Origin of the sequence: Ferrovibrio sp. (assembly GCF_017994015.1) — a bacterium.
Taxonomy (GTDB): Bacteria; Pseudomonadota; Alphaproteobacteria; order Ferrovibrionales; family Ferrovibrionaceae; genus Ferrovibrio.
Genome location: NZ_JAGOLP010000024.1, coordinates 1 through 47912, shown reverse-complemented (window position 1 = coordinate 47912; position 47912 = coordinate 1). Strand labels below are relative to the sequence as shown.

Annotated in this window: 44 protein-coding genes and 1 tRNA gene; 34 read left to right on the top strand and 11 right to left on the bottom strand. The window is 61.0% G+C overall.

Features of this window, described 5'->3' with window-relative positions; all coding sequences use genetic code 11:
* From KBB36_RS12825 to KBB36_RS12815, 3 genes are all read left to right on the top strand, one after another.
* Positions 1 to 671, top strand: a 671-nt coding sequence (locus tag KBB36_RS12825; protein ID WP_290981284.1) for an AAA family ATPase, incomplete at its 5' end; no start/stop codon positions are given.
* A gap of 972 nt (positions 672 to 1643) precedes the next feature.
* Positions 1644 to 4058 (top strand): endopeptidase La, encoded by a 2415-nt coding sequence (gene lon, locus KBB36_RS12820; RefSeq protein ID WP_290981280.1) that lies wholly within the window; start codon positions 1644 to 1646, stop codon positions 4056 to 4058.
* A 13-nt stretch (positions 4059 to 4071) separates the two neighbouring features.
* Positions 4072 to 4344: an HU family DNA-binding protein gene (locus KBB36_RS12815; RefSeq protein ID WP_290981277.1), complete on the top strand. Its 273-nt coding sequence runs from the start codon at positions 4072 to 4074 to the stop codon at positions 4342 to 4344.
* A 22-nt stretch (positions 4345 to 4366) separates the two neighbouring features.
* Here the strand turns inward: KBB36_RS12815 and KBB36_RS12810 are convergent, their stop codons facing one another.
* Positions 4367 to 4804, bottom strand: coding sequence for a hypothetical protein (locus KBB36_RS12810; RefSeq protein WP_290981274.1), 438 nt, complete (start codon positions 4802 to 4804; stop codon positions 4367 to 4369).
* 123 nt (positions 4805 to 4927) lie between these two features.
* On the opposite strand from KBB36_RS12810, the gene KBB36_RS12805 reads away from it, so the two are divergent.
* The 7 genes from KBB36_RS12805 to KBB36_RS12775 all read left to right on the top strand — a co-directional run bounded on the left by KBB36_RS12805 (position 4928) and on the right by KBB36_RS12775 (position 9774).
* Positions 4928 to 5002 (top strand) — tRNA-Val (locus KBB36_RS12805).
* A 193-nt stretch (positions 5003 to 5195) separates the two neighbouring features.
* Positions 5196 to 5363: a periplasmic nitrate reductase, NapE protein gene (gene napE / locus KBB36_RS12800; RefSeq protein ID WP_290981271.1), complete on the top strand. Its 168-nt coding sequence runs from the start codon at positions 5196 to 5198 to the stop codon at positions 5361 to 5363.
* Positions 5364 to 5371: 8 nt separating this feature from the next.
* Complete coding sequence (gene napF / locus KBB36_RS21005; protein ID WP_366933190.1) at positions 5372 to 5905, top strand: ferredoxin-type protein NapF; 534 nt, start codon at positions 5372 to 5374, stop codon at positions 5903 to 5905.
* Complete coding sequence (locus tag KBB36_RS12790; RefSeq protein ID WP_290981268.1) at positions 5892 to 6170, top strand: chaperone NapD; 279 nt, start codon at positions 5892 to 5894, stop codon at positions 6168 to 6170. The genes napF and KBB36_RS12790 overlap by 14 nt, the downstream gene beginning before the upstream one ends.
* Before the next feature lie 3 nt (positions 6171 to 6173).
* On the top strand, positions 6174 to 8693 hold the full coding sequence (gene napA, locus KBB36_RS12785; RefSeq protein WP_290981265.1) for a periplasmic nitrate reductase subunit alpha: 2520 nt from the start codon (positions 6174 to 6176) through the stop codon (positions 8691 to 8693).
* Positions 8690 to 9175, top strand: coding sequence for a nitrate reductase cytochrome c-type subunit (locus tag KBB36_RS12780; protein ID WP_290981262.1), 486 nt, complete (start codon positions 8690 to 8692; stop codon positions 9173 to 9175). Before napA ends, KBB36_RS12780 begins: the two co-directional genes overlap by 4 nt.
* Positions 9172 to 9774: a NapC/NirT family cytochrome c gene (locus tag KBB36_RS12775; protein ID WP_290981259.1), complete on the top strand. Its 603-nt coding sequence runs from the start codon at positions 9172 to 9174 to the stop codon at positions 9772 to 9774. Before KBB36_RS12780 ends, KBB36_RS12775 begins: the two co-directional genes overlap by 4 nt.
* A gap of 19 nt (positions 9775 to 9793) precedes the next feature.
* Here the strand turns inward: KBB36_RS12775 and maiA are convergent, their stop codons facing one another.
* Positions 9794 to 10432: a maleylacetoacetate isomerase gene (maiA, locus tag KBB36_RS12770; protein WP_290981256.1), complete on the bottom strand. Its 639-nt coding sequence runs from the start codon at positions 10430 to 10432 to the stop codon at positions 9794 to 9796.
* A 24-nt stretch (positions 10433 to 10456) separates the two neighbouring features.
* Entirely contained in the window at positions 10457 to 10828 is a 372-nt protein-coding gene (locus tag KBB36_RS12765; protein ID WP_290981253.1) for a hypothetical protein, read from the bottom strand.
* Between KBB36_RS12765 and KBB36_RS12760 the strand changes: the two genes are divergently transcribed.
* From KBB36_RS12760 to KBB36_RS12750, 3 genes are read left to right on the top strand one after another with little or no spacing between them, the layout of a single operon-like run.
* Positions 10821 to 11120, top strand: a complete 300-nt coding sequence (locus KBB36_RS12760; protein ID WP_290981250.1) for a hypothetical protein — start codon at positions 10821 to 10823, stop codon at positions 11118 to 11120. The two genes, KBB36_RS12765 and KBB36_RS12760, sit on opposite strands and share 8 nt — an antisense overlap.
* A complete protein-coding gene (locus KBB36_RS12755; RefSeq protein ID WP_290981247.1) occupies positions 11069 to 13924 on the top strand; it encodes an FAD-dependent oxidoreductase in 2856 nt (951 codons plus the stop codon). The genes KBB36_RS12760 and KBB36_RS12755 overlap by 52 nt, the downstream gene beginning before the upstream one ends.
* 25 nt (positions 13925 to 13949) lie before the next feature.
* Positions 13950 to 14465, top strand: coding sequence for an aromatic-ring-hydroxylating dioxygenase subunit beta (locus tag KBB36_RS12750; RefSeq protein ID WP_290981245.1), 516 nt, complete (start codon positions 13950 to 13952; stop codon positions 14463 to 14465).
* Positions 14466 to 14473: 8 nt separating this feature from the next.
* Here KBB36_RS12750 and KBB36_RS12745 read toward each other — a convergent pair whose 3' ends face one another.
* Complete coding sequence (locus KBB36_RS12745; protein WP_290981242.1) at positions 14474 to 14998, bottom strand: MarR family transcriptional regulator; 525 nt, start codon at positions 14996 to 14998, stop codon at positions 14474 to 14476.
* Between the two features lie 368 nt (positions 14999 to 15366).
* On the opposite strand from KBB36_RS12745, the gene KBB36_RS12740 reads away from it, so the two are divergent.
* The 7 genes from KBB36_RS12740 (at position 15367) to KBB36_RS21000 (ending at position 24171) form a co-directional block, all read left to right on the top strand.
* Positions 15367 to 16761, top strand: coding sequence for an amidase (locus KBB36_RS12740; RefSeq protein ID WP_290981239.1), 1395 nt, complete (start codon positions 15367 to 15369; stop codon positions 16759 to 16761).
* A gap of 9 nt (positions 16762 to 16770) precedes the next feature.
* Positions 16771 to 17304: a TRAP transporter small permease subunit gene (locus KBB36_RS12735; RefSeq protein ID WP_290981236.1), complete on the top strand. Its 534-nt coding sequence runs from the start codon at positions 16771 to 16773 to the stop codon at positions 17302 to 17304.
* A complete protein-coding gene (locus KBB36_RS12730; protein WP_290981233.1) occupies positions 17297 to 18679 on the top strand; it encodes a TRAP transporter large permease subunit in 1383 nt (460 codons plus the stop codon). The genes KBB36_RS12735 and KBB36_RS12730 overlap by 8 nt, the downstream gene beginning before the upstream one ends.
* 37 nt (positions 18680 to 18716) lie before the next feature.
* A complete protein-coding gene (locus tag KBB36_RS12725; protein WP_290981230.1) occupies positions 18717 to 19823 on the top strand; it encodes a TRAP transporter substrate-binding protein in 1107 nt (368 codons plus the stop codon).
* A gap of 66 nt (positions 19824 to 19889) precedes the next feature.
* Positions 19890 to 22238: a xanthine dehydrogenase family protein molybdopterin-binding subunit gene (locus KBB36_RS12720; RefSeq protein WP_290981227.1), complete on the top strand. Its 2349-nt coding sequence runs from the start codon at positions 19890 to 19892 to the stop codon at positions 22236 to 22238.
* Positions 22235 to 23068, top strand: a complete 834-nt coding sequence (locus tag KBB36_RS12715; RefSeq protein ID WP_290981224.1) for a xanthine dehydrogenase family protein subunit M — start codon at positions 22235 to 22237, stop codon at positions 23066 to 23068. The genes KBB36_RS12720 and KBB36_RS12715 overlap by 4 nt, the downstream gene beginning before the upstream one ends.
* A complete protein-coding gene (locus KBB36_RS21000; RefSeq protein WP_366933189.1) occupies positions 23065 to 24171 on the top strand; it encodes a 2Fe-2S iron-sulfur cluster-binding protein in 1107 nt (368 codons plus the stop codon). Before KBB36_RS12715 ends, KBB36_RS21000 begins: the two co-directional genes overlap by 4 nt.
* On the opposite strand, the gene KBB36_RS12700 is transcribed toward KBB36_RS21000, so the two are convergent.
* The 6 genes from KBB36_RS12700 to KBB36_RS12675 form a co-directional block, all read right to left on the bottom strand.
* Positions 24168 to 24500, bottom strand: a complete 333-nt coding sequence (locus KBB36_RS12700; protein ID WP_290981222.1) for a 2Fe-2S iron-sulfur cluster-binding protein — start codon at positions 24498 to 24500, stop codon at positions 24168 to 24170. The two genes, KBB36_RS21000 and KBB36_RS12700, sit on opposite strands and share 4 nt — an antisense overlap.
* Positions 24497 to 26197: an FAD-binding protein gene (locus KBB36_RS12695; protein ID WP_290981220.1), complete on the bottom strand. Its 1701-nt coding sequence runs from the start codon at positions 26195 to 26197 to the stop codon at positions 24497 to 24499. The genes KBB36_RS12700 and KBB36_RS12695 overlap by 4 nt, the downstream gene beginning before the upstream one ends.
* Positions 26190 to 26981, bottom strand: a complete 792-nt coding sequence (locus tag KBB36_RS12690; protein WP_290981218.1) for an ABC transporter permease — start codon at positions 26979 to 26981, stop codon at positions 26190 to 26192. Before KBB36_RS12690 ends, KBB36_RS12695 begins: the two co-directional genes overlap by 8 nt.
* Before the next feature lie 22 nt (positions 26982 to 27003).
* Positions 27004 to 27774, bottom strand: coding sequence for an ABC transporter ATP-binding protein (locus tag KBB36_RS12685; RefSeq protein WP_290981215.1), 771 nt, complete (start codon positions 27772 to 27774; stop codon positions 27004 to 27006).
* A 31-nt stretch (positions 27775 to 27805) separates the two neighbouring features.
* Positions 27806 to 28825 (bottom strand): ABC transporter substrate-binding protein, encoded by a 1020-nt coding sequence (locus KBB36_RS12680; protein WP_290981212.1) that lies wholly within the window; start codon positions 28823 to 28825, stop codon positions 27806 to 27808.
* A gap of 140 nt (positions 28826 to 28965) precedes the next feature.
* Positions 28966 to 29862, bottom strand: coding sequence for a LysR substrate-binding domain-containing protein (locus KBB36_RS12675; protein ID WP_290981209.1), 897 nt, complete (start codon positions 29860 to 29862; stop codon positions 28966 to 28968).
* A 132-nt stretch (positions 29863 to 29994) separates the two neighbouring features.
* Between KBB36_RS12675 and KBB36_RS12670 the strand changes: the two genes are divergently transcribed.
* The 14 genes from KBB36_RS12670 to KBB36_RS12605 all read left to right on the top strand — a co-directional run bounded on the left by KBB36_RS12670 (position 29995) and on the right by KBB36_RS12605 (position 47027).
* Positions 29995 to 30852, top strand: coding sequence for an FAD binding domain-containing protein (locus tag KBB36_RS12670; protein ID WP_290981206.1), 858 nt, complete (start codon positions 29995 to 29997; stop codon positions 30850 to 30852).
* Positions 30853 to 30856: 4 nt separating this feature from the next.
* Positions 30857 to 31360, top strand: coding sequence for a (2Fe-2S)-binding protein (locus KBB36_RS12665; RefSeq protein ID WP_290981203.1), 504 nt, complete (start codon positions 30857 to 30859; stop codon positions 31358 to 31360).
* Complete coding sequence (locus tag KBB36_RS12660) at positions 31357 to 33747, top strand: xanthine dehydrogenase family protein molybdopterin-binding subunit (RefSeq protein ID WP_290981201.1); 2391 nt, start codon at positions 31357 to 31359, stop codon at positions 33745 to 33747. Before KBB36_RS12665 ends, KBB36_RS12660 begins: the two co-directional genes overlap by 4 nt.
* Positions 33748 to 33906: 159 nt before the next feature.
* On the top strand, positions 33907 to 35124 hold the full coding sequence (locus KBB36_RS12655; RefSeq protein WP_290981199.1) for an amino acid ABC transporter substrate-binding protein: 1218 nt from the start codon (positions 33907 to 33909) through the stop codon (positions 35122 to 35124).
* An 81-nt stretch (positions 35125 to 35205) separates the two neighbouring features.
* The gene (locus KBB36_RS12650; protein ID WP_290981197.1) at positions 35206 to 36072 is read left to right on the top strand and encodes a branched-chain amino acid ABC transporter permease; all 867 of its coding nucleotides are present in this window, start codon (positions 35206 to 35208) and stop codon (positions 36070 to 36072) included.
* Complete coding sequence (locus KBB36_RS12645) at positions 36069 to 37010, top strand: branched-chain amino acid ABC transporter permease (protein ID WP_290981194.1); 942 nt, start codon at positions 36069 to 36071, stop codon at positions 37008 to 37010. The genes KBB36_RS12650 and KBB36_RS12645 overlap by 4 nt, the downstream gene beginning before the upstream one ends.
* A complete protein-coding gene (locus tag KBB36_RS12640; protein WP_290981192.1) occupies positions 37007 to 37771 on the top strand; it encodes an ABC transporter ATP-binding protein in 765 nt (254 codons plus the stop codon). Before KBB36_RS12645 ends, KBB36_RS12640 begins: the two co-directional genes overlap by 4 nt.
* Positions 37755 to 38477 (top strand): ABC transporter ATP-binding protein, encoded by a 723-nt coding sequence (locus tag KBB36_RS12635; protein WP_290981189.1) that lies wholly within the window; start codon positions 37755 to 37757, stop codon positions 38475 to 38477. Before KBB36_RS12640 ends, KBB36_RS12635 begins: the two co-directional genes overlap by 17 nt.
* Before the next feature lie 44 nt (positions 38478 to 38521).
* Positions 38522 to 39274: a hypothetical protein gene (locus tag KBB36_RS12630; RefSeq protein WP_290981186.1), complete on the top strand. Its 753-nt coding sequence runs from the start codon at positions 38522 to 38524 to the stop codon at positions 39272 to 39274.
* A gap of 146 nt (positions 39275 to 39420) precedes the next feature.
* Positions 39421 to 43308 (top strand): trifunctional transcriptional regulator/proline dehydrogenase/L-glutamate gamma-semialdehyde dehydrogenase, encoded by a 3888-nt coding sequence (gene putA / locus KBB36_RS12625; RefSeq protein WP_290981183.1) that lies wholly within the window; start codon positions 39421 to 39423, stop codon positions 43306 to 43308.
* Between the two features lie 58 nt (positions 43309 to 43366).
* Entirely contained in the window at positions 43367 to 44017 is a 651-nt protein-coding gene (locus tag KBB36_RS12620; RefSeq protein WP_290981180.1) for a helix-turn-helix domain-containing protein, read from the top strand.
* A gap of 180 nt (positions 44018 to 44197) precedes the next feature.
* A complete protein-coding gene (locus KBB36_RS12615) occupies positions 44198 to 45295 on the top strand; it encodes an Ldh family oxidoreductase (protein ID WP_290981178.1) in 1098 nt (365 codons plus the stop codon).
* Positions 45292 to 45948: a pyridoxamine 5'-phosphate oxidase family protein gene (locus KBB36_RS12610; protein ID WP_290981175.1), complete on the top strand. Its 657-nt coding sequence runs from the start codon at positions 45292 to 45294 to the stop codon at positions 45946 to 45948. Before KBB36_RS12615 ends, KBB36_RS12610 begins: the two co-directional genes overlap by 4 nt.
* Before the next feature lie 62 nt (positions 45949 to 46010).
* Positions 46011 to 47027: an NADP-dependent oxidoreductase gene (locus KBB36_RS12605; RefSeq protein ID WP_290981172.1), complete on the top strand. Its 1017-nt coding sequence runs from the start codon at positions 46011 to 46013 to the stop codon at positions 47025 to 47027.
* Between the two features lie 18 nt (positions 47028 to 47045).
* On the opposite strand, the gene KBB36_RS12600 is transcribed toward KBB36_RS12605, so the two are convergent.
* Positions 47046 to 47912, bottom strand: an 867-nt coding sequence (locus KBB36_RS12600; protein WP_290981169.1) for a hypothetical protein, incomplete at its 5' end; no start/stop codon positions are given.

Below are 47912 nucleotides of genomic sequence, written 5' to 3'. Positions count from 1 at the left end.
CCCGCGATGTGTCGGGCGAGGGCGCGCAGCAGGCCTTGCTCAAGATCATGGAAGGCACTGTGGCCAGCGTGCCGCCGCAGGGCGGCCGCAAGCATCCGCAGCAGGAATTCCTGCAAGTGGATACCACCAATATCCTGTTCATCTGCGGCGGCGCCTTTGCCGGTCTGGAAAAGATCATCTCGGCGCGCGGCAAAGGCACCTCGATGGGCTTTGGTGCCGAAGTGCGTGGCCCCGATGAACGCCGCGCCGGCGATATCCTGGCCGAAGTGGAACCCGACGATCTGCTGAAGTTTGGCCTGATCCCGGAATTCATCGGCCGCCTGCCGGTGATTGCCACCTTGCAGGATCTGGATGAGAGCGCCCTGGTGGACATCCTGTCCAAGCCGAAGAATGCGCTGGTGAAGCAGTATCAGCGCCTGTTCGACATGGAAGATGTGCGCCTCACCTTCACCGACGATGCTGTGGCCGGCATCGCCCGCCGGGCGATTGCGCGCAAGACCGGCGCGCGCGGCCTGCGCTCGATCATGGAAGGCATCCTGCTTGATACCATGTTTGAATTGCCCAACATGGAAGGCGTCGAGGAAGTGGTGATTTCGCCCGAAGTGGTGGAAGGCCGCGCCAAGCCGCTGCAAATCTATGCCGACCGCAAGCGCGAGGATATCGGCGCCTGAACGCTGGTTTTCCCGATAAGCTCACAAAATTGTGTAATGCCCGGCCTTCGCGCCGGGCATTTGCATTTTGGGGGAGGAGTCTGGAATGTTCGCGTATTGTTTCACGTGAAACAGAATCCGGCCGCCAATATAGGTATTCTGGCTGACATTTCGTCATCGCCGGGCCACGACCCACGACTGTGCGGTTTAATCCGATGGGCTGTTAGCGCCCCAGTAAGTCGTCATGCCCGCGAATGCGGGCATCCCGTTTTTTTTGCAGAAATTTATCTGAATTCCGGAGAAAATTGGATGCCCGGGTCAAGCCCGGGCATGACGACGGTGAGGGTGATGGATTTGAGCGCTGCAATATTTCAGCAGCGCTGATTTCGTGTCTGGTCAAGGCACGAAGTGCCAAAAACTCAGCAATGCCGTGTCTTTCGACACTCCGACAAAACCTAAACCGGACAGCCGTGTGCCACGCCCGGCGATCTTGCTGCGGCAGAACACGGGCGCGCAAAAAAGTGTTCTATGCCACCAAAGCAAAGCCGTCATGGTACGCGAAGGCGTACCATCCACGTTTTTCACTTAACTAGGTGAAAAAACAACACTCGTGGATGGTCGGCCTGCGTCGACCACGGCGACTTTGTTGGGAATTCTGGCCGCTGCGAACAACGCCAAGTTAAGCTTGAAAGCTGCGGGTCAGGGCCGTGCGTGACGAGAGCAGCGGTTGTCTTGGCGGTGGCGGAGTGGATGTCGGCGTCGGTGCTTGGCAATGTCGAAGCACGGGCGCAAAAAGAATGCAGTCATCCCCAGCGCGGCCCGAGTCCCGAATCGTCTGTTCGCGGCCTAATTGCTTGCCAAGAGCCAGAGCGGCGGTTTGCCGGGATTTGTGGCGGGGGGCATGGCTTGACGTAGCAGCATCAAGCTCCCATCTTACCCGTTAACGGTTGCCGCCGGGATCACCCCGGCGCCCGAGTGAGACAAAGATTTAGCATGTCGACTTCCCCCCGCGCTCAGCTTTATCCAGTCCTGCCGCTCCGCGATATCGTGGTGTTTCCGCATATGATCGTGCCGCTTTTTGTCGGCCGCGAAAAGTCGGTGCGGGCGCTGGAAGATGTGATGAAAGATGACAAGCAGATTCTGCTTGTGGCCCAGAAGAATGCCGGCCAGGACAATCCGCAGCCCGAGGATATCCACAGCGTCGGCACGATTGCGTCGGTGCTGCAATTGCTGCGCCTGCCCGATGGCACCGTGAAGGTGCTGGTGGAAGGCGGCCAGCGCGCCCGTATCGTGAAATACAGCGAGAATCCGGATTTCTTCCAGGTTTATGCCGAGCCGCTGGCTGATCAGCCGGGCGAGCAGCGCGAGGTAGAGGCGCTGGGCCGCTCGGTGATCAACCAGTTTGAGCAATATGTGAAGCTGAACCGGAAGATTCCGCCGGAGGTGCTGGTATCGCTGAACCAGATCGAGGATTCCTCGAAGCTGGCCGACACCGTGGCTTCGCATCTCACCGTGAAGATTTCCGAGAAGCAGGAATTGCTGGAAGCCGCCAATGTGATCGAGCGGCTGGAGCGGGTCTATGCCTTGATGGAAGGCGAGATCGGCGTGTTGCAGGTGGAGAAAAAAATCCGCTCGCGCGTCAAGCGCCAGATGGAGAAGACCCAGCGCGAATATTACCTCAACGAACAGCTCAAGGCGATCCAGAAGGAGCTGGGCGAAGGCGAGGATGGCCGCGACGAACTGGCCGAGCTGGAGCAGCGCATCAAGACCACCAAGCTGACCAAGGAGGCGCGCGAAAAGGCGCAGGCCGAATTGAAGAAGCTGCGCTCGATGAGCCCGATGTCGGCCGAAGCCACCGTGATCCGCAATTATCTCGACTGGATGCTGTCGATCCCGTGGCAGAAGCGCACCAAGGTGCGCAAGGACGTGAAGAACGCCGAGGGCGTGCTGAACGACGATCATTACGGCCTCGACAAGGTCAAGGAACGTATCCTGGAATATCTGGCGGTGCAGCAGCGCTCGGCCAAGCTGAAGGGCCCGATCCTCTGCCTGGTCGGCCCGCCCGGCGTCGGCAAGACCTCGCTCGGCAAGTCGATTGCGCGCGCCACCGGCCGCAACTTCGTGCGCATGTCGCTGGGCGGTGTGCGCGATGAAGCCGAGATCCGTGGCCATCGCCGCACCTATATCGGCTCGATGCCGGGCAAGATCGTGCAGTCGATGAAGAAGGCCAAGAGCACCAATCCGCTCTTCCTGCTCGATGAAATCGACAAGATGGGCCAGGATTTCCGCGGCGATCCGTCTTCGGCATTGCTGGAGGTGCTCGACCCCGAGCAGAATAACAGCTTCAACGACCATTACCTGGAAGTTGATTACGACCTCTCAGACGTGATGTTCATCTGCACCGCCAACAGCCTGCGCATGCCGCAGCCGCTGCTGGATCGCATGGAGATCATCCGCATCCCCGGCTATACCGAGGATGAGAAGCTGGAAATCTGCAAGCGCCATCTGATCGAAAAGCAGATCACGGCGGCAGGTCTGAAAAAGGGTGAATGGTCGATCACCGATGAAGGCCTGCGCGACATGATCCGCTATTACACGCGGGAATCCGGTGTGCGCAGCCTGGAGCGTGAAATCGCCAACCTGACGCGCAAGGCGGTGAAGGAAATCCTCACCACCGACAGCAAGAGCGTGAAGGTGACGCCGGAGAATCTGGAAAAATATGCCGGCGTGCGCAAATACCGCTATGGCGAGGCCGAGCTGGAAGACCTGGTCGGCACCACCACCGGTCTGGCCTGGACCGAAGTGGGCGGCGAGCTTTTGTCGATCGAAGCCGTGATGCTGCCCGGCAAGGGCCGCATGACGATCACCGGCAAGCTTGGCGAAGTGATGCAGGAATCGGTGCAGGCGGCGCGCTCCTACGTGCGGTCGCGTGCCGTGGCCTTCGGTGTCAAGCCGCCGATCTTTGATAAGCGCGACATCCATATCCACGTGCCGGAAGGCGCCACGCCCAAGGATGGCCCCTCGGCCGGTGTTGCCATGGTCACCTCCATCGTTTCCGTGCTGACCGGGATTCCGGTGCGCAAGGATGTGGCGATGACCGGTGAAGTGACGCTGCGCGGTCGCGTACTGCCGATTGGTGGCTTGAAGGAAAAGCTGCTGGCGGCGCATCGCGGCGGCATCAAGAAGGTGCTGATCCCGAAGGATAACGAAAAGGATCTGGTCGAAATCCCCGACAATGTGAAGAAGGGGCTGGAGATTCTGCCGATGTCGACCTGCGAGGAAGTGCTGCGTGAAGCGCTGGTTTCCCCGCTGACTGCGATTGAATGGGCCGATGACGAAGACCTCGCCAAGCCGCCGGTGGTGGAAGCCGAAGGCGATAATGCCAAGCTTGGCGTGATCAAGCACTAGGAAAGGCTGGACGGTGAACAAGCAGGATCTGATGGTCCAGGTGCGCGAGACCACCGGGCTGAGCAAGGAACAGGCGGAACGGGCAGTGGAGGCGGTGTTCGATCTGATCACCGCCTCGCTGAAGAATGGCGAGGAAGTGCGCATTGTCGGCTTCGGCAGCTTCTTCGTCGGCACGCGCCGCGCCAGCCCGGGCCGCAACCCGCGCACCGGCGAACGCATCGAGCTGCCGCCGACACGCCAGGCCAAATTCCGCGCCGGCAAGACGCTGAAGGAAGCTGTCGGCTGATCTGCTGATTACAGCTGGCTGACTAAAGATGGTAGTGCAGGCCGACCAGATAGCGGTCGATGCGCTGGCCGTCTTCACTCAGCGGCAGGGCTAGGCGGGTCCAGTGCATCAGCACCGGGCCGAAGCTGTCATTGACATGGCTTTGCAGCGGCCCGCGTTCGTGTAGCAGGGCATAATGATCGGCCAGCGCGCGCCGGGCCATTTCAGGCGGCGCATATTGGCTCAGGCATTTGCCAGTCATCTCGCGGCCATAACGTTCCACCGAGGCGGTGGCGAATACAATATAACGGCCATCGCTGTGTTCGATGCCGTTTTCATCGCCCTCGACCCGAACCAGGTGCAGCCGGCCAAGCCAGCGGGCGAATTCCTCCACGGTGAAGTCGCGTCGCGCCGGCATCAGTCGCGCGCCGCGTTTCTGTTGCCACAGCGCCAGTAATTGCGCCAGATCCTCGGGAAGCATGTTTGACTCGGCTGCCAGCATGGCGCAAGTGTGGCCGAATTTCGCCGCATCAGCCAGTGCCGGCCATGCGTTGCCCGGACTGTCGCGCGGTGTTATAAGCAGCCAGCCTGAATTTGGCATCCAGGGCGGTTAGCTCAGTGGTAGAGCGCCTCGTTTACACCGAGGATGTCGGGAGTTCGACCCTCTCACCGCCCACCAGTTTCCCCAAACATTTTCGACATTCCTGATAATAATTCTTCATTGCACCAGTGTCGTGTAATGCAGGATGCAGGCTGCTTTTTTAATTGCAGCGGCGATCAGCCGGGTGTAGGGTTTATGTGCCGATTATTTCGGCTTATCGCTCAAATAATAATCATTATTAGATGCCTTTCAGCCAAGGGGAGCGTGACGCATGGGGACAGCCCAGCGCGATACGGCCACCGATACGCGGCGCCGTGAGTGGATCGTGTTTTTGTTCCTTACGGGCGTGATTGCGCCCGGCCTAGCGGTCGCAATTGTCGGCAGCTATGGCTTCGCGGTCTGGATGTACCAGATGATCGCCGGCCCACCGGCCGGCTGAATATCAGTATGACCGCGCCCGGCTTCAGCCCAGAATTTGATCCGCAGCGCCGCGCTTTCCTGCGCGGCCGCAGCAAGGATGTAGATCGTCCGCCCTGGACCGATAGCCGTCGCCTTGCCACGTCCTGCACGAAATGCGGCGCCTGCATCGCTGCCTGCCCGGAGGCTATCTTGCTGGCCGATCAGGCAGGCTTCCCGATGCTGGATTTCAGTCGGGGCGGTTGCAGCTTTTGCGCTGCCTGTGTCGATGCCTGTGCCGAGGCCGTATTCCGTCCGCGCCAGGAAGCGCCGTGGCACAAGCTGGCCGTGATAAATCAGCGTTGCCTGGCTGGCCAGGGCATTGTCTGCCATAGCTGCAAGGATGCCTGCGAGGCTGGCGCGATCCACTTTAGCCACCAGGTCGGACAAGTGCCGCAGCCACGCATCATTGCCGAAAGCTGCACCGGTTGTGGCGCCTGCCAGGCGCCGTGCCCGGGTGCTGCCATTTCCATCCAGGCTGGCGTTATGCCCCCGGCTGATGAGGCGCGCCATGTTGCCCGCTGAAAGCCATATCTCCAGCCTGGTGGTGCATGTGCGGCCAGAACACGAAGCTGTGCTGCGGCACCGGATCGCCCAGATCCCGGAAGCCGAAATCCATTCTCCGGCTGGCGCCGCAAAGCTGGTAGTGGTGCTTGAAACCGCCGATCAGCATGGCATCACGCAGCATCTGGAGACGATCCAGGCCATGCAGGGGGTGCTCGCCGCAACCCTGGTCTACCACCAGATTGAACCAGCCACCGACCTAGTCGTCTCCGACCCGCAGGAGTAGCCCATGAAGCCCAGTCGTCGTGACATGATCAAAGCCAAGGCGGCCGCGATTGCTGCCAGTGCCGTGGGCCTGCCATTCTCGGCAGAGGCCGCCAATGTGGTGATCCCGGGTGATGAGGCCCGGTTGAAATGGTCGAAGGCGCCATGCCGTTTCTGTGGCACCGGATGCAGTGTGATGGTGGCCACACGCGACAATCAGGTGGTGGCCACGCATGGCGATGTGAAGGCTGAGGTGAATCGCGGTCTAAATTGTGTGAAGGGCTATTTCCTATCCAAGATCATGTATGGCCAGGATCGCCTGACCCGGCCGCTCTTGCGCATGAAGAATGGCCGTTATGCCAAGGATGGTGAATTCCAGCCAGTGAGCTGGGATATGGCCTTTGATACCATGGCCGAGCAGTTCAAGCGTGTGCTGCGCGAGAAGGGGCCAACAGCTGTGGGCATGTTCGGCTCTGGGCAATGGACGATCTGGGAAGGTTATGCCGCCACCAAGCTGATGCGCGGCGGCTTCCGTTCCAACAATCTCGATCCGAATGCGCGCCATTGCATGGCTTCGGCGGCTTTCGGCTTCATGCGCAGCTTTGGCATGGACGAGCCGATGGGCTGCTATGACGATATCGAAGCCGCCGATGCCTTTGTGTTGTGGGGCTCGAACATGGCTGAAATGCATCCGATCCTGTGGACACGGGTGACGGATCGCCGGCTCAGCAATCCGCATGTCAAGGTGGCGGTGCTATCCACTTTCGAACATCGTAGTTTTGAATTGGCCGATGTGCCGGTGATCTTTACGCCGCATAGCGATCTGGCGATCCTGAATTTCATCGCGCACTACATAATCTCCACCAACCGGGTGAATCGCAAATTTCTTGATAAGCATGTGATCTTCCGGCGCGGCAACACTGATATCGGCTATGGCCTGCGCAGTGAAAATCCCTTGGAAGCCAAGGCCACCAACCGGGCGGATCCCGGTGGTTCACAGCCGATGACCTTTGATGAATTTGCCCGTCATCTTGCGGATTATACCGCCGAAAAGGTATCCAAGCTTTCCGGTGTGCCTGTGCGTCAGCTTGAAGCGCTGGCCGAACTTTACGCTGATCCGAACCGCAAGGTGATGTCCTTCTGGACCATGGGGTTCAATCAGCATACGCGCGGCGTGTGGTGCAATCAGATGGTCTACAATATCCATCTGCTGACCGGTAAAATCTCCGAGCCGGGCAACAGCCCATTCTCGCTTACCGGCCAGCCTTCCGCCTGCGGCACGGCGCGCGAGGTGGGCACTTTCAGCCACCGATTGCCGGCCGATATGGTGGTAACCAATCCAAAGCACCGCGAGATCACCGAGAAGATCTGGAAATTGCCGGCCGGCCTGCTGCCTGACAAGCCGGGCTATCATGCCGTGGAGCAGAACCGCATGCTGCGCGATGGCAAGTTAAGTGCTTATTGGGTGCAGGTGAATAACAACATGCAAGCTGCGGCCAATGTTATGCAGGAAGGTTTGCCGGGATATCGCAACCCGGAAAACTTTGTTGTGGTGTCGGATGCCTATCCCACGGTGACGGCGCGCGCCGCCGACCTGATCCTGCCGGCAGCAATGTGGGTGGAAAAGGAGGGCGCATACGGCAATGCCGAGCGCCGCACACATTTCTGGCACCAGTTGGTCAAGGCGCCCGGTGAGGCGCGCTCCGATCTCTGGCAGTTGGTGGAATTTTCCAAACGCTTCAAGACGGAGGAAGTCTGGCCGAAGGAAATCCTGGATTCCAATCCGGCCTATCGCGGCAAGACATTATATGAAGTGCTGTTTGCCAATGGTGTCGCCAACCGCTTCCCGGCCAGCGATGTTGAGCAGGGTTATGACAATGCCGAGGCGAGCGCCTTCGGCTTCTACATCCAGAAGGGGCTGTTCGAGGAATATGCCGAATTCGGCCGAGGCCATGGTCATGACCTGGCGCCATTTGACCGCTATCACAAGGAGCGCGGCCTGCGCTGGCCGGTGGTGGATGGCAAGGAAACCCGCTGGCGCTACCGCGAGGGTCTTGATCCTTATGTGAAACAGGGCGAGGGCGTAGCCTTCTATGGCTTCGAGGACAAGAAGGCGCGTATTTTTGCCTTCCCATATGAGCCGCCGGCAGAAGCCCCGGATGCCGAATACGATACCTGGCTGGTGACCGGCCGTGTGCTGGAGCATTGGCATTCCGGCTCGATGACGCGACGGGTGCCGGAACTGCATCGCGCCGTGCCGTCAGCTTTGTGCTACATGCATCCCGATGAGGCGCGGAAACGCGGATTGCGCCGAGGCGACGAGGTGCGCGTGATATCACGCCGGGGCGAGGTGCGTATCCGGGTGGAGACACGTGGCCGCAACAAGCCGCCGCCGGGATTGGTCTACATCCCCTGGTTCGATGAAAGCATCCTGATCAACAAGGTGACCCTGGATGCCACCGATCCAATCTCAAAGCAGACCGATTTCAAAAAATGCGCGGTGCGCATCGAAAAGCTGGCCAGTGCCGGCGGAGGTGTGCAATGACAAAACTCCGCCTGCTGATCTGCATTCTCTTGCTGCTGGGCGGCGCGGTATCGGTACAGGCTGCCGATGTGGTTGGCCTGCGTGGTCCGACACCGATTGCCGAAAGCACCGAACCGCTGCCGATTGCGCGCGAAGTGAACGATGATCGCCGCCGCAGCCGCAATTATCCGGAACAGCCGCCGGTGATCCCACATTCAATCCAAGGCTACGAAGTGTCGCTTAATGCCAATCGTTGCCTGTCCTGCCACAGCCGGCAGATGACCGAGATGAGCCAGGCGCCGATGATCAGCGTGACGCATTTTATGGATCGTGATGATCAGATACTGGCCAGTGTTTCGGCCAGGCGTTATTTCTGCACGCAATGCCACGTGTCGCAGCATGATGCCAAGCCGCTTGTGCAGAATGGGTTTGTGGATATAGACACGCTGATCAATCGCCAGCGCGAAGCCCAGGGCAGCGCCGGCACGGGCAGGCGGCAATGATCCGCCGTTTGCTGCGTTGGGTTCAGCCATATTGGCTCACTCTGATCCGCCCCAGCACCAGCCTGAGCCTGGGCCTGCTGGTCACCTGCGGCTTCATCGCCGGCATCCTATTCTGGGGTGGTTTCAACACCGCTCTGGAACTGACCAACACCGAGCGTTTCTGCGTCAGTTGCCACGAGATGCGCGACAATGTGTTTGCTGAATTGAAGGAAACGATCCACTACACCAATCGTTCGGGTGTGCGTGCCAGTTGCCCGGATTGCCATGTGCCGCATAACTGGACCGACAAGATCGCGCGCAAGATGCAGGCGTCAAAAGAGGTTTGGGGCAAGATTTTCGGCACTATCAGCACGCGAGAGAAGTTTCTTGATAAGCGGCTTGAACTGGCGCAGCACGAATGGGTGCGCTTTAAGACCAACAATTCGCTGGAATGCCGCAATTGTCACAGCATGGAATCGATGGACCTGACCAGGCAATCTGAACGCGCCGGGATCATGCATTCCACCTATCTGTTCAGCGGCGAGAAGACCTGTATTGATTGCCACAAAGGTATAGCTCACCGGCTGCCCAATATGGCCGGGGTGCCGGGCTGGAATTGAGCCTTGCCGACTTGTCTGTTCAAAAAGCGTCAGGCTGGTATTTCGGCTGGGTCTGCTCGAAGCAGGGCAGTTCCATGCAGGCGGCCAGAATGGCATTGCAGCGCGGATAGGGGCTCAGGTCGCAATTGAAGCGCTGGGCGTTGAAAAGCTGCGGCACCAGGCAGATATCGGCGCTGGTCACTGTGTCCCCGCAGCAAAAACGACCGGCCTTGCCGCTGCTGTTCAGCATCGCCTCGAAATTGCGCAGGCCTTCGGCGATCCAGTGCTGATACCATTCGTCACGTTCGGCATCGGTGAATTCCCAGCGGCCCTGCAAGTATTTCAGCACACGCACATTATTCAGCGGGTGAATGTCGCAGCCGATGATCTGCGACAACGCGCGCACATAGGCACGATCCGCCGCCGCCTGGGGCAGGAATGGCGGCGAGGGATGGGTCTCATCCAGATAATCCATGATGGCGAGCGACTGGGTGTAGACCGCGCCATCATCCACCAGGGCCGGCACCAGGCCCTGGGGATTGAGCGCCAGGTAGGAATCCTGGCGGTGCTCCATTTTCGGCAGGCTGACATAATGCGGCGTATAATCCAGGCCCTTGAAAGCCAGGGCGATGCGCAGCCGATACGAGGTCGATGACCGGAAGAAAGTGAACAAGTCCATGTCAGCCTGCCTGCTTGTCCGGGGTTACTCAGCCGCCGGCTTGTTGAGAATATGCTCTGGCGTGCTGGACACCACCTTGCCATAGCGCGGCACAAACTTGCCGCCTGCGATCAGCTTGATGAAGCTGGGCTTGAGCACTTCGGCGAGAATCTTGCGGATACGCGCATGCTCCTCAATATCGGCCCATTCGGCGATCAGGTAGAAGCGGGTGGGATCCTCGGTATCGCGGCACAACACACCATCCTTCACCTGGGCATCAGATTTGTGCATCGGATTGCCATCGGAATAATCGAATTCATCAAACAGCTTGATGAATTCCTCTTCATGCCCGGGCAGCACATGAAAATCATAGATATGCAGATAATTGCCTTTTTGCGCGAGCGGCTCCTTGATCATCGCAGCTTTCCTTCATTGCGTTGGGCTGGTCATCTATGATGGTATACTGAATAAAAGGGACGGACAAGGCAAGATGCTGTTTTCGCAGCTAGGCTTTGATTTTCTGGCGAAATTGCTGGTTTGCCATATTAATGGGCTTGCGAAATGGGCAATTGCATTTCGATTGTGCAGCCATAAAATCTCGTTGAGTGGAAAAAAATACAAAGGTATACTGAACAAAATTGCCTGGGAAAGACAAACATGGTTTGGCATCGCGCGGCAGCGATCGGGGATATCAATGAAGGCGGCGTGATCGGCGTCGATGTCGCTGGCAAGCCGGTGGCGCTCTACAAGCTCGATGGCGCCATTTATGCCACGCATAATATCTGCACGCATCAATTCGCCTTCCTGTCAGATGGCTATATCGAGGATGGCTGTATCGAATGCCCGATCCATCAGGGTTTGTTTGATATCCGCACCGGCAAGGCGCAGGGCGCGCCGGTCACGGTTGATCTGGCCACCTATCCGGTGAAGCTGGAAGGTGATGCCATCCTGGTTGATATCGATGCCGACGCTGCTGCCGAGGTGGAAGCAACTGCTTGCCCGGCTACATGCGCGGCGAGTGATCCGATTGTGATCGTGGGGGGCGGCCAAGCCGGCCTGCGTGCCGCCGAGGCCTTGCGCAAACAGGGCTATGCCGGGCCATTGGTGTTGCTGGGGGATGAGCCGCATCTGCCCTATGAGCGCCCGCCATTGTCCAAGGGATTGCTGGATGGCAGCCAGAGCCAGGCGGATTGTCTGGTGTTGCCTGAAGCGGCATTTGAAGCCTTGAAGCTGGATTTCCGCCCGGGCCGCAATGCCGTAGCGTTGTTGCCAGCGGGGAAAAAGCTGCGTCTGGATGATGGTTCGGAACTGGCTTTCACCAAATTGTTGCTGGCAACCGGCGCGCGGGCACGGCCATTGCCCGATTTGCCGGACGATCCGCGTATATTGACCTTGCGCAATCTGGCTGATGTGGCGGCCTTGCAGCCGCGTTTGCAGGCGGCGCGGCGTGTGGTGCTGCTGGGCGGTGGCTTCATCGGCCTGGAAGTGGCCGGGCTGGCCGCCAAGCTGGGCAAAAGCGTTACCGTGGTGGAACGTGAACCGCATCTGCTGGCGCGGCTGCTGCCGGCGCCGGCTGCGGCTTTGTTTCAGCAGGTGGCGGAAAGCCAGGGCGTACAATTCCGCCTCGGCGCAGCGCCAGCCGGCATCAGCGCCGCCAGCAAGGCCGTGCGGCTTGAATTTACCCAAGGCGCAGAATTGGAAGCTGATCTATTGCTGGTCAGCATCGGCTCGCTGGCCAATATCGAACTGGCAGCTGAGGCCGGTCTGATTGTGCAGGCCGGGGCGATCCAGGTGGATGCTGCCTGCCGCACCAGCGCTGCGGATATTTATGCTGCCGGCGATTGTGCGCTTTATCATGCCGATACTGGCCTGCCGCCGCTGCGCTTTGAATCCTGGCAGAATGCTGAAATCCAGGCCCGCATTGCCGCTGCCGCGATGCTGGATTTGCCTTTGCCGGAAACGCCGTTGCCGTGGTTCTGGACCGATCAATTTGGCCTTAGCGTGCAGATATTCGGCCTGCCGCAGCCGGGCCTGCGCGCTGCCGTGAAGCGCGGCGCGTTGCCGGGCGACATGCTGGCGCTGCTCTACGATGGCGCACAAATGAAGGCGGCGATCTGCTTCGGCGATGCTGCCCAGGCGCGCAAGCTGCGTGGCCTGCTCGAAAAACATGAAACCGCCCCGCCGGAAGATTTTGGCGCTGCCTGGGCGGATGCGGAAATACTCAGCCACAGTGAGGAATGCCCCGTGAACCAGCAAGCCCCGACAAAAATCGCCGCGCCTTCCTTTGCAAACTATGTCTGGCCGGCCGAGGGTCTCACCCGGATCCCGGACTGGGTTTACACCGACGAGGCAATCTATCAGCGCGAAGTGGAGCGTATCTTCCACGGTCGGACCTGGAACTACGTGGCGCTGGAAGCGGAAATTCCGGAAGCCGGCGATTACATCCGCTCCAATGTCGGCCCGACCCCGGTGGTGGTGGCGCGGGCCGAGGATGGCAGCATCAATGTGTTCGAGAATCGCTGCGCGCATCGCGCCGCCGAATTCTGCCGCGACCTGCGCGGCAATGCCAAGGAGTTTGTCTGCCCTTATCACCAATGGTCGTATGACCTGCGCGGCAATCTGGCCGGCGTGCCGTTTCGCCGCGGTGTTGATGGCAAGGGCGGCATGCCGAAGGATTTCAAGCCGGCCGACCATTCGTTGAAGAAGTTGAACGTGACAACGCGGCGTGGGGTGGTATTCGCTTCCTATGATGCGGAAATTGAATCGCTGGAGGAGTATCTCGGCCCCGATATCCTGCGTGAATTTGACGCCACCTTTGATGGCCGCAAACTCAAGGTGCTGGGTTATTACCGCAACACGCTGCCGGGCAACTGGAAGCTTTATCACGAGAATCTGAAAGACCCGTATCACGCCACATTGCTGCATACCTTCCTGGTCACTTTCGGCCTGCTGGTGGCGGGCAACAAGTCGCTGATGCTGTGCGATGCCAGCGGCCGCCATGGCGTGATGGCTTCAGCCAAGCAGGAAGGGGCCAAGGTCAGCGAAAGCTCACGCAAGGAGATGCGCGCCTACAAGGAAGGCATGGTGCTGCAGGAGCCGCGCTTCATGGATTTCATCGGCGAATTCGATTCGCCATGGTCGGTCACCATGTCGACAATCTGGCCCAACCTGATCGTGCAGCGAGAGATGAACACACTCGGCCTGCGCCAGATTGTGCCGAATGGTCCGAACGAATTCACCATGGTGTGGACCATGTTCGGATTCGAAGGTGATGATGAGGAAATGACCCGGCATCGCCTGCGGCAAGGCAATCTGATGGGGCCGGCCGGCTTCCTCGGCCTGGAAGATAACGAAGCGATGAAGTTTGTGCAGGATGGCATGAAGAGCGTGCCCAATGGTCAGCATCTGGTGGCGCTTGATCCGGCCACGCCGGCGGGCACATCGGATACGCTGATCTCGGAATCCGCGATCCGCGCCATGTATGGGCATTGGCGTGGCGTGATGGGCCTGTAAGTCGACGATCTGTGAGGAAACCAGCATGACCAGCCAGATGACCCCGAATGCCGATGCCGTGATGCAGAACCTGCTGCTGCGTCAGGAGATCGAGGATTTCAACGCCGCTTACAGCGCCGCCCTGGATGAAGGCCGCTTGCAGGATTGGCCGGATTTTTTCACCGAGGATGCGCTTTATGTGGTGACCGCGCGCGAGAATTTTGACCGCAACCTGCCGGTTGGCCTGATTTATTGTGAGGGCCGCGGCATGCTGGCGGATCGTGCCTTTGCCGTGGAAAAGACTGCAATGTTTGCGCCGCGCTACCTGCGGCATTTCATCGCCAATACCCGCGTGGTGAAACTGGCCGAGGATGGCAGCATCCAGGCCCGCGCCAACTATATCATCCTGCAAACCTTGTTTGACCGGCCGGAAACCACATTGCATCAGGTCGGCGTTTATCTGGACACGTTCAAGCGTCAGAATGGTTCTCTGCTGCTGGCCGAGCGCAAATGCGTCTACGACAATCTGCTGGTGGCGAATTCGCTGGTCTATCCGATCTGAGGGATAGGCTAGCTCGGATTGAAGATGGTGCGGCCGAGATGGTTGTTGCCATCAATCAGCCGGATCAGCGTGGTGATGAAGGCATTGCGTTCTTCAGGCAGCAAAGGCTCCAGCAAGCGGGCCTGAGCGCGCTGCATTGCCTCATACATTTCGCGTGTTGCGGCTTCGCCTTCCGGCGTCAGGCGGGCCAGCACCATGCGCTTGTCCTTGTCGCTGCGGCGACGTTCCAGCAGACCGCGCTTTGACAGGCGGTTGAGCACATCGGCCACATTGGTGCGATCAATGCCCAATTCGCGGCCGAGCGAATTCTGATCCAGGTCCGGTGTGATTGATAACGTGGTGAGCAGGCCATATTGCACGGGCGTGATGTCAAACTTGGCGCATTCCTCATAGAACAGCGCGTAGTGAATCTGATGCAGGCGGCGAATCAGAAAACCTGGCCGCGCCCAGAGCGGCATTTTTGAAATCAGCAGATTGAGCTCATTCGGCGCCGCCTCGGCCGAGGCGCGGCGCTGTACTTTCTTTTTTGCCACGATGCAAAAGCCCCTGATACGTTGTTCAACAACTTGTAGCTAGCTTATATGCCACATTCACACGCGCCTGAACCAGTCTGCATGGCCGGCAATCAATCTGGTCGATAAACGGGCGGTTGCTGCATAATTATCCAGCAAGGCGAGCCGCGACACAGCAGCAACTTCAATATCTTGAATAAACCGACAGGACGCCAACGACAAGAAAAAATCCAGATAATACGCAGGAAATATACTCATTGCCGTTTCGTCTCACGACATCCTTGGCAACGAATATGACTGCGGAATGAAAAACAGCATTGACGTTCGACCGGAAAAAACATCAGTATAACATCATAAATATTTCAGGGCGTGGCCAGAGCGGGTGGGACATGGCAACTACGTACCTTGGCGCTACTTCGCCGGTTAACGGCGGGGCGGCGCTGCAACAGACTGCGGCAGCGCTTGAGCGCATTGCCGATGATCGTGCCGGCATCAATGCCTTTGTGCATGTTGATGGCGCTGCTGCTTTGGCTGCGGCGGCGAAGCTGGATGCTGAGGGCGATGCCAGCCTGCCACTTTTTGGCCTGCCGGTTGGCGTCAAAGACATTCTCAATGTGGCGGGCATGCCAACACGTTGGGGCTCGCGCAGCATGGCGCAGGCGGCGCCGGCAGCGAAAGACACGATTGCGGTGGCACGGCTGCGTGCTGCCGGCGCAGTGATCGTTGGCAAGACCAGCACCACCGAATTCGCCCATGCAATGATGGGGTATTCAGCGGCACATGGTTTGACGCGCAATCCGTGGAATCCGGCCGTGACATGCGGTGGCTCCAGCGCCGGTGCGGGCGCGGCGGTGGCTGCCGGGCAGGTGCCGCTGGCATTAGCCACCGATGCCGGCGCTTCGACACGCTTGCCGGCGGCCTGCTGTGGCGTGGTTGGGCTGAAACCCACGCTGGGGCGCATCCCGCATGACCTGGTACCCGAGGGCTTTGCCAACTTTATCCACCTTGGTCTGATCGCGCGCGAGGTGGAGATTATCGCACAGGCGCTGGATGCGCTGAGCGGCCCGCTTGATGCCGATCCGCATTCGATTGGCCTGCCGGCGCCTGCTGCGATGGCGGCTCTGGGCCAGCCGATGGATTGGCAGGGCAAGCGCCTGCTGGTGATCCTGAAAGCCGGCAACCAGCATCTGGCCGAGGATGTTCGCGTTGCGACCATGCAGGCAGTGGAGGCGTTCAAGGCGCTGGGCATGCAGGTAAGCCTGCATGATGGCGAGATCGAGAATGCCGAGCCTGTCTGGCGCATTCTGCAACAATCCAACTGGGCGGCGCGGTTTGCGGCACAGTTCAAGGAGCTGGAAAATGTGCTGGAGCCGAGCCTGGTGGCCGGTATCCGCGAAGGCCTGGGCTATTCCGGCCTGGAATTGCAGCGCGCACTCTATCGCCGCACCGAGATTTTCCGTCGCACACAAGCATTGTTTGCCGGTGCCGATTTTATCCTCACCCCGGTGGGTAGCCGCGGCCCGCTGCCTGCCGACCATCCAGTACTGGCGCCGATTGCAGTGGATGGTGTGGAAGTGGGCGACATGCGCCGCGAATGGACACCCTATCTGAGCTGGTTTGATCTCACCGGCCATCCCGCCATCAGTCTGCCTTGCGGCACGGATCATGCAGGGGCTCCGCTGGGTGTGCAGCTTGTAGCGCCCTGGTATGCCGAGGCGCCGTTGCTGGCCTTGGCAAAAGCCTATCAGGGCCGCAAGCCCTGGCCGGTATGGACTGTTTCATAGGAGTGGGATGTGCGGCGGATCGCTTTGACCTTGGCTAGCTGTATCGATGCGCTGAATGAGGGCGTTGGTCGTGTATTGGTGGCAGCGATGCCGTTTGTCATTGTGATTGCCGCAGCAGTTGTGGTGCTGCGCTATGCCTTCCATGTCGGTTTCCCGTGGTTGAGCGAAGCTTTCATCTGGCTCAACGGCCTGACCGTGGCGCTCGGTGCCGGTTATGTGCTGAAACATGAAAAACATGTGCGCGTGGATGTGCTGTTCAAGGATTTCGCACCCGGCGGCAAGGCGCTGGTGAATATCCTTGGTGTGCTGTTGTTGTTGTGGCCCGCCATGTACATCCTTTGGCAATTCGCCTGGCCCTTTGCGATGCGCTCAATCCGCATGGGTGAGGGCTCGGCTACGGCCGGTGGCCTGCCGGCTATGTATGTGATGAAGACCAGCGTGCTGGTTTTCAGCGCGCTGTGTTCATTGCAGGGACTGGCGCTTGTGCTGCGCAGCCTTAACATCCTGTTCCCCGCCCGCAGCGAGAGTGCGTCGCATGTTTGAAATTCCGCACATTCTCGCATTGCTGCTATTCGCGGGTGTATTTGTCATTCTGATCAGTGGTTTTCCGGTCGTGTTCAGTCTGGCTGGCACCGCCGTGATCTTTGCCGGCCTCGGTGTGCTCACCGGCGATTTCAGCTGGGTGCTGCTGTCCTCCATCCCGGGCCGCATTGTCACTATTCTGGTGGATGAAACATTGGTGGCGGTGCCGCTGTTTGTTTTCATGGGCGTGGTGCTGGAAAAATCCAAGCTGGCCGAAGATCTGCTTGTAACCATGGGCCAGCTATTTGGTGATCTGCGCGGCGGCCTGGCGATTTCAGTGGTGCTGGTGGGCGCTCTGCTGGCGGCTTCCACCGGTATTGTTGGCGCCACCGTCATCACCATGGGCCTGATCAGCCTGCCGGCAATGACCAAGGCGAAATACGATCCCAAGCTTTCAAGCGGTGTGATCTGTGCTTCCGGTACATTGGCGCAGCTTATCCCGCCCTCCACGGTGCTGATCCTGCTTGGTATCATGCTGCAAAATGCCAACAGCCAGGCCAATATGAAACTGGGAAAGTTTGGCGGCGATGTAGTAACAAGTACCGACCTGTTTGCCGCCGCTATGCTGCCCGGCCTGGTATTGGTAACCGGGTTTATTGCCTTTGTGATCTACAAGGCGATCCGCGATCCGGCCAGTTGCCCAGCCATCGTAATGACTGAAGCCGAACGAAATGGCCGCCTGCGCCGCGTGCTAGTGGCGGCTTTGCCAACGCTTACCCTGATCTTGGTGGTGCTCGGTTCGATCCTCACCGGTATTGCCACCGCCACGGAATCGGCCGCGCTGGGTGCGCTTGGCGCCATGCTGCTGGCTTTGCTCAAGCGCAAGTTGACCATCGATCTGCTCTGGCGTGTGTCGCAGGATACGTTGCAGATCAGCGTCATGGTTTATGCCATCCTGATCGGCTCAACATTTTTCTCACTGGTTTTCCGTGGCCTGGGTGGAGAGGATATCATCACTGATCTGATCCGGCAGATTCCCGGCGGCCAAAGCGGCGCCGTGATTTTTGTGCTGGCGCTGATGTTCCTGCTCGGCTTCATCCTCGACACATTCGAGATCATCTTCATCGTGGTGCCGATCTTCGCGCCGGCATTGTTCATCCTGGGTGTTGATCCGATTTGGCTCGGCACTGCCATGGCCATCGTGTTGCAGACCAGCTATCTCACACCGCCCTTCGGCTTTGCGCTGTTCTATCTGCAAGGCGTGGCGCCGCAATTGCGCTCCATCGACATCATGCGCGGTGTGATCCCGTTTGTGTTGCTGCAGCTTTTCGGCGTCGTTGCCATCTGGTTCGTGCCGGAATTGGCCACCTGGCTGCCAAAAGTCTTGTTTGGCTAAGCGTGAAAACTGAAGTCTGAAACAGAGGAGACCAACAATGAAGCGTCGTGAATTTGTGAAACTGGGGGCGGGCGCGGCAGCGCTTGGTCTCGGCGCCAGCCAATTCGCCAAGCCGGCGATTGCGCAGAAGAAGATCGAGTGGAAGATGCAGATGACCTGGGCGAAAAATTCGCCGGTCCTCGCCACTGGTGCTGAAACCGTGGCCAGCTACATCACCAAGGCTTCGGGCGGCCGCCTGACGGTGAAGCTCTATGCTGCCGGTGAAATCGCCCCGCCGTTGCAGGTGATGGACACGGTTGCCGATGGCGGCCTGGAAATGGGCCATGGCTATCCGCCCTACTGGGTTGGCAAGCTGAATGCCATGAACTTCCTGTCGCCGGTGCCGTTTGGCCTCACCACCCAGGAGCAGGATGCCTGGTACAAGTTTGGTGGCGGTGAAGAACTGGCCGGCAAGGTTTACGCCCAGCTCGGCGTGAAGATGTTCCGCAGCGGCAATACCTCGGTGCAGGGCTTCGGCTGGTTCAACAAGGAACTGACCTCGATTGATTCCTTCAAGGGCCTCAAGATGCGCTTGGGCGGCCTTGGTGCGCGCGTGCTGTCGGCTGTGGGTGCCACGCCGGTGGCGATGCCGCTGGGCGAAGTGCCGCAGGCGCTGCAATCGGGCGCCATTGACGGCGCCGACTTTGTCGGCCCGGTCAACGACATGGCCTTTGGCCTGCACAAGCTGGCCAAGTATTACTACTGGCCGGGCTGGGTCGAGCCCTGCGGCATCCTGGATTGTTTCGTCAACCTGAAGGCCTATGAGGCTTTGCCGGATGACCTGAAGGAGATCGTCAAGGGCGCCAACGAATATGCCAATGCGCTGGTGGTCAACGAGTTCGTCGCCAAGAATGCGATTGCGCTCAAGACCATGGTGGAAGACCACAAGGTGCAGATCAAGCTGCTGGATGATGACACCCTGATCGCACTGGGCCGGGCGTCGAATGACGTGGTGAATGATGTTGCCTCGAAAGATGCGCTGAGCCGCGAATTGTTCGACAGCATCATCAAGTTCCGCGAGACGGTTATTCCGTACACCAATATCAGCGAACTGGCCTTCATGAAGGCCCGCATGCTGAACTTCCCGTACGGCAAGAAGGTGTAATAGCATGGCGCCGGGCCGCCGATCTGGTGGCCCGGTTGCCTTGCTTCAGGTTTAGGGAGTGAAGCCATGAGCATTGCTCAATCCGGCAGCGGCATCGGCGCCCGGGTACGGCGCAAGGAAGACGAGCGCCATGTGCATGGGCGCGGCCGCTTTGTAGGCGATATCGCCATGCCGGGCCTGCTGGAAGTGGCTTTCCTGCGCAGCCCGATTGCGCATGGCCGCATTCGCGGTATCAGCAAGCCGGCTGGTGGCCGGGTATTCATCGCCGAGGATTTGCAGAATGTGAGCCCCATCGTGGCGCGCTCCAGCCTGCCGGGCTACAAACTTTCGGCCTATCCGGCTCTGGCCACCGGCAAGGTGCGCTATGTCGGCGAAGCGGTGGCAATGTGCGTGGCCGAAAGCCGCGCCGCCGCCGAAGACATGGCCGAGCTGGTTGAAGTGGATTTTGAAGAATTGCCGCCCATCGTCGGCTGCGATCAGGGCCGTGCGCCTGGCGCCGCTTTGCTGCATGAGGAATGGGGCGACAATCTGTTTCTGGAAACCTTCTTCGATAGCGGCATCGAGGAAGTGGCCCGCACCGCGCCGATCAAGGTGGAGCGCGTCTATGCCACCGCACGCCAATGCATGCATCCGATGGAAGGCAAGGGCGTGCTGGCCTATTGGGATTTCCAGGCCGATCAGCTGGTGGTTTACACCTCCACCCAGGTGCCGCATCTGATCCGCACCGGCCTTTCGGAATGCCTGGGCATCGATCAGGCGCGTGTGCGTGTGGTGCCGCCAGATGTGGGCGGTGGTTTTGGTTATAAGTGCCTGTTGCAGCCGGAGGAGATTGCGGTGTGCTGGGCGGCAATGCACTTGAAGCGCCCGGTGCGCTGGGTGGAAGATCGCCGCGAACATCTCACCGCCGGCGCCAATGCGCGCCAGCATCATTACAAGGTCACCGCCTATGCCGATAATAACGGCCGGCTGCTGGGCCTGGATGCCGAAGTGATGGTGGATGCCGGCGCCTATTCGGTGTGGCCGTTCACCGCCTGCCTGGAAGCCGCGCAGGCCGGCGGCAACCTGCCGGGGCCTTATGATTTCCGCGCCTATCGCTGCCGCACCTATTCAGTCGCCACCAACAAGCCGCCCTTTGCGCCCTATCGCGGCGTGGCGCGGCCCGGTGTGTGCTTTGCCATCGAATTGACCATTGATGCCGTGGCCCGCGCCGTGGGGCGTGATCCGATGCAGGTGCGGGCGGAGAATCTGGTGCAGGGAAGTGCCATGCCCTACACCAATGTAACCGGCAAGCATTACGATAGTGGCGATTATCCTGAATCGCTGCGGCAGGTGGCCGAGATGATCGGCCTGGAGAAAATCCGCAGCGGCCCGCGTGTGCTGCCCGATGGCCGCCGCATCGGCCTGGGCCTGGCCACCTATACCGAGCAATCGGCGCATGGCACCAAGGTGTTTGCCGCCTGGGGCCTGCCGCTGGTGCCGGGCTTTGAGCAGGCCACGGTGAAGCTGAATGCCGATGGCACGCTGGAAGTGCGCGCCGGCATCCACACAATTGGCCAGGGCCTGGAAACCACCCTGGCGCAGGTGGCACATCACATCGTGCCGGTGGCCTTTGGGGATATCAAGGTGCGCCTGGGCGATACGGCATTGACGCCTTATTCCACCGGCGCCTACGCCTCACGTGGCATTGTGATGGCCGGCGGCGCTGTATCAAAAGCTGCCACCGAACTGGCCGTGCGTATCAAGGCCATTGCCGCGCATCTCTTGCAGGCCCGTGCCGACGAGGTTGAGTTCCGTGATGGCCGCATTCATGCCGGCAATGCTTCGGTAGGGTTTGCCGATATCGGCCGCGCCTGGTATCTGCGGCCCGAGACGTTGCCCGAAGGCGTGGACACTCATGGCCTGGAAGTGACCGAGGGCTACAAGCCCAAGGTGGATACCGGCGTGTTCTCCTATGCCTCGCATGCGGCTTTGGTAGCGGTGGATGTGGAAACCGGCATGGTGGAAATCCTCGATTACGCCATTGTTGAGGATTGCGGCCAGATGGTGAATCCGATGATCGTGGAAGGCCAGACCTTTGGCGGCGCGGCGCAAGGCATCGGCACGGCGCTGTTTGAGGAAAGCAGCTACGATGCCGCCGGCCAGCCGCTGGCTTCCACCCTGGTGGATTATCTGCTGCCCGGGCCAACCGAGATTCCCGCCATGCGTATCGGCCATACGCAATCGCTGTCGCCGTATACCGCGCATGGCATCAAGGGCGTGGGCGAAGGCGGTGCCATTGCGCCGGCCGGCGCCATCGTCAATGCAATCAATGATGCACTGGCAGAATTGGGCGCTGAAATCGGCACCATACCGGCTACGCCGGAGCGGATTCTGACAGCCTTGCTGCAAGCCGGCCAGAAGGAAGCCGCAGAATGAAGCCGGTCGCCTATGAGTATATGCGCGCTGCGGAGCTGGCTGAAATCTACACCGCGCTGCACCAGGACGAGGGCGATATTCGCCCGGTTTCCGGCGCGCAATCGCTGGGGCCGATGCTGAACCTGCGCCTGAGCCGGCCGAGCCTGCTGGTTGATCTGCGCCATGTGCCGGCCCTGCGCGCGGTGCAGGATCATGGTGATGCCTATAGCTATGGCGCAGCGATCACTCATGCGACTTTTGAGGATGGTCTGGTGCCGGATGCCGGCAATGGCCTTATGCGGCATGTGGCCGGCGGCATTGCTTATCGACCAGTGCGCAATCGCGGCACCATTGGCGGCAGTGTGGCACATGCCGATCCGGCAGCGGATTGGATCAGCACCTTGCTTTGCCTGGATGCGCGTTTGCAGATTGGCAATGGCAAGACACAGCGCCTGTTGTCGGTGGATGGCTTCATGCTGGGTGGTTTCACTACGCAGCTTGAAGCTGGCGAATTGCTGGAACGCATCATTGTACCCAAGGCTTCGGCGCAGGCGCAGTGGAGCTATCACAAGCTCTGCCGCAAGACCGGCGAATTTGCCAAGGCCATCGGGGCCGTGATGCTGGATGCCGGGCGCGGTTATGCTCGGGTCGTCTGCGGCGCCATCGAGACCACGCCGATTGTGCTGGAACAGGCGTCCGCGCTGCTGCTGCAACAGGGTGTTGCTGCGGCCTTGCCTGTGGCTTTGGCAGAAATTGATCAGCGGCTGGCGGCGCGGCCGGAACTGGCGCGGCAGATGTATCGCACCGCCGTGAAGCGTGCGCTGGCCGGGCTGGAAGGAAAGTTGGCATGACCAAGGTATCGCTCACGGTGAATGGCGAAGCCTGCCACGCGGAGGCTGAGCCGCGCACCCATCTGGCCGATTTTCTGCGCCAGCAGGTTGGCCTCACCGGTACTCATCTGGGCTGCGAGCAGGGTGTCTGCGGCGCCTGCACCATTCTGATCGATGGCCAGCCGATGCGCTCCTGCCTGCCTGCGGCGGTCAGTTGCAGCGGCAGCCAGGTGCGTACCATCGAAGGCTTTGATGGCGACGAACTGATGGCGGCCTTGCGTGAAGCCTTCTCGGTGCATCATGGCTTGCAATGCGGCTTCTGCACACCGGGCATGCTGATTACCGCGCGCGATATCATCCTGCGTTATGGCGATGCCGATGAAGCCATCATCCGGCGCGAATTGAGCGGCAATATCTGCCGCTGCACCGGCTATATGGGCATTGTGGCGGCAATCCGCGCTGTGGCCCAGGGGCGTCAGCCAATGGCGGTTGAAGCAATTGCGATAACAGCCGTGGCGGCAGCACCAGTTGCGGCAGCAACGCCGGCGCCAAAACCCGCTGCGGTGGCCGCGGCTCTCGGCCAGGATGGCCCGGTTTTGCGCCAGAGCCTGGAGATTGATGCAGCTATCGATCCGGTGTGGTTGGCATTGGCCGATACCGCCCGCGTTGCCGGCTGCCTGCCGGGCGCCAGCGTGCAGCAGGTGGTTGGCAATCAGGTCAGCGGGCAGTTGACGGTGAAGTTCGGCCCGATCCGCGCCAGCTTTGCCGGCCAGGCCGAGATTGAGCGCGACGAAGCGCAGAAACGTGGCCGCATCACCGGCCAGGGGCGTGATGCCAAGGGCGGCTCCAGCGCCAAGGGTGCGGTCAGCTATGCCCTGCGCGCGCTGTCAGCGGATCGCACCGCGATTGATATCGAAATCCGCTATCAGCTTACCGGCGCGCTGGCGCAATTTGGCCGCTCCGAACTGGTGGCGGATTTTGCTGCCCGCATGGCGGCCAGCTTTGCGGCCAATCTCAGCGCCATGCTGCGCGGCGATGCTGCCCAGGTGGTAGAGACGGATATCAATCTGCCGGCGATGCTGTGGGCCTTGCTGAAGCAGCGCCTGGCCAAGCTGTTTCGTTAAAGCTTTTCGCGTGGCGGCACGGTATCGGTCACCAGATCGCGGAGCAGGCCCTTGCCGGGCAGCGGCTCCAGCACCATGCGGCCGGGCCGCAGCCGCGTGGTGCAGGCATATTCCTTCTCGCCATCCACCAGGATGACGCATTCCTTGCACACATTGGCACTGATACAGGCATAGCGGAAAGCCAGGCTGGAATCCTGCTCGCGCCGCAGCCGCATCAGCGCATCCAGCACCGATGTGCCTTCCTCATAGCGCAGTTGAAAATCCTGATACTGCGTCTCGGCCGGATTTGTGCCACGGCGGATTTGCAGGATGGTCTCAGTCTCGTTCATGCGGCCACCGTCAATAGCGGGGATTTGCTTAAGGCCAGGGTATTTTCCTGGCGCCGGATAATCAGGTTGCGCTGCCAGCTATCCTGCAAGGTCGGAAAATCATCACGCTGATGCGCGCCACGACTTTCGCGCCGTTCCAGCGCCGCCAGCGTTACCGCTTCGGCGCTGCTCAGTGCCGCGCGCAGGTCATACCAGGATTGCAGTTGCATATTGAACACCGGGTTCTCACCGGCCGTTGCCGTTGCAAGTTCAATTTGCATAGCGCGTAGCCGCTTCAGCGCTGCGGCCAGATCGGCGGCATTGCGGAACGGCCCCACCTTGTCCCACATCAGGCCGGGCAATTCGGCTTCCAGTGCGCCGATCACATCGTGGTTGTTATCCGTTGGCCGCAAGCGTGCCTGGTACGTCTCCAAAGCTGCCGCCAGGGCTGCCGCCGGCAAGGCGCGACGCGGCGCGGCCTGCTGCGCCGCTTCTTGCCCCGCCACCCAGCCGAATACCAGGGCTTCAGGGATCGCATTACCGGAAAGCCGGTTGGCGCCATTGGCGCCGCCCACCGCCTCGCCGGCAGCATAAAGCCCGGCCAGGCCGGTGCGCATCGCGGTATCCACGCGGATACCGCCCATGTGGTAATGCGCAATCGGCGCCACTTCCACATCCATGCTGGAAAGGTCGATGCCGTTCTTGCGCAGCTTGTCGATCACCGGGCCGAAAGCCGCCAGCAGATCAGCTTCCGGCAGATGCCGGAAGCTGAGCCAGGCGCCGCCATGCGGGGTGCCGCGCCCGGCCGCCACTTCGCTCAGGATGGCAAATGTGGTTAGGTCGCGGGTGGTGGTATAGCCTTCGGCATTGCTGCCATCATAGCGGCCGATGAAGTCCTCGCCCTGGCCATTCAGCAGCCGGCCGCCAAGTTTGTAGCGGAATGGATCCCACATGATCGGGTCCATCCCCACCAGGCGTGGCGCCAGATGGCCGATGGGAAAGAATTGCACAAATTCCATATCGATCAGTTCAGCGCCGGCCTGCAAGGCCAGATGATATGAATGTCCGCCCATATTGGCGCTGGCGCTGTTGCGGCGATACAGCTTGGTCAGGCCACCCGCGGCGATGATCACGGCACGGGCGGATATTGCCACCGGCTCGCCCTCGGCCAGCAGATAGCCAAAAGCCCCGGCACAGCCTTCGGCATCGGTCAGCAGGTCAGTGACCACCAGATTGCTGACCCGGCGGATACGATTTTCCCGCGCCACCTGCTTGCGTAAAGTGGCGGCAATGGCCGGGCCGGTATTCAGCACATCCACATAGCAGCAGCGCTGGCGGCTATGGCCGGGCGCCATCACCTGGGCGATGCCCTTGTCGTTGCGCGCCCAGCCCACCTGCCACTCGTCCATCTCGCGGATACGCACCGGGGCTTCGCGGCACAGTAATTCAGCCAGGGCCGGATCGCACAGGCCACGCCCGGCTTTCAGCGTATCGGCATAATGCAGATGCCAATCGTCAGGCTCAGCCTCGCTCAAGGCGGCCGCCACGGTCATCTGCGCCATGATGGTGGCGCCGCCGCGGCCGATCAGGCTCTGATCCACCAGCAGGGCATCCATGCCGGCGCGGGCGGCAGCCAGCGCGGCATACATGCCGGCGCCGCCGGCGCCGATGATCAGGATATCAGTTTCAACCTGCCGCATCTTGTCTGCCTCAACCATGAGCACCACCACGGCCGCGCCGCCAGGGCAGGGCCATTTTTTCCAGCATGTTCAGCAAACCCATCAGGCCCAGGCCGATCACCGCCAGGATAGAGATGGCAGCAAAAACCCGCGGCGTGTCGAAATTGCCTTGGGCGCTGAGGATGATATAGCCCAGGCCCTTCTGCGACGAGACGAACTCGCCCACAATTGCCCCCACCAGAGCCAGCGACATCGCCACTTTCAGGCCGGCAAACAGGCTGGGCAGGGCGCAAGGCAGTTTGATGCGCCACAGGATGCGCAAGCGGCCGCCGCGCAGCACCTTGGCCAGGTCGATGATATCCGGCGCCACCGAACGCAGGCCCAATGCCGTGTCGATCACAATGGCGAATACCGCGATCAGTGTCGTGATGGCAATTTTCGGCTCGGCGCCGGTGCCGAGCCAGATGATGAAGAGTGGCGCAATCGCCACTTTCGGCACGCTGTTGAGCGCCACAAAAAGCGGGAAGATCATGCGCTCGAAGGCGGGTGATTCAACAATGGCGATGGCAAAGGCGATGCCCAGGATGGCAGCCACCAGGAAGCCGCTTAAGGTGATGCCCAGGGTGTAGAAGCTGTTTTCCAGGAACCAGAGCGGAAATTCGGCGATTTCGGCAATGATCAGATGCGGCGCCGGTAGCAGGATCGGCCGCACGCTGAACAGCACCACCAGCGCTTCCCACAGCAGCAGGAAAGCGATGGCGGCTAAGAGCGGCATGGCGCTGCGGCGCAGGCTGGCGGAAAAGGCGGCTAGGCTGAGGCGCATGGGGTGGTGTCCTCGCTGATTGTCAATCGTGGATCAGGCCCATCGATTCGAAGATGCCACGTATCTGGCGCACATAGCCGGTGAAGGCCGCTGATTCGCGGTCTGCCAGTTTGCGCGGCTGCGGCAGGTCGATGGCTATATCGGCCAGGATGCGGCCGGGGCGGGCGCTGAATACCAGCACGCGGGAAGACAGATACACCGCCTCGCTGATGCTGTGGGTGACAAACACCGTGGTCATCTGGCGCGCCGCCCAGATTTTTTGCAGATCAACATTGAGCTGGTCGCGGGTCATGGCGTCCAGGGCGCCAAAAGGTTCATCCATCAGCAGCAATTGCGGCTCCAGCAGCAGCGAGCGGCAGATCGCCACACGCTGGCGCATGCCGCCCGACAATGTGGCCGGATAGGCATCGCCAAAACCGGCCAGGCCAACCATGGCCAGCAACTGATCGGCGCGGGCCGCATAATCGCGGCGCGGCAGATTGCCGAATTCCGCCGGCAGCAGCACATTGTCGCGCACACTGCACCAATCCAGCAGTGCATCACGCTGGAAGGCGATGCCGAGCCGCTCCGGTGGCTCGGTGATCGGCACGCCATTCAGTTCCAGCGCGCCATCACTGGGCCGTTCCAGCCCGGCGAGGCAACGCAGGAAGGTGCTCTTGCCGCAACCGCTGGGGCCAAGCAGGCTGACAAATTCACCCTCGGCAATTTCCAGCGACACGCGGTCAAGCGCCAGCAGGCCATCCGGCCCGCCGAAACGCTTGGCCACATCACGGGCACGGATCAATGGACGCATGGTTGCACCAATACGGATTGCTGCATGCGGCTCAGGGTGCGCCCTTGGCGGTGGCGGCGATCAGCTTGGTATCAAGCAGATCGTTGGTGTAGTAATCCGCCGCCTTTTGGCCAGCCGGGATCAGGCCGCCGGAAGACAGGGTTTCCAGCGCCGTGGTCCAATCCGCTTCCGCCATCACGCCCAGCGGGCCATCCTTGGTGGCCGGGGTGCGGAAATAGCCCTTCAGCGCATCAATCTGATCACGCAGCACCACCGGGTTCAGCTTGGCCTGCGGCCGCGCCGCGATAATCGCCTTCACGGCTTCATCCTCGTTGCCGGCCTCGATATACATCCAGGCGCCGGCAGCGATGCTGGCGAAGCGGGTGAGGGCAGCGCCCTTTTCCTTGATCTTCTGTTCGGTGGCCACCAAGCCGAAGCTGGGGAAACTGAGGCCCAGATCGGCGAAGCGGATATTGCTGGACGGGCGCTGCGCCTTCACCACGCCGAGGAAGAACGGCGCTGAGGAAAAGGCGCCATCGGCACGGCCGGCCATATAGGTGCCGGCCTTGGCAGCGGCATCCACACTGATCAGCTCCACATCGTTGCGGGTCAGGCCGCCAGCGGCCAGGAAGCGGTCCAGGAACGGCGTTTCCAGTGAGCCTGCGGTGTAGGCCAGCTTCTTGCCCTTCAGGTCGGCCGGGCTTTTCCAGCCGCTTTCGGCTGGCACCAGCAGGCCAATATCATTCTGGCGCGCAAAGGCTGCCACGGCTTTCACCGGCAGGCCCTTGGCGCGGGCAATCGCCATCGGCGCCAGAGCGGCATGGCCAATATCAAATTCACCATTGCCAACGATCTGCACCGTGGTGACCGAACCGTTGCCATCCTCAAGCTTCACATCCAGGCCCTGTTTGGCGAACCAGCCCTTGGCGGCAGCCAGGTGAAACGGCGCCTGCACGCCCCAGGGTGTCCAATCCAGACGCACATTGATCGTATCGGCGGCATGGGCTGCGTTAAAAGTCAGCATACCGCATAGAAAGGCGGCAGTGAGGCCAAGTTTGCTGGTCATCTTCATGGAATTACCCCCTGGCTGGTTGCTCAAAATGATTGAATGACGCTTGAAAAGCGCATTGCTACTGCGTTTTTTCAGGCTCGCATTCCGATCAGGGGGTGTCAATAAAAAAGAGGTATGCTGAACAAAAAGCAAATTTCATCTCACCGCGCTTCAGTGAAAACTCTTTGCAGATGATTGAGGAATTCCACCACCGCGCTGGGCAGCTTGCGATCTTCCAGCACGCAGACATCCACACTGGCCTGCTGCAATTCGCGGTCCACCAGCGGAATTGGCTTCACCAGGCTGAAATCGATTTCGCGCCGCACCGTCATGCGCGGCAGGAAGGTGACACCGCTGCCCGAGCGGGCAAAGCCGCGCAAACCTTCAATGGAATTGGTTTCCAGCGTTGGCCGCAGCACCAGCCGCGCCGAGCGGCAGCGTGTATCCAGCAGGGTGCGGATGCCAAAACCCTTTTCCGGCACCGCGACCGGATGCGCCAGCGCCTCGCTGAGGCTGATCCGCTTGGCCTTGGCCAGCACATGGCGTGGCGATACCACGGCAAAAAGCGGATCGCGAAAGCGGGCCGCATAACGCACGCCGGGTTCAGGGCTGGACGTGAAAGCGATACCGATATCGGTATCGCCATCGCGCACCGCCGCCATCACATGTTCGGTGCCGGTGATGGTGAGGCGGAACGTGACGCCGGAAAAACGCTGCCGGAAGGTGGCAATGGCCTGGGTCAGGCCGTCGGCCACCACACCTTCCACACTGCATAATCTGATATGGCCGCGCCGCAGGCCCTTGAGATCGTCGATCTCGGCATGCACCCGCTCATGATCCAGCAAGGCAGCGCGGGCATAACGGGCGAAGATTTCGCCGGCCGAAGTCAACACCACGCCACGCGCATGGCGCTCAAATAGCGGCAGGCCCACTTCGTCTTCCATGTTGCGAATCTGGCGGCTGATTGCCGAAGGCGCCACATGCAGCCGTTCGGCAGCAATGCGAATCGAGCCGCAGCGCACCACTTCATCGAAGTAGCGCAATTGTGCCGAAGCCATGAGCGATACTCCCGCTTATTGATTGTGCGAATTATCGGAACGCCTTGTTGCCAAAATAATACTTGTAAGAACGCTCGGCATCTACAAGTCTATGCCGCCAGATCAGGCTGAGAGTGTAAGAGTAGAGATGCGATGAAAGCCCCTGCGATTGCCTACCATGCGGCACAAAGCCTGGCGGATGCACTCGGCATACTGGCGGCGCCGCCCGGCGATGTGCGGCTGGTGGCGGGTGGCCAGAGCATGGTGGCGGCATTGAACCTGCGCCTGGCGGCGCCTGATCTGCTGCTCGATATCGGTCGCCTGGAGGAATTGCGCGGCATTCGGCGCACAGGCACCGCGCTGCATATCGGCGCGCTGACCCGCCATGCCGATATTGCACGCGATGCCCAGGTGCAGGCTGCCTTGCCGATGCTGCCGGCGATCTGCCGCCACATTGCGCATCCGGCAATTCGCAATCGTGGCACTCTTGGTGGCAGTCTGGCCTTGGCCGATCCGGCAGCGGAATGGCCCGCTGCGATGCTGGCCTTACAGGCGCGTTTCCTGCTGCGATCACAGGCTGCCGAGCGCTGGGTGATGGCGGCGGATTTTTTCCAGGATGTGTATGAAACTGCACTCCGGCCGGATGAAATCCTCTGTGCCATTGAGGTGCCGTTACCGGCAGAAAATACGCGCTGGGCCTTTGATGAATTTGCCCGCCGCCATGGCGATTTTGCCCTGGCCGGCATGCTGCTGCTGGCGCAGGTGCGGGATGGCCGTATCGCGGCGCTGAATTTTGGCTGCCTTGGCCTGGGCCGCGTGCCGGAAGCGGCGCCGCAAACCGCGGCAGCCTTGCAGGGCCTCACATTGGCTGAAGCAGCCGACAAGGTGGCGGCTTTGCTGGCGGCTGAATTAGCGCCATTGGCGGATCGTCACGCCAGTGCCGAGTATCGGCGCCACTTGGCTGGGCTGCTGGGCCAGCGCCTGCTGCGCCGTATTGCGAATGAAGGCTGATCGTATGGAAGCGCGCCTGATTACTCTCACTCTCAACGGCCAGCCTTTGCAGGCGATGGCCGAGCCGCGTATGCATCTGGCTGATTTTCTGCGCCAGGCGGCGGTTTTGCCCAGTGTGCGCGTGAGTTGCGAATATGGCGTTTGCGGCTGTTGTTCGCTGCTGCTGAATGGCGAGGTAGTGCGTGGCTGCCTGGTGCTGGCGGTGCAGGCCGATGGTGCCGAGATCGGCACGCTGGAAGGCCTGAACCAGAGCGGCGCCATCGCCGATCTGCAAGAGAGTTTCGTGCGCCGCAATGCCATGCAATGCGGCTATTGCACGCCGGCCATGCTGCTCACGGCGCAGGAATTGCTCGCCGCTGATCCTGATCCGAGCCGCGAGGCAGTGCGCGAACATCTCTCCGGCAATTACTGCCGCTGCACCGGCTATCACGCCATCGTGGATGCAGTGATGGAAACCGCAGCGACGCGCCGGCAAGCAATGCCAGCCAAGGCGGGAGACGCGGCATGAGCGTCGACAATGACCTGAAGCAGCTGGTCGGCATTCACGGCACTTATATCGGCAAGCCGCTGCCTCGGCCCAATGCGCCGCGCTTGGCGCAGGGTGCTGCGCGTTACACGCCGGATATCACTCTGCCCGGCATGCTGCATGTGGTTTTTATCCGCAGCCCCTATGCTCATGCCCGTATCCGGGGCTTCAATGCGGCGGCAGCCTTGCAGGCGCCGGGTGTGGCGGCAGTGGTCACGGGCCGCGAGCTGGCCGCCATCGCCAAGCCGATGGTGGCGCGGCTGGAGCATCTGCCCGGTCTGAAAGCGCCGCCGCAATATCCGATGGCGGTCGAGGTGGCGCGGCATCAGGGCGAGGCGGTGGCCGCCGTGCTGGCGTTCAGCCGTGCCCAGGCCGAGGATGCCGCCGATCTGGTGGAGATCGACTGGCAGGAATTGCCAGCCATTGTGGATCCGGCAGCGGCCTTGCTGCCCGATGCGCCTGTGCTGCATGCTGAGCTGGGCGATAATCTGGCATTCAGCGCCAAGGTGGATAAGGGCGATGTGGATGCCGCCTTTGCCCAGGCCAAGCTGACATTGCGCCGCGATTTCAGTTTTTCGCGCCATACCGGCGTGCCGTTGGAGCCACGCGCCATACTGGCGCAGTATGATGCCATCGAGCGGCGCCTGCTGGTGACACAATCAACCCAGACGCCGTATCAGAATCAGGCTGCCATCGCGGCGATCTATGGCTTGCGCGAAAGCGATATCCAGGTTGAGGCGCCCGATGTGGGCGGTTCCTTCGGTGTCAAGCTGCATACCTATGCCGACGAGATGGCGGTTTGTGGCCTGGCCCTGCTGTTGAAGCGGCCGGTGAAATTTGTTTCCGATCGGCTGGAAAGTTTTGTCAGCGACATTCAGGCGCGTGGTCAGGACGTGAGCGCCGGCATTGCCGTGGCCGAGGATGGCCGTGTGCTGGCCTATGATGTGGATGCGCTGAGCGGCATCGGGCCTTATTCGGTCTATCCGCGCACCTCAACCCTGGAAGGTATCCAGGTGATGAGCCTGACCGGCTCGTGCTACAATATGGATGCGTATCGCGCCCGTTTGCGCCTGGCGTTTCAGAACAAGCCGCCGATGGGCGCTTATCGTGCCGTGGGTCATCCCATCGTGGTGGCGCTGAGCGAATTGCTGCTTGATTCGGCGGCGCGCCGTCTCGGTATCGATCCAGTGGATATCCGGCGCCGCAACCTGCTGCGCGACGAGCAATATCCCTTCACCACATTGAGCGGTATGGTATTTGAGCGGCTGTCGCATCATCAATGCCTGGATAAGCTGGTGCAGATGATGGATTACGATGCCCTGCGCCGCGATCAGGCAGAGTGCCGTGCGCGGGGGATCTATCGCGGCATTGGCCTTGCCGCCGTGGTGGAATTGACCAACCCCGGGCCGGCTGCCTACAGCCCGGGGCAGGTGCGTATCTCGGCCCAGGATGGCTGCCAGATCAGATTGCAGCCGGATGGCCGCATCCATTGCGCCATCAGCATCACCGAACAAGGCCAGGGCAATATCGCCGCTATCACCCAGGTGGTGGCCGATGTGCTGGGCGTGCGGCCGGCGGATATCCGGGTGGAAATGGGCAGCACTGCCACCACACCCTATGGCGGCGGCACTTATGGTTCGCGCGGCGCCGGTGTGGGCGGCGAGGCGGCCTTGCGGGCGGCGGGCAAACTGCGCGCCAGCCTGCTGCGGATCGCCGGCGCACTGTTGCAGGCGGCACCGGAAAGCCTGGAATTGCGCGATGGCATGGTAAGCACGGCCGGCGGCACGGCGCGTATTGATCTGGCCGAGATTGGCCGCATCGCCTATTTCCGCCCGGATACATTGCCGCGCGATCTGCAACCGGATTTGAGCGCCAGCGGGCATTTCACGCAGCTTTCCAATACCTTTGTGTTCACAAACGGCTTTCAGGCCAGCTACCTGGAAGTGGATGTGGAAAGCGGCTTCGTGAAGTTGTTGAAGCATTGGGCGGTGGAGGATTGTGGCCGCATCATCAATCCTTTGCTGGTGGACGAGCAGATGCGCGGCGGCATCGTGCAGGGCATTGGCGGTGCGCTCTATGAAGCCTGCCTTTATGATGAAAACGGCCAGATGCTGAATGGCAGCCTGGTGGATTATCTGGTGCCGATGGCGGCGGAATTGCCTGATATCGAGATCGGCCATGTGGAAACGCCAACGCTCACCTCGCTGCTCGGCGCCAAGGGGGCGGGTGAAGCCGGTACAGCCGGCGCACCTGCCGCCGTGCTGAATGCAATCAATGATGCCTTGTCGGGCTTCGATGTCGAGATTTTCTCGATGCCGGCAACACCGGAGATGATCCTGCGCGCCCTAGGCCGGTTGCCGCGCGAATAAGCATATTTTCTGCCATCTGCCGAAGCGATTGGCGGGCGGGTTGGTTTTCATCAGAGCGTTGCTGAAATGGCAACACAGAATGCAAAATATTGATCTTGTCGCATTGCTCCACAACGCGCTACCAAAGTGTGGGATAAGAAAAACGAACAGGAGAGTTATATGACCATTAAAGGCTTTCTCTCGCGTCGCCAGCTCGGCTGTCGGCTTGGCGTCGCGGCAATCTCCGTTTCGCTCGCCGGCCCGGCGCTGGCGCAGGATGTGATCAAGATCGGCGCCCCGCTGCCGCTGACTGGTCCGCTCTCCCCCGAAGGTGTGAAGCAGCAGGAAGGTTATAACCTGTGGGCCGAGACCGCCAATGCCAAGGGCGGCATCAAGGTGGGCGGCAAGGCCTACAAGGTTGAACTGGTCTATGCCGATTATGCCTCCAACACGCCACGTGCGGTGCAGACCGCGGAGCGCCTGATCAGCGAAGACAAGGTGAATTTCCTGTTCTCGCCGTTTGGCTCCGGCGCCGCCAAGGCGGCCAGCGGCGTATCCGAGAAATATGGCATCCCCACCATCGCTGCCACGGCATCGTCCGAGCAGGTCTATGACCAGGGCTACAAGTATCTGTTCGGCACCTTCACGCCGAATCAGACCCTGACCGAGCCGCTGGCCAATCTGGTGGTGGCCAAGGACAGCAAGATCAAGCGCGTTGCCATCCTGGCGCGCAACGATCTGTTCCCGCTCGCCATTGCGCAGGAAATGGAGAAGTCGGCCAAGTCGCGTAATCTCGATGTTGTGATGTTCGAGAAATACGCCATCGGCACCATGGATCATGCCTCGGCGATCACCCAGATGCGCGGCGCCAAGCCGGATTGGGTGTTTGCCACCGGCTATATCAACGACCTGATCCTGATCCGCAAACAGATGAAGGATCTCGGCATCAAGGCGCCGGTGGTGACCATGATTGCCGGCCCGGCTTATCAGGAATTCATCGATGCTGCCGGCCCGCAGGCCGAGAATATCTCCTCGGCGGCCTGGTGGCATCCGGCGGTGCGCTACAAGGGCACGGATATTTTCGGCACCACTGAGCAGTTCAATGCGCTGTGGAAGAGCAAGTACAAGACTGATCCGGATTACGCCCAGGCTTCGGCAGCGGCGGCCGGCGCAGTGTTGCAGCTTGGCATCGAGAAGGCCGGCACCCTCGATCCGGCCAAGGTGCGCGATGCCCTGGCCAGCCTTGACGTGACCACCTTCTATGGCCAGGTCAAGTTCGGTGCCACCGGCCAGATCACCTCGCTGGAGCCGCCGGTATTCCAGATTCAGGGTGGCAAGACCATGGTGATCTATCCCGAGGTCATCAAGCAGGCCGATTTCAAATTCGGCACCAATTGATCCTGGCGCTTTACGGAGCAGAGGGCGTGCAAGCGCCCTCTGCCTCCAGGATGTGTTCCCTATGCCGGATCGGATGACCTCATGATCTATTTCCAAGTTCTTGCGAACGGACTGGTGCTGGGCGGGCTTTATGCCTGCATCGCGGTTGGCTTCTCCCTGGTCTGGGGTGTGCTGAACGTGATCAACATCCTGCACGGCTCGTTCATCGTGCTCGGCTCGTATGTAGCCTATTTCGCCTACACCGCCTTTGGCATCCATCCGTTTTTCTCAGTGGTTATAGCCGGCGCGCTGCTCTACGGCTTCGGCTATGCCATTCAGGCCGGCCTGGTCAACCGGGTGCTGGCTGCGCCGGTGCTGATGACCCTGACGCTCACCTTCGGCCTCGATCTGCTGCTCAACAACGCCATGCTCGTTGCCTTCAAGGCGGATTACCGCAAGCTGGTGCTGGAAAATCCGCTTGGTGAATTGGAGTTCGGCCCGATCTACATGCCGCTGGATCGTGTTGCCGCCATGGCGCTGGCGATTCTGCTTACGCTGTTGCTCTATCGCCTGTTGCGCGACAGCAAGATCGGCCGCGCCATTGTGGCGGTGCGTATGGATCGTGAGGCCGCCGCGCTGATGGGCGTAAATGTCAGTCGGATCAATGCCGTCACCTTTGGCCTCGGTGCGCTGATGGCGGGTGCCGCCGGCAGCCTGCTCAGCATCATCTATCCGATTTCGCCGCTCAATTCCGGCATGTTCCTCGGCAAGTCATTTGTCATTTGCGTGCTGGGCGGCCTGGGCAGTGTGCCTGGTGCGCTGATCGGCGGCCTGGCGCTGGGCGTGATCGAAAGCTTCAGTGCGATCTGGTTCGGGCCAGAACATGCCGTGACGATTTCCTTTGTGCTGCTGATCCTGATCCTGATTTTCCGGCCAGCCGGCCTGATCGGCAAGCGGGGGTATGAATGAAAAACCGGCTTCTCCTGATCCTGCCTTTGCTGCTGTTTGTTGCGGTGCTGGCGCTGGTGCCGCTCTTCGGCAACAACTACCTGCTGCGCTTGGCCACCATCATGTGCATGTATGCCGGCCTGGCTTTGTCGTGGAACATCATCGGCGGCATGGCTGGCTATCCGTCCTTTGCCACGGCTGCCTTCTTCGGCCTGGGCGCCTATGTCTCGGGTGTGTTGCAGAGTATGGGAACGCCGATGGTGCTGGCCTGGTTCTCGGCCGGCCTGTTCACCATGATCTTCGCTGCATTGATGGGCATGGCGATCCTGCATCTCAAAGGGCATTACTTCGCCATTGCCAGCCTGGCGATTGCCGAAGTGCTGCGCGAGGTGGTGAATTCCGCCGGCGACCTGACGGGCGGCGGCATGGGCCTTAACCTGCCGATTCTGGCTTTGCCGGTGGATGCGCAGGCGCGTTTCTTCTTTGCTGTGATGCTGGCCATGGCGGTTTTGCTGATCGTGATGAATATCGTGGTCAGCCGCAGCAAGCTTGGCTTCGGGCTGAATTGCATCAATCAGAACGAAGACGCCGCCAATATTCTCGGCGTCAACACCACGCTCTACAAGGTAACCGCCTTCGCGCTTTCGGCCGTCGGTGTTGGTATCATCGGCGCCATCTATGCTTCCTGGGTGCATTATATCGAACCGCCGGATGTGTTCGATATTCTCTATTCGGTGAAGCCGCTGGTGATGGTGCTGCTGGGTGGGCTTGGCACCATCTATGGGCCGGTGCTGGGCGCCTTTGTCTATCTGGCATTGGAAGAACTGGTCTGGCGCAATTTCCTCACCGTGCATGCCGCCGTGCTTGGCCTGCTGATCGTGGTGCTGGTGCTGTTCCTGCCCAATGGCCTGCTGGCGCTGATCCGTGAGCGTTTGCCCAAGAAGGAGGTGCGCTCATGACCGAGGTTCTGCGGCTGCAAGGCGCATCGCGCCGCTTCGGCGGGTTGATGGCGCTGAACAATGTCAGCTTCGCGGTGCAGGAAGGCGAAGTGCTGGGGCTGCTGGGGCCGAATGGCGCCGGCAAGACCACGCTGGTGAATGTTGTCACCGGCGTGCATCCCGCCAGCCAGGGCCAGGTGTTTTTCCAGGGTGCCGATATCACCAAGCGCGCCCCACACCAGATTGCCCGGCTTGGTTTGGCGCGCACATTCCAGATTGTGCAGCCATTCCCCAAGATGACGGTGATCGAGAATGTGGCGGCTGGCGCGTTGTTTGCCGGCCGGGCCGGCGGCATGGCTGAAGCTTTCGATCAGGCGCGCAAGCATATCTCCTTCACCGGCCTGGATGATGTGGCCGACAAGCCGGCTTCCACGCTGACCCTGGCCAAGCGTAAGCGGCTGGAATTCGCCAAGGGCCTGGCGATGAATCCGAAGCTGCTGATGCTGGATGAAGTGAATGCCGGCCTCAATTCCACCGAGGTGGACGATGCCCTGGCGTTGATCCGCAAGATCGCCGCCCAGGGCGTCACGATCATCATCATCGAGCATATCATGAAGGTGGTGCTATCGGTCTCCAGCCGGCTTGTGGTGCTGCATCATGGCGAACTGATTGCTGATGGCGTGCCTGAGAAAGTGACCCGTGACCGCAAGGTGATCGAAGCCTATCTGGGCAAAAAATATGCTCAAATTCTGGGAGGCGAAGGCGATGTCGTCGAAGCCTAAATTAGCCGTTCAGGCTTTGCAGGCCGGTTATGGCGATGTGCAGGTGCTGTGGGATATTTCGCTGGAGGTGTTTCCAGGCGAGATCGTTTGCATCGTCGGCTCCAACGGTGCCGGCAAAAGCACCTTCCTGCGCTGCGCCTCCGGCCTGATCGTGCCGCGCGGCGGCAGCTTCACCATTGATGGCAAGGATATGAGCCGCGCCGGGCCGGCAGCAATCCTGCAATCGGGCGTGGCGCATGTGCCGGAAGGCCGGCGCCTGTTCCAGGCCATGAGTGTGCGCGACAATCTGCTGATGGGCGCCTATTTACGCGACGACAAGGCCGAGGTGCTGCGCGATCTGGAAAAGATCTACGAGATATTCCCGATCCTGGCTGATCGCCGCAACCAGTCGGGCGGCACGCTTTCCGGCGGCGAGCAGCAGATGTGCGCCATTGGTCGCGGCATCATGGGGCGGCCGGAATTGCTGATGATTGACGAATTGTCGCTGGGTCTGGCGCCGCGCGCGGTGGAATTGCTCACCGATGCCCTGCGCCGGATCAATAAGGCCGGTGTGGCCATCCTGCTGATCGAACAGGATGTGATGAATGCGCTGGAACTGGCTGACCGGGCTTATGTGTTCGACCGGGGCCGGGTGGTGAAATCCGGTATTTCGGCCGATATCGCCAAGGATCCAGCGGTGCGTGAAGCCTATATGGGCGCGCTCTGATTTTTTAAGCGCGCTGCGGCGCGGATTGGCAAGGAGAGATGAGTATGGCTGAGGTGTTGCGTTTCGCCGAGGGCGGCTACCGCTTCGTCAAAGGTGTGTTCCAGTATTCCGCCGGCGTGGCTGCCGAGCCGGGCTTTGTGATCGAACGGGCGCGTTTTGATCGCCCGGTGCTTTTGGCCGATGGCTTTGCCGCCATCGCGGCGCATCTCAAGCAGCTGGGCCGACCGCTCACCGCTTTCTGCGCCTGCGAATTGCGCTCGCCGGCGCCCTTCGATGATGCGGGCTTCGAAGCTTTCAATCGTGGCTATATCAAGCCGCTGGAAGAATGGGGCATCTTCCGCGATGGCCTGAATCCGATTGCGCGCAGCAATGTCTGCCCGGAGATCGAAAAGCCTGCCGCCCCCAGCTTCTATGCCTTTTCCTACACGATGCCGGCTGGCGGCGACACGCGGCCCAGCTTTGTGGTGGCCGGCAGCGGTGAATCGCCGGAAGGCAATGCCAGCTATGCCGAAAAGGGCATCCGCATCGGCGAGCAGACGCCGGATGCGCTGCGCGAGAAGGCACAGTTTGTGCTGGCAGAAATGGAGCGCCGTATGGCGGCCCTGGGCTATGGCTGGCGCGATACCACAGCAAGCCAAGTCTACACCGTGTTCGATCTGCATCCTTTCCTGGCCGATGAGATCGTGAAGCGCGGCGCAGCCTCGGCCGGCCTGACCTGGCAATTCTGCCGGCCGCCGCTGGATGTGCTGGATTACGAGATGGATGTGCGCGGCGTGCGGCGTGAATTGGTGCTCTGAGACAATCTCCACCACCGAAAAATCCAAGCCAGGGATCGCGGTCCCTGGCTTTTTCTATTCAAATACAATGCTTTATAAAATATTTGACAAGGTTGCTCCAATTGTGAATTTTAGGTGCAACCTAATTTAACTGAACGGTGTTACCAATGGCCGTGACCACGCTTGGCGTCAAGGTGGACGAGGATCTCAAACTGCGGCTGAAAAAGGCCGCCGACCGTATAGACCGTTCGCCGCATTGGCTGATCAAGCAGGCCATGCTGACGGCGCTGGAGCGGATCGAGCGTGGCGAGACTGCCGATTTCCTGCTGGGCGGTGGGCCGGGGCTGGATGTGGAAGTGCAGGAAGCCGGCTTGGCTGAGGCAGCGCCGACACCGTTTCTGGAATTCGCCCAGTCGGTGCGGCCGCAGAATGTGTTGCGCGCCCGGATCACGGCGGCCTATCGCCGGCCGGAGCTGGAATGTTTGCCGCTGCTGCTAAGTCAGGCCACGCTGCCGGCAAGCCGCGCCGAAGCGGCAAGTTCGCTGGCGCGGCGGTTGGTTGAAAAGCTGCGACGCAAGCGCCAGGCCGGTGGCGGCGTGGAGGCGCTGATCCATGAATATTCGCTTTCCAGCCAGGAAGGCGTGGCGCTGATGTGCCTGGCGGAAGCCCTGCTGCGCATCCCTGATCGCGCCACCCGCGATGCGCTGATCCGCGACAAGATCGGCGAGGGCGACTGGCAGGGCCATCTCGGCCATAGTCCATCGCTCTTTGTCAACGCCGCCACCTGGGGCCTGCTGATCACCGGCAAGCTGACCAGCACCAGCAGCGACACCTCGTTATCCTCGGCGCTGACCCGCCTGGTGGCGCGTGGTGGCGAGCCGCTGATCCGCAAGGGCGTGGATATCGCCATGCGCATGATGGGCGAACAATTTGTGGCTGGCCGCAGCATTGCCGAGGCTCTGGCCAATAGCCGAACATTGGAGGCCAAGGGATTCCGCCATTCCTATGACATGCTGGGCGAGGCGGCGATGACGGCGGCGGATGCCGAGCGCTATTTCGCAGCCTATGAGCGCGCCATTCACAGCATCGGCAAGGTGGCGGCGCGGCGCGGCATTTATCAAGGCCCCGGCATTTCGATCAAGCTGTCGGCGCTGCATCCGCGCTACAGCCGGGCGCAATGGGACCGAGTGCAGGCCGAATTGCTGCCGCGCCTCAAGGCATTGGCCATGCTGGCGCGGCACTACGATATCGGCATGAATATCGATGCCGAGGAGGCGGATCGGCTGGATATCTCGCTCGATCTGCTGGAAGCATTGTGTTTCGATGCCGATCTGGCGGGCTGGAGCGGCATCGGCTTTGTGGTGCAGGCTTATCAGAAACGTGCCCCCTTTGTGATCGATTATCTGATCGACCTGGCCCGGCGCAGCAATCGCCGCCTGATGCTGCGGCTGGTCAAGGGTGCCTACTGGGACAGCGAGATCAAGCGCGCCCAGATTGATGGGCTGGAGGATTTCCCGGTCTATACCCGCAAGCTGCATACCGACGTGTCTTTCATCGCCTGCGCCCGCAAGATGCTGGCGGCGCCGGATGCGATCTATCCACAATTCGCCACCCATAATGCCCGCACACTGGCCACTATCCATGCCATGGCGGGCGAGAATTACTATGAAGGGCAATATGAATTCCAATGCCTGCATGGCATGGGCGAGCCGCTCTATGAGGAAGTAGTGGGTGTTGGTGCGCTGAACCGGCCTTGCCGCATCTATGCGCCGGTGGGCAGCCATGAAAGCCTGCTGCCCTATCTGGTGCGCCGCCTGCTGGAAAACGGCGCCAATACCTCTTTTGTCAACCAGATATACGATGAGCGTATCGCCCTGGAGCAATTGATTGCCGATCCGGTGGAACTGGCAAGGCAGATCGAGCCGCTGGGCGCGCCACATCCAAAAATCCAGTTGCCGCGCGCCATCCTGGGAACACGCAAGCTGGCTGCCGGGCTTGATCTGAGCAACGAGCAGGTGCTGGCAGCGTTGGCGGCCGCCCTGCTAGGCAGCCTGGAACGGCAATATCATGCCGCGCCGCTGCTGGCGCAAAACCATCCTATGGCGCCGGCAACGTCCCAGCCGGCCACATCCCAGCCGGTGCGCAATCCGGCATTGCAGGCTGATCTGGTGGGCCATGTGAGCGAGGCGACGCCGGAGCAGGTGAGCGTAGCCGTAGGCATGGCCGTGGCCGAGGCGCCGGTTTGGCAGGCCACGCCGCCTGAGCAGCGCGCCGCCTGCCTGCTGCGCGCCGCCGATCTGCTGGAAAATCGCATGCCGCATCTGCTCGGCCTGATCGTGCGCGAGGCCGGCAAATCCCTGCCGAACGCGATTGCTGAAGTGCGCGAGGCCGTGGATTTCCTGCGTTATTACGCGGCTGATGTGGCAGCGCATTTTGGCAACCACACGCATCGCCCGCTGGGGCCGGTGGCCTGTATCAGCCCGTGGAATTTCCCGCTGGCGATTTTCATCGGCCAGGTGGCGGCGGCTTTGGCGGCTGGTAATGCGGTGCTGGCCAAGCCGGCCGAGGAAACGCCGCTGATTGCCGCCGAGGCGGTGCGCCTGCTGCGCGAGGCCGGCTTGCCGCCCGGGGCGCTGCAATTGCTGCCTGGCGATGGCGGCATCGGCGCTGCGCTGGTGGCCGATCCACGCATCCAGGGCGTGGTGTTTACCGGCTCGACCCAGGCGGCGCGCAGCATCCAGGCTGCATTGGCGCAGCGCCTCACCGATGCTGGACAGCCGGTGCCGCTGATCGCCGAAACCGGCGGGCTCAATGCAATGATCGTCGATTCCTCGGCCTTGCCCGAACAGGTGGTGGCCGATGCCATTGCTTCGGCCTTTGATTCCGCCGGTCAGCGTTGTTCGGCCTTGCGGCTGCTTTGCTTGCAGGAAGATATCGCGGATGCCGTGCTGACCATGTTGCGTGGCGCGATGGATCAACTCAGTGTTGGCGCGCCGGACAAGCTGTCGGTGGATGTTGGCCCGGTGATCAGCGTGGCGGCGCGGCGCGGCATCCTGAATCATATCGAGGCAATGCGGAAGGCCGGCCATAGGGTGTATCAGGCAGCATTGCCGGCATCGGCACGCCACGGCACCTTTGTGGCCCCGACCCTGATCGAGATTGCCGCCGTGGCAGATGTGCAGCAGGAAGTTTTTGGCCCGGTGCTGCATGTGCTGCGTTTCCGTCGCAGCGAGATAGCGGCTTTGCAGGCGGCGGTGAATGCCTCGGGTTATGGCCTTACCTTCGGCATCCATAGCCGCATTGATGAAACCATCACGCAACTGGCGCAGCATTCGGCGGCCGGTAATGTTTATGTCAACCGCAATGTGATTGGCGCCGTGGTGGGGGTGCAGCCCTTTGGCGGCCACGGCCTTTCCGGCACCGGGCCGAAGGCCGGCGGGCCGCTCTATCTGCGCCGGCTGCTGGCACAGTTGCCGGCGTCACTACCCGTGTCCGGTAAGGCGCCGGCAGTGGCGCAGCAATTTCACGATTGGCTGCTGGCGGCTGGCGAAACGGCGCTGGCGGCGCGCTGCCGGCGCTATATCGCGCACAGCCCCTATGGCGCGGCGCTTGAACTGGCCGGCCCGGTGGGCGAGCGTAACCAGTATCGTTTGTTGCCGCGTGGCCTGATCCGCGCTGTGGCACAAAGCCGCCAGGGCCTGTTGCTGCAAGTGGCGGCGGCCTTGGCCAGCGGTAACAGGTTGCAGGCTGAAGCGGCGCCGGATGTGCTTGCCGTGTTGCAGCAATTGCCGGAGGAGGTGCGCGCGGCATTGAAGCCGTCAGCAGTAGCAGCGGCAGACTTGGTGTTGTTTGAGGGCGATGGCGATGCCTTGCGTCGGCTGGCGCTGGATTTGGCGGCGCAACCCGGGGCGATTGTGCCGGTCTTCGGCATTCCCGTCCTTTCAGGCGAATTCCCGTCCGAGGATTATGCGCTGGAATGGCTTTGCGCCGAATATTGCATCAGCACCAACACGGCGGCGGCCGGCGGTAATGCCAATCTGATGACCATCGGCTAGACAACTTGCCAGGCCGGCAAATTTTCTCTACATGCAAATGGCAATGTAGGGAGTTTTCATGAGTCAGGCCAAGGCTGTCGCCAAGCAGATCGGCGCGCATATTCGTGCGGCGCGGCGCGAGCGCGGCCTGACCTTGCAGCAGCTGGGCGCGCTGACCAATCTATCCGCCGCCTTCCTGTCGCGTATTGAGCGCGGCGAAGCAGGGGCTTCCATTGCCAACCTGATTGCGGTGGCCGGCTGTTTTGATATGCCCCTGCGGGATCTGTTCGAGCCCGGCGGCAGCAAGCCGGCACGGCAATATTCGATTTCGCGCCGCGCCGAGCGCAAGGCCGAGCCGCCGGTGAAGGCCAAGGGCTATGCCTATCATCATCTCTCGGATCAGCTGCCGGAGCCGGAAATCAGCGCCTTTCTTCTCGAATTTCCGGTGGGAGGCGAGCGCGATGTGGTGCTGCTGAGCCATCCCGGCGAGGAAATTCTCTATCTGCTGGAAGGCCGGATTGAATTTCAGATCGATAGCGAGCGCTTCACGCTTGAGGCCGGCGATAGTGTGCATTTCAATTGCGAATTGCCGCATATGGGCCGCAATATCGGCAAGCTGCCGGCGCGTATGCTGATGGCGGTGACGCCGGCGCATGTGCATCCGCAGGCCCATCCCCCGGCCAAGCCCCAGGTCAAACATCTGGCCAAGGCCAAGACAAACCGCCGCTGACCCTTTCCCGACGATTGGCTGAGCCGCGCCCCTCGCAAAGAGGGGCCGGTAGCGCTCTTGCATATATTGCTGTTGCAAATCCATTTGCATCATATGCAAATCCATGTAAGTATCCTGACAAATTTGCATGTGATGCAAATTCTGGATTCCCGGTTTGCTAAAGCGAAAGGAAGACGCAGGATGGAAGACACGATCAGGATGAGCTTGGCCGAGGTGCGTGCCACGGCTTTGGCGGCGCTGGCGGCGCAGGGTTTCAGCCCGGCCCATGCCGAAGCGATTGCCAATACCGTGACCATGGCCGAGCGCGATGAATGCCGCCATCACGGCCTCTTCCGCATGGCCTTCTATGTGAACGCGCTGCGTGCCGGCCAGGCTTCGCCGGATGCCGTGCCGACGCTGAGCGACCTCGCGCCAGGTGTGGTGAAAGTGGATGCGCATGGCGGCTTTTCGCCCTTGGCGCTGGAAGTGGGCCATCAGCCGCTGGCAGAGCGGGCGCGCAGCCAGGGCATTGCCGCGCTGGCGGTGAATAACGCGCTCAATGTTGCCGCCCTGTGGCCGGAGGTGGAGCGGCTGGCCGAGGAGGGCCTGGTAGCTTTTGCCTATGTCTCGGCTATTCCTTATGTGGCACCGGCCGGCGGCATCAAGCCGCTGTTTGGCACCAATCCGATGGCCTTTGCCTGGCCGCGCGCCAACCATCCGCCACTGGTATTCGACCAGGCTTCCAGCGCCAGCGCGCGCGGCGAAATCCAGATTCGTCTACGCGATGGCAAGGCGCTGCCCGAAGGCTGGGCGATTGGCCCGGATGGCCAGCCGACCACGGATCCCAAAGTGGCGTTGGCCGGTGCGCAATTGCCCTTCGGCGGCCATAAGGGCTCGTGTATCGCGCTGATGGTGGAATTGCTGGCCGGCCCGCTGGTGGGCGATGTGCTGAGCTATGAAGCCGGCGAACGCGACAAGGCCAATACCGGTGCGCCCTGCGGCGGTGAATTGGTGATTGCCATCGATCCGCTGCGCTGCATGGCTGGCGGCAATCGGGAAGCACAATTGGCGCATGGCGAAAAGCTGTTTGAGCGTTTGCTGGAGCAGGAAGGCGCCCGGCTGCCATCCGACCGGCGTTATGAGGCGCGTAAGCGCACGGCGGTGGAGGGCGTGCTGGTGCCGCGTTCGCTGCACGAAACCTTGCAGGATTTCTGCGCCGGCAAGGGCGCGGCCAAACTGGCGGCCTATGAAGGCGACATGTTGCTGCATGAACAGCAGATTAAGAGTGCCAAAGCATGAGCAACAGCAGCTATGCACCAACCGAACTGACCCGGCTGCATCGACGGCCGGATCGCGGCTCGTATGATCGCGCATTGATCCATGCCATCCTGGATGAAGCCCTGGTCTGCCATGTCGGCTTTGTGCTGGAAGGACGCCCGCATGTCATCCCGACCTCGATCCTGCGCCAGGGCGAGTATGTTTATATCCATGGCAGCCCGAATAACCGCATGCTGAGCGCGCTGGCTGATGGTGCACCGGCCTGTATCGAAGTGACCCTGGTTGATTCCCTGGTCGCCGGCCGTTCGGGTTTTGGTTGCAGCATGGATTACCGTTCGGTGGTGATTTATGCCTGCGGCGAACGTGTTGAAGGCGCGGAAAAGCCGGCCATCATCGATGCCATCGTGCAGGATTTGATCCCAGGCCATAAGGTGCGGGCACCAAAGCAGAAGGAGCTGGATGCCACGCTGGTGTTGCGCTTTCCGTTGCAGGAAGTGTCAGCCAAGGTGCGGGATCGCGGCGTGATCGATGTGGAGGAAGATTATGCCCGCGACGATCTCTGGGCTGGCGTGATTCCGCTGCGCATCACGGCTGGTGCGCCGCAGGATGATACGCGGCTGAAGCCAGGTATCGCCACGCCGGATTTCGCCAAGCACTATCACCGAGGGCGTTGATGCATTGACTTACTTCTGTGCAAGTCCTACCTCTGAGGCAGATTTGCATAGCGGAGGGGACAATGACGGATAACCGGAAATGGGTGCTGGCGCGGCGCCCGGCTGTTGAGCCCGGTGTGGCGGATTTCAGGCTGGAGGTGGCGCCGCTGCCGCAGCAACTGGCACCCGGCGAAGTGCTGGTGCGCACCAAATTCCTCTCGCTTGATCCGTATATGCGCTGGCGCATGAACGACGCCAAGTCCTATGCCCGCCCGGTGGCTCTGGGCGAGGTGATGGTGGGTACCACGGTGGGCGAAGTGGTGCGCTCGGAGAGCGCCGATTATGCGCCGGGCGATTTGGTGGTGGGCGCGGGTGGCTGGCAGGAATATGCCGTGTTGCCGGTTGCCGGCTTGCGCAAACTGGATGCGGCGGCGGCGCCACTTCCCACGGCTTTGGGCAGCCTGGGCATGCCGGGCTTCACAGCTTATGCCGGCCTGATGAAAATTGGCCAGCCCAAGGCCGGCGAAACTGTGGTGGTGGCTGCCGCTACTGGCCCGGTGGGCGCGATGGTGGGGCAATTGGCACGGTTGCAGGGCTGCCGCACGGTGGCTATCGCTGGCGGCGCCGAGAAATGTGCTTATGCGCTGGAGACTTTGAAGTTTGATGCCGCCCTGGATCATCGCGATCCGGCATTTGCAGAGAAGCTGGCTGCCGCTTGCCCGCAGGGTATTGATGTTTATTTTGAGAATGTCGGCGGCAAAGTGTGGGATGCGGTGATCCCGCTGCTGAATGATTTTGCCCGCATCCCGGTTTGTGGCCTGATCTCGCAATATAATCTTGGCAATGCCGCCGATGGCGCCACGCCGATGACCGCGCTGATGCGCGATATATTGGTGAAGCGCCTGCTGTTGCGCGGCTTCATCGTCACCGATTTTGTAGAATATCGCGATGAATTCCTGCGTTATGCCACGCCGCTGGTGGCAGATGGCACGCTACAGGTGCGTGAGGATATCGTTGATGGCATGGAAAATACGCCCGAAGCCTTTATCGGCCTGTTGGCCGGGCGCAATTTTGGCAAGCTGATCGTCAGGTTTGCCTGACGATCAGCCGCCGGCAGGCTAATCCGTGTCCGGGTGGAGCACAAAATCCACCCGGTCATGTTCGCGGGCGCGCAGCAGAAAATCGCAAACCCGCACGATCTGTGAATCAAGCATCTCGCGGCCATAGACCGTCAGGCAGCCGCTGGCCTCCGCGATGCGCAGCAGCTTGGTGCGATCCGGGTCCATGATTGCATCCATCACCACTACATGGCTTGGAATTGTGCTCGCCGTGATGGGCGCCGCATTTTCATCCAGCATGCCGACCGGGCTGGCATTGATTAGCAAATCGATATCATCCAGTCGCGAGGCACCGATGCTGACATTCAGCGCCGGATAGGCGGCGGCAAGGCTGCTGCCCAGATTCTGCGCGCGTATGGTATCCGGTTCAACGATGCGCAAAGCTGCAATGCCTTTGCGTGCCAGTTCGGCGCCGATGGCAGCGCCAGCCCCGCCGGCCCCCAGCAATTGCACCCGTTTGCCCGGCATTTTCACCCCGCGCCGCTCAATGGCGGCAACGCAGCCAACACCATCGAACATTTCGCCCAGCCAGGCATCATCGCGGCAGCGTGCGATCACCGAAATGCTGTTGCTGATTCGCGCCATCGGCCCGATATGCTGTAAATGTGGCGCGATGCGGGTTTTGTGCGGCACTGTCACTACCAGGCCATCCAGATTGCCCAGCTTGAGCAATTGCGGAAACACGGCGTCGAAATCTTCCGGCCGGATATGGATCGGCAGCAGGATGGCGTCATGGCCGCGCTTGCGCAATTCATACGTTACGGTTTCCAGCGAGCGCGCCTGTTCGATCGGGTGGCCCAGAATGCCATAGAGCCGGGTGCGGCCGCTGACAAAATCGGCCGAACCCGGCTCTATGGCATTCTGGGC

Bases quoted from the DNA above. Each gene is read 5' to 3' on its own strand.
- lon (WP_290981280.1), top strand. From the start codon at position 1,644: ATGTCGACTTCCCCCCGCGCTCAGCTTTATCCAGTCCTGCCGCTCCGC.
- KBB36_RS12810 (WP_290981274.1), bottom strand. From the start codon at position 4,804: ATGCTTCCCGAGGATCTGGCGCAATTACTGGCGCTGTGGCAACAGAAA.
- napE (WP_290981271.1), top strand. From the start codon at position 5,196: ATGGGGACAGCCCAGCGCGATACGGCCACCGATACGCGGCGCCGTGAG.
- napF (WP_366933190.1), top strand. From the start codon at position 5,372: ATGACCGCGCCCGGCTTCAGCCCAGAATTTGATCCGCAGCGCCGCGCT.
- KBB36_RS12790 (WP_290981268.1), top strand. From the start codon at position 5,892: ATGTTGCCCGCTGAAAGCCATATCTCCAGCCTGGTGGTGCATGTGCGG.
- napA (WP_290981265.1), top strand. From the start codon at position 6,174: ATGAAGCCCAGTCGTCGTGACATGATCAAAGCCAAGGCGGCCGCGATT.
- KBB36_RS12780 (WP_290981262.1), top strand. From the start codon at position 8,690: ATGACAAAACTCCGCCTGCTGATCTGCATTCTCTTGCTGCTGGGCGGC.
- KBB36_RS12775 (WP_290981259.1), top strand. From the start codon at position 9,172: ATGATCCGCCGTTTGCTGCGTTGGGTTCAGCCATATTGGCTCACTCTG.
- maiA (WP_290981256.1), bottom strand. From the start codon at position 10,432: ATGGACTTGTTCACTTTCTTCCGGTCATCGACCTCGTATCGGCTGCGC.
- KBB36_RS12765 (WP_290981253.1), bottom strand. From the start codon at position 10,828: ATGATCAAGGAGCCGCTCGCGCAAAAAGGCAATTATCTGCATATCTAT.
- KBB36_RS12755 (WP_290981247.1), top strand. From the start codon at position 11,069: ATGGTTTGGCATCGCGCGGCAGCGATCGGGGATATCAATGAAGGCGGC.
- KBB36_RS12750 (WP_290981245.1), top strand. From the start codon at position 13,950: ATGACCAGCCAGATGACCCCGAATGCCGATGCCGTGATGCAGAACCTG.
- KBB36_RS12740 (WP_290981239.1), top strand. From the start codon at position 15,367: ATGGCAACTACGTACCTTGGCGCTACTTCGCCGGTTAACGGCGGGGCG.
- KBB36_RS12730 (WP_290981233.1), top strand. From the start codon at position 17,297: ATGTTTGAAATTCCGCACATTCTCGCATTGCTGCTATTCGCGGGTGTA.
- KBB36_RS12725 (WP_290981230.1), top strand. From the start codon at position 18,717: ATGAAGCGTCGTGAATTTGTGAAACTGGGGGCGGGCGCGGCAGCGCTT.
- KBB36_RS12720 (WP_290981227.1), top strand. From the start codon at position 19,890: ATGAGCATTGCTCAATCCGGCAGCGGCATCGGCGCCCGGGTACGGCGC.
- KBB36_RS12715 (WP_290981224.1), top strand. From the start codon at position 22,235: ATGAAGCCGGTCGCCTATGAGTATATGCGCGCTGCGGAGCTGGCTGAA.
- KBB36_RS21000 (WP_366933189.1), top strand. From the start codon at position 23,065: ATGACCAAGGTATCGCTCACGGTGAATGGCGAAGCCTGCCACGCGGAG.
- KBB36_RS12700 (WP_290981222.1), bottom strand. From the start codon at position 24,500: ATGAACGAGACTGAGACCATCCTGCAAATCCGCCGTGGCACAAATCCG.
- KBB36_RS12695 (WP_290981220.1), bottom strand. From the start codon at position 26,197: ATGGTTGAGGCAGACAAGATGCGGCAGGTTGAAACTGATATCCTGATC.
- KBB36_RS12690 (WP_290981218.1), bottom strand. From the start codon at position 26,981: ATGCGCCTCAGCCTAGCCGCCTTTTCCGCCAGCCTGCGCCGCAGCGCC.
- KBB36_RS12685 (WP_290981215.1), bottom strand. From the start codon at position 27,774: ATGCGTCCATTGATCCGTGCCCGTGATGTGGCCAAGCGTTTCGGCGGG.
- KBB36_RS12680 (WP_290981212.1), bottom strand. From the start codon at position 28,825: ATGAAGATGACCAGCAAACTTGGCCTCACTGCCGCCTTTCTATGCGGT.
- KBB36_RS12675 (WP_290981209.1), bottom strand. From the start codon at position 29,862: ATGGCTTCGGCACAATTGCGCTACTTCGATGAAGTGGTGCGCTGCGGC.
- KBB36_RS12670 (WP_290981206.1), top strand. From the start codon at position 29,995: ATGAAAGCCCCTGCGATTGCCTACCATGCGGCACAAAGCCTGGCGGAT.
- KBB36_RS12665 (WP_290981203.1), top strand. From the start codon at position 30,857: ATGGAAGCGCGCCTGATTACTCTCACTCTCAACGGCCAGCCTTTGCAG.
- KBB36_RS12660 (WP_290981201.1), top strand. From the start codon at position 31,357: ATGAGCGTCGACAATGACCTGAAGCAGCTGGTCGGCATTCACGGCACT.
- KBB36_RS12655 (WP_290981199.1), top strand. From the start codon at position 33,907: ATGACCATTAAAGGCTTTCTCTCGCGTCGCCAGCTCGGCTGTCGGCTT.
- KBB36_RS12650 (WP_290981197.1), top strand. From the start codon at position 35,206: ATGATCTATTTCCAAGTTCTTGCGAACGGACTGGTGCTGGGCGGGCTT.
- KBB36_RS12645 (WP_290981194.1), top strand. From the start codon at position 36,069: ATGAAAAACCGGCTTCTCCTGATCCTGCCTTTGCTGCTGTTTGTTGCG.
- KBB36_RS12640 (WP_290981192.1), top strand. From the start codon at position 37,007: ATGACCGAGGTTCTGCGGCTGCAAGGCGCATCGCGCCGCTTCGGCGGG.
- KBB36_RS12635 (WP_290981189.1), top strand. From the start codon at position 37,755: ATGTCGTCGAAGCCTAAATTAGCCGTTCAGGCTTTGCAGGCCGGTTAT.
- KBB36_RS12630 (WP_290981186.1), top strand. From the start codon at position 38,522: ATGGCTGAGGTGTTGCGTTTCGCCGAGGGCGGCTACCGCTTCGTCAAA.
- putA (WP_290981183.1), top strand. From the start codon at position 39,421: ATGGCCGTGACCACGCTTGGCGTCAAGGTGGACGAGGATCTCAAACTG.
- KBB36_RS12620 (WP_290981180.1), top strand. From the start codon at position 43,367: ATGAGTCAGGCCAAGGCTGTCGCCAAGCAGATCGGCGCGCATATTCGT.
- KBB36_RS12615 (WP_290981178.1), top strand. From the start codon at position 44,198: ATGGAAGACACGATCAGGATGAGCTTGGCCGAGGTGCGTGCCACGGCT.
- KBB36_RS12610 (WP_290981175.1), top strand. From the start codon at position 45,292: ATGAGCAACAGCAGCTATGCACCAACCGAACTGACCCGGCTGCATCGA.
- KBB36_RS12605 (WP_290981172.1), top strand. From the start codon at position 46,011: ATGACGGATAACCGGAAATGGGTGCTGGCGCGGCGCCCGGCTGTTGAG.